51 protein-coding genes (1 of these 51 cut by a window edge) are annotated in these 57,671 nt (G+C 40.8%); 35 read left to right on the forward strand and 16 right to left on the reverse strand.

The window, feature by feature from the left end:
- Positions 1–755: 755 nt before the first annotated feature.
- Both HDC33_RS02355 and HDC33_RS02360 read left to right on the forward strand, forming a co-directional pair.
- The gene (locus HDC33_RS02355; protein WP_179390922.1) at positions 756–1,796 is read left to right on the forward strand and encodes a hypothetical protein; all 1,041 of its coding nucleotides are present in this window, start codon (positions 756–758) and stop codon (positions 1,794–1,796) included.
- 28 nt (positions 1,797–1,824) lie between these two features.
- Positions 1,825–2,145, forward strand: coding sequence for a histidine kinase dimerization/phospho-acceptor domain-containing protein (locus HDC33_RS02360; RefSeq protein WP_179390923.1), 321 nt, complete (start codon positions 1,825–1,827; stop codon positions 2,143–2,145).
- Positions 2,146–2,314: 169 nt separating this feature from the next.
- Here the strand turns inward: HDC33_RS02360 and HDC33_RS02365 are convergent, their stop codons facing one another.
- The gene (locus HDC33_RS02365; RefSeq protein ID WP_179390924.1) at positions 2,315–2,629 is read right to left on the reverse strand and encodes a hypothetical protein; all 315 of its coding nucleotides are present in this window, start codon (positions 2,627–2,629) and stop codon (positions 2,315–2,317) included.
- A gap of 132 nt (positions 2,630–2,761) precedes the next feature.
- Here HDC33_RS02365 and HDC33_RS02370 point away from each other — a divergent pair, with 132 nt between their 5' ends.
- Positions 2,762–4,105: a cyclic 2,3-diphosphoglycerate synthase gene (locus HDC33_RS02370; protein WP_179390925.1), complete on the forward strand. Its 1,344-nt coding sequence runs from the start codon at positions 2,762–2,764 to the stop codon at positions 4,103–4,105.
- A 109-nt stretch (positions 4,106–4,214) separates the two neighbouring features.
- Here the strand turns inward: HDC33_RS02370 and HDC33_RS02375 are convergent, their stop codons facing one another.
- The 3 genes from HDC33_RS02375 to HDC33_RS02385 all read right to left on the reverse strand — a co-directional run bounded on the left by HDC33_RS02375 (position 4,215) and on the right by HDC33_RS02385 (position 4,880).
- Positions 4,215–4,343, reverse strand: a complete 129-nt coding sequence (locus tag HDC33_RS02375; RefSeq protein WP_179390926.1) for a YvrJ family protein — start codon at positions 4,341–4,343, stop codon at positions 4,215–4,217.
- A gap of 74 nt (positions 4,344–4,417) precedes the next feature.
- Positions 4,418–4,636 carry a DUF2922 domain-containing protein gene (locus tag HDC33_RS02380; protein WP_179390927.1) on the reverse strand — a complete coding sequence of 73 codons (219 nt, stop codon included), beginning with the start codon at positions 4,634–4,636 and terminating at the stop codon, positions 4,418–4,420.
- 22 nt (positions 4,637–4,658) lie between these two features.
- On the reverse strand, positions 4,659–4,880 hold the full coding sequence (locus HDC33_RS02385; RefSeq protein ID WP_179390928.1) for a DUF1659 domain-containing protein: 222 nt from the start codon (positions 4,878–4,880) through the stop codon (positions 4,659–4,661).
- Positions 4,881–5,364: 484 nt separating this feature from the next.
- Between HDC33_RS02385 and HDC33_RS02390 the strand changes: the two genes are divergently transcribed.
- Positions 5,365–5,811, forward strand: coding sequence for a GatB/YqeY domain-containing protein (locus HDC33_RS02390; RefSeq protein WP_179390929.1), 447 nt, complete (start codon positions 5,365–5,367; stop codon positions 5,809–5,811).
- Between the two features lie 376 nt (positions 5,812–6,187).
- On the forward strand, positions 6,188–6,430 hold the full coding sequence (locus HDC33_RS02395) for a hypothetical protein (protein WP_179390930.1): 243 nt from the start codon (positions 6,188–6,190) through the stop codon (positions 6,428–6,430).
- A gap of 141 nt (positions 6,431–6,571) precedes the next feature.
- On the opposite strand, the gene HDC33_RS02400 is transcribed toward HDC33_RS02395, so the two are convergent.
- The 3 genes from HDC33_RS02400 to HDC33_RS02410 form a co-directional block, all read right to left on the reverse strand.
- Positions 6,572–6,778 carry a hypothetical protein gene (locus HDC33_RS02400; RefSeq protein WP_179390931.1) on the reverse strand — a complete coding sequence of 69 codons (207 nt, stop codon included), beginning with the start codon at positions 6,776–6,778 and terminating at the stop codon, positions 6,572–6,574.
- A gap of 228 nt (positions 6,779–7,006) precedes the next feature.
- Positions 7,007–7,393 (reverse strand): OsmC family protein, encoded by a 387-nt coding sequence (locus tag HDC33_RS02405; RefSeq protein WP_179390932.1) that lies wholly within the window; start codon positions 7,391–7,393, stop codon positions 7,007–7,009.
- A gap of 486 nt (positions 7,394–7,879) precedes the next feature.
- On the reverse strand, positions 7,880–8,368 hold the full coding sequence (locus HDC33_RS02410; protein WP_179390933.1) for a sigma-70 family RNA polymerase sigma factor: 489 nt from the start codon (positions 8,366–8,368) through the stop codon (positions 7,880–7,882).
- Between the two features lie 250 nt (positions 8,369–8,618).
- Between HDC33_RS02410 and HDC33_RS02415 the strand changes: the two genes are divergently transcribed.
- The 11 genes from HDC33_RS02415 (at position 8,619) to HDC33_RS02465 (ending at position 21,404) form a co-directional block, all read left to right on the forward strand.
- On the forward strand, positions 8,619–9,101 hold the full coding sequence (locus tag HDC33_RS02415; RefSeq protein WP_179390934.1) for a competence protein ComK: 483 nt from the start codon (positions 8,619–8,621) through the stop codon (positions 9,099–9,101).
- A gap of 283 nt (positions 9,102–9,384) precedes the next feature.
- Entirely contained in the window at positions 9,385–10,746 is a 1,362-nt protein-coding gene (locus HDC33_RS02420) for a sigma-54 interaction domain-containing protein (protein WP_179390935.1), read from the forward strand.
- 250 nt (positions 10,747–10,996) lie between these two features.
- On the forward strand, positions 10,997–11,992 hold the full coding sequence (gene speB / locus HDC33_RS02425) for an agmatinase (RefSeq protein WP_179390936.1): 996 nt from the start codon (positions 10,997–10,999) through the stop codon (positions 11,990–11,992).
- A 129-nt stretch (positions 11,993–12,121) separates the two neighbouring features.
- Positions 12,122–13,606 (forward strand): YjiH family protein, encoded by a 1,485-nt coding sequence (locus HDC33_RS02430; RefSeq protein ID WP_179390937.1) that lies wholly within the window; start codon positions 12,122–12,124, stop codon positions 13,604–13,606.
- A gap of 303 nt (positions 13,607–13,909) precedes the next feature.
- Positions 13,910–14,662 carry an IclR family transcriptional regulator gene (locus tag HDC33_RS02435; protein ID WP_179390938.1) on the forward strand — a complete coding sequence of 251 codons (753 nt, stop codon included), beginning with the start codon at positions 13,910–13,912 and terminating at the stop codon, positions 14,660–14,662.
- Positions 14,663–14,924: 262 nt separating this feature from the next.
- Positions 14,925–15,926, forward strand: a complete 1,002-nt coding sequence (locus tag HDC33_RS02440) for a TRAP transporter substrate-binding protein (protein ID WP_179390939.1) — start codon at positions 14,925–14,927, stop codon at positions 15,924–15,926.
- 108 nt (positions 15,927–16,034) lie between these two features.
- Complete coding sequence (locus HDC33_RS02445) at positions 16,035–16,952, forward strand: polysaccharide deacetylase family protein (protein ID WP_218843149.1); 918 nt, start codon at positions 16,035–16,037, stop codon at positions 16,950–16,952.
- Between the two features lie 30 nt (positions 16,953–16,982).
- The gene (locus HDC33_RS02450) at positions 16,983–17,483 is read left to right on the forward strand and encodes a TRAP transporter small permease (protein ID WP_179390940.1); all 501 of its coding nucleotides are present in this window, start codon (positions 16,983–16,985) and stop codon (positions 17,481–17,483) included.
- A 1-nt stretch (position 17,484) separates the two neighbouring features.
- Positions 17,485–18,759, forward strand: a complete 1,275-nt coding sequence (locus HDC33_RS02455) for a TRAP transporter large permease (protein ID WP_179390941.1) — start codon at positions 17,485–17,487, stop codon at positions 18,757–18,759.
- A gap of 30 nt (positions 18,760–18,789) precedes the next feature.
- The gene (locus HDC33_RS02460) at positions 18,790–20,136 is read left to right on the forward strand and encodes a dihydroorotase (RefSeq protein ID WP_179390942.1); all 1,347 of its coding nucleotides are present in this window, start codon (positions 18,790–18,792) and stop codon (positions 20,134–20,136) included.
- A gap of 14 nt (positions 20,137–20,150) precedes the next feature.
- Positions 20,151–21,404 carry a Zn-dependent hydrolase gene (locus HDC33_RS02465; protein WP_179390943.1) on the forward strand — a complete coding sequence of 418 codons (1,254 nt, stop codon included), beginning with the start codon at positions 20,151–20,153 and terminating at the stop codon, positions 21,402–21,404.
- Between the two features lie 334 nt (positions 21,405–21,738).
- Here HDC33_RS02465 and HDC33_RS02470 read toward each other — a convergent pair whose 3' ends face one another.
- A complete protein-coding gene (locus HDC33_RS02470) occupies positions 21,739–23,103 on the reverse strand; it encodes an alanine/glycine:cation symporter family protein (RefSeq protein WP_179390944.1) in 1,365 nt (454 codons plus the stop codon).
- 283 nt (positions 23,104–23,386) lie between these two features.
- Between HDC33_RS02470 and HDC33_RS02475 the strand changes: the two genes are divergently transcribed.
- Complete coding sequence (locus HDC33_RS02475) at positions 23,387–24,121, forward strand: IclR family transcriptional regulator (protein ID WP_179390945.1); 735 nt, start codon at positions 23,387–23,389, stop codon at positions 24,119–24,121.
- Between the two features lie 202 nt (positions 24,122–24,323).
- Here HDC33_RS02475 and menC read toward each other — a convergent pair whose 3' ends face one another.
- A complete protein-coding gene (gene menC / locus HDC33_RS02480; protein WP_179392592.1) occupies positions 24,324–25,469 on the reverse strand; it encodes an o-succinylbenzoate synthase in 1,146 nt (381 codons plus the stop codon).
- Between the two features lie 339 nt (positions 25,470–25,808).
- Between menC and HDC33_RS02485 the strand changes: the two genes are divergently transcribed.
- On the forward strand, positions 25,809–27,113 hold the full coding sequence (locus HDC33_RS02485; protein ID WP_370457396.1) for an alkaline phosphatase: 1,305 nt from the start codon (positions 25,809–25,811) through the stop codon (positions 27,111–27,113).
- A gap of 158 nt (positions 27,114–27,271) precedes the next feature.
- Here HDC33_RS02485 and HDC33_RS02490 read toward each other — a convergent pair whose 3' ends face one another.
- The 3 genes from HDC33_RS02490 to dcuS all read right to left on the reverse strand — a co-directional run bounded on the left by HDC33_RS02490 (position 27,272) and on the right by dcuS (position 31,389).
- Positions 27,272–28,936: an SLC13 family permease gene (locus HDC33_RS02490; RefSeq protein WP_179390946.1), complete on the reverse strand. Its 1,665-nt coding sequence runs from the start codon at positions 28,934–28,936 to the stop codon at positions 27,272–27,274.
- A 138-nt stretch (positions 28,937–29,074) separates the two neighbouring features.
- On the reverse strand, positions 29,075–29,791 hold the full coding sequence (locus tag HDC33_RS02495) for a response regulator (protein WP_179390947.1): 717 nt from the start codon (positions 29,789–29,791) through the stop codon (positions 29,075–29,077).
- Positions 29,788–31,389, reverse strand: a complete 1,602-nt coding sequence (gene dcuS / locus HDC33_RS02500) for a DcuS/MalK family sensor histidine kinase (RefSeq protein ID WP_179390948.1) — start codon at positions 31,387–31,389, stop codon at positions 29,788–29,790. The genes HDC33_RS02495 and dcuS overlap by 4 nt, the downstream gene beginning before the upstream one ends.
- A gap of 392 nt (positions 31,390–31,781) precedes the next feature.
- On the opposite strand from dcuS, the gene HDC33_RS02505 reads away from it, so the two are divergent.
- The 4 genes from HDC33_RS02505 to HDC33_RS02520 all read left to right on the forward strand — a co-directional run bounded on the left by HDC33_RS02505 (position 31,782) and on the right by HDC33_RS02520 (position 35,247).
- Positions 31,782–33,038: an S-layer homology domain-containing protein gene (locus tag HDC33_RS02505; RefSeq protein WP_179390949.1), complete on the forward strand. Its 1,257-nt coding sequence runs from the start codon at positions 31,782–31,784 to the stop codon at positions 33,036–33,038.
- Between the two features lie 346 nt (positions 33,039–33,384).
- Positions 33,385–33,843, forward strand: a complete 459-nt coding sequence (locus HDC33_RS02510) for a hypothetical protein (protein WP_179390950.1) — start codon at positions 33,385–33,387, stop codon at positions 33,841–33,843.
- Between the two features lie 261 nt (positions 33,844–34,104).
- Positions 34,105–34,566, forward strand: coding sequence for a hypothetical protein (locus HDC33_RS02515; RefSeq protein ID WP_179390951.1), 462 nt, complete (start codon positions 34,105–34,107; stop codon positions 34,564–34,566).
- 348 nt (positions 34,567–34,914) lie between these two features.
- Positions 34,915–35,247, forward strand: coding sequence for a DUF7957 family protein (locus HDC33_RS02520; RefSeq protein ID WP_179390952.1), 333 nt, complete (start codon positions 34,915–34,917; stop codon positions 35,245–35,247).
- A 223-nt stretch (positions 35,248–35,470) separates the two neighbouring features.
- On the opposite strand, the gene HDC33_RS02525 is transcribed toward HDC33_RS02520, so the two are convergent.
- Positions 35,471–35,926 carry an S-ribosylhomocysteine lyase gene (locus HDC33_RS02525; RefSeq protein WP_179390953.1) on the reverse strand — a complete coding sequence of 152 codons (456 nt, stop codon included), beginning with the start codon at positions 35,924–35,926 and terminating at the stop codon, positions 35,471–35,473.
- A 234-nt stretch (positions 35,927–36,160) separates the two neighbouring features.
- Between HDC33_RS02525 and HDC33_RS02530 the strand changes: the two genes are divergently transcribed.
- The 5 genes from HDC33_RS02530 to HDC33_RS02550 all read left to right on the forward strand — a co-directional run bounded on the left by HDC33_RS02530 (position 36,161) and on the right by HDC33_RS02550 (position 43,017).
- Positions 36,161–36,916: an SDR family NAD(P)-dependent oxidoreductase gene (locus HDC33_RS02530; protein WP_218843216.1), complete on the forward strand. Its 756-nt coding sequence runs from the start codon at positions 36,161–36,163 to the stop codon at positions 36,914–36,916.
- Between the two features lie 60 nt (positions 36,917–36,976).
- Positions 36,977–38,317: a Na+/H+ antiporter NhaC family protein gene (locus HDC33_RS02535; RefSeq protein ID WP_179390955.1), complete on the forward strand. Its 1,341-nt coding sequence runs from the start codon at positions 36,977–36,979 to the stop codon at positions 38,315–38,317.
- Positions 38,318–38,923: 606 nt separating this feature from the next.
- Entirely contained in the window at positions 38,924–40,141 is a 1,218-nt protein-coding gene (locus tag HDC33_RS02540; RefSeq protein ID WP_179390956.1) for an MFS transporter, read from the forward strand.
- Positions 40,142–40,172: 31 nt separating this feature from the next.
- Complete coding sequence (locus HDC33_RS02545) at positions 40,173–41,582, forward strand: M20 family metallopeptidase (RefSeq protein ID WP_179390957.1); 1,410 nt, start codon at positions 40,173–40,175, stop codon at positions 41,580–41,582.
- Between the two features lie 142 nt (positions 41,583–41,724).
- The gene (locus HDC33_RS02550) at positions 41,725–43,017 is read left to right on the forward strand and encodes a hypothetical protein (RefSeq protein WP_179390958.1); all 1,293 of its coding nucleotides are present in this window, start codon (positions 41,725–41,727) and stop codon (positions 43,015–43,017) included.
- A 290-nt stretch (positions 43,018–43,307) separates the two neighbouring features.
- Here HDC33_RS02550 and HDC33_RS02555 read toward each other — a convergent pair whose 3' ends face one another.
- Positions 43,308–44,129, reverse strand: a complete 822-nt coding sequence (locus HDC33_RS02555) for a squalene/phytoene synthase family protein (protein WP_255457281.1) — start codon at positions 44,127–44,129, stop codon at positions 43,308–43,310.
- A 406-nt stretch (positions 44,130–44,535) separates the two neighbouring features.
- On the opposite strand from HDC33_RS02555, the gene HDC33_RS02560 reads away from it, so the two are divergent.
- From HDC33_RS02560 to HDC33_RS02585, 6 genes are all read left to right on the forward strand, one after another.
- The gene (locus HDC33_RS02560) at positions 44,536–45,090 is read left to right on the forward strand and encodes a helix-turn-helix domain-containing protein (RefSeq protein WP_179390959.1); all 555 of its coding nucleotides are present in this window, start codon (positions 44,536–44,538) and stop codon (positions 45,088–45,090) included.
- A gap of 368 nt (positions 45,091–45,458) precedes the next feature.
- Positions 45,459–45,977: a TRAP transporter small permease gene (locus HDC33_RS02565; protein ID WP_179390960.1), complete on the forward strand. Its 519-nt coding sequence runs from the start codon at positions 45,459–45,461 to the stop codon at positions 45,975–45,977.
- 18 nt (positions 45,978–45,995) lie between these two features.
- The gene (locus tag HDC33_RS02570) at positions 45,996–47,279 is read left to right on the forward strand and encodes a TRAP transporter large permease (RefSeq protein WP_179390961.1); all 1,284 of its coding nucleotides are present in this window, start codon (positions 45,996–45,998) and stop codon (positions 47,277–47,279) included.
- A 25-nt stretch (positions 47,280–47,304) separates the two neighbouring features.
- The gene (locus HDC33_RS02575; RefSeq protein WP_179390962.1) at positions 47,305–48,321 is read left to right on the forward strand and encodes a TRAP transporter substrate-binding protein; all 1,017 of its coding nucleotides are present in this window, start codon (positions 47,305–47,307) and stop codon (positions 48,319–48,321) included.
- Between the two features lie 90 nt (positions 48,322–48,411).
- Complete coding sequence (dapA, locus tag HDC33_RS02580; protein ID WP_179390963.1) at positions 48,412–49,305, forward strand: 4-hydroxy-tetrahydrodipicolinate synthase; 894 nt, start codon at positions 48,412–48,414, stop codon at positions 49,303–49,305.
- Positions 49,306–49,325: 20 nt separating this feature from the next.
- Positions 49,326–50,816, forward strand: coding sequence for an aldehyde dehydrogenase family protein (locus HDC33_RS02585; protein WP_179390964.1), 1,491 nt, complete (start codon positions 49,326–49,328; stop codon positions 50,814–50,816).
- Positions 50,817–51,181: 365 nt separating this feature from the next.
- Here the strand turns inward: HDC33_RS02585 and HDC33_RS02590 are convergent, their stop codons facing one another.
- Both HDC33_RS02590 and HDC33_RS02595 read right to left on the reverse strand, forming a co-directional pair.
- Positions 51,182–51,316, reverse strand: coding sequence for a small, acid-soluble spore protein L (locus HDC33_RS02590; protein WP_179390965.1), 135 nt, complete (start codon positions 51,314–51,316; stop codon positions 51,182–51,184).
- A gap of 163 nt (positions 51,317–51,479) precedes the next feature.
- Positions 51,480–51,956 (reverse strand): hypothetical protein, encoded by a 477-nt coding sequence (locus HDC33_RS02595; protein ID WP_179390966.1) that lies wholly within the window; start codon positions 51,954–51,956, stop codon positions 51,480–51,482.
- Positions 51,957–52,287: 331 nt separating this feature from the next.
- On the opposite strand from HDC33_RS02595, the gene HDC33_RS02600 reads away from it, so the two are divergent.
- Together HDC33_RS02600 and HDC33_RS02605 are read left to right on the forward strand one after the other, a co-directional pair.
- Entirely contained in the window at positions 52,288–53,004 is a 717-nt protein-coding gene (locus HDC33_RS02600; protein WP_370457397.1) for a GDSL-type esterase/lipase family protein, read from the forward strand.
- Between the two features lie 367 nt (positions 53,005–53,371).
- On the forward strand, positions 53,372–57,671 hold the 5' portion of the coding sequence (locus HDC33_RS02605; protein WP_179390967.1) for an endonuclease. Its footprint extends 224 nt past the window's final position; only the first 4,300 of its 4,524 coding nucleotides appear in the window; its start codon is at positions 53,372–53,374; the stop codon falls past the right edge of the window.

Here is a 57,671-nt window from a genome sequence, read left to right on the forward strand (position 1 = left end):
AAGCGTCCAACAAAAGTCAGCGAGTGTCCAACGAACGTCGGGAAGTTTCCAACCAATCCGGGAAAGTGTCCAACCAACGAGGGAGTCTCCAACGCAACCATTGAAGTGTCCGACAAAAGTCAGCGAGTGTCCAACGAACTTCGAGAAGTTTGCAACCAAATTGAGAAAGCGTCCAACAAACGAGGGAGTCTCCAACGAAACTATTGAAGCGTCCAACAAAAGTCAGCGAGTGTCCAACGAACGTCGGGAAGTTTCCAACCAATCCGGGAAAGTGTCCAACCAACGAGGGAGTCTCCAACGCAACTATTGAAGTGTCCAACAAAAGTCAGCGACTGTCCAACGAACTTCGGAAAGTCTGCAACCAATCCGGGGAAGTGTCCAACGAACGAGGGAGTCTCCAACGAAACCATTGAAGTGTCCAACGAACATCGGAAAGTCTGCAACCAATCCGGGAAAGCGTCCAACCAACAGAGAAGTCTCCAATGAGAACCCCGAATGCCAAGTTTAAATGGAATAAATATCTAGCTTTCGAATTGGTAGAATGTTATAATAATTTAGATGATTGACAAAGTCGGGGGGGAGATCAATTGAGGAGGATATTCTTATATTGTGTGACTGGCTTCTGTTTATTCCTAATCGTCCCTACTGTCGTTCATGGTGAAAATACGGGAGCTTCCACGGATCCTCCAAGTAGCAAGGAAGTTGGGAAATCTCGAAGCATCTTATTTGGTAGCGTAAAGAAGGTAGACAATGCGTTGAAAGAGAAAACGGAGTCTATTGATAAAGTCCTTCAAGAAACAGTTAATGGTTTGCATAATACGGGAACAAATTTACCCAAACCATTGGAAAGTAAACCTGTCATATCTAGAATTGCGGCTACAGGGAATTTACTAAATAAGACAGTAACCGAAACTGTGGGGAAGACAACCTCTGAAGTGACGAATGTGGTCAATGACACAGTAAATTCGGTCGTCAATGAATTGCCAGCCATTCCTGTCGTCAGCCCGGTTGTTAAGGATGTAAGTGTAACAGTTAAGAAAACAACTTCTTCTGTTCAAACCGTTGTAGAAAACCCAGGTGAATTTGTTAATGAAACTTTGAAAACTACAATCGACGTTTCTGCAGATGAGGTTATTGAAGCTGTTGAAACGGTGGATAAAGTAACACAACTTCCACAGGAAATCGTTAAAGACATTAGTAGGAATGAAAATTTCTCCACTAATTTTAAAGAGAATAGTGATGTCGGTTCTGCGTCGAAGCGGGAACCTATTATACTTTTAGCACCTGAAATTGGGACGGATGTATTGAGTAAACAAGGCGGTAGTAGTGAAGTTGAGCAACATAACAAAATCGGTTTAGAAGATAGTAGCATGAATGACGAGGTTAACCTTGTCGTAGATTCTATGTTAGAAGAAACTTCCGTAGATCGACAACCGGTGTTTCAGGAAGTGAAAGTGCTAGAACAGGCGAATGGTTTGATTGACCCATTTGTAACATCTAAAACTGACGTGTTAGAAAATAAAAATGTTGATAATCCTAATCTACCTACTGAATCTAGCCAAAAGTGGGATCGTCAATCGCCGGCTGTTATTATGGGAGCCCCTCCGCCTACAGAATCCCTAAACATGGCAATGGGAGGACAAAGTGATTTGATTTTTTGGGGAATCGTTGATATGTTCACGCTGCAATCCTCAAACGGTGGAAAGTGGATATATACGAATGAGTATGCAATGGTTAAATGGGCTCATGCTCCTCCCGGGAGGCCGCCACAACAACCTTCTTTTTTTAATGTGTAATGAACATTATAAAAGGGGATGAAAACGAATGCATAACAACGGGAAAGTCAGGTATTTATCGGAGCGAACAAAAACTAAAGATAGTATACAAAGTACAGACCAACAATTTGTTGTTGGACAACTTGCTGCAAGCATTGCGCATGAAATACGAAATCCCTTAACAGCTATTAAAGGGTTCACGCAATTAGGCACGCAGGGGACACCAAATCAACACTTTGATGTAGTTATGTTGGAAATTGAAAAAATAGAAGAAGTCATAAATGATTTGTTATTACTGGCTAACCCGCAGATTTCCACTTTTGAAGAGTTGGATTTGCAAAAGGTTCTTGAGAGTTCCATGAAATGTTAGGTAGGCGTGCATAAAGTAAAGGAGAAAGGCAACCTTGACGATATTGGGTTGCCTTTTTCTTGCGCTTTTTTCGTAATGATGAATTGTTATTTACCTATTAACAGGTACCCTTTATTATTGGGAGTCTCCAACGAAACGTAGAGAGTTTCCAACCAACCTTGGAAAGTGTCTAACAAACGGGGTGATGTCCAACGAACCAATCGAAGTTTCCAACAAAGTTCAGAAACTGTCCAACAAACATCGGGAAGTTTCCAACCAACCCTGGAAAGTGTCCAACAAACGGGTGATGTCCAACGAACCAATCGAAGTGTCCAACAAAGTTCAGAAACTGTTCAACGAACGTCGGGAAGTTTCCAACCAATCCTGGAAAGTGTCCAACAAACGAGGCGGTGTCCAACGAACCTATCGAAGTGTCCAACAAAGCCCATAAACTGTCCAACAAAAGTCGGGAAGTTTCCAACCAATCCTGGAAAGTGTCCAACAAACGGGGTGATATCCAACAAGCTCCATTAACTGTCCAAATTTATTATCTAGCATATGTAAAAATTCTGTTTGTATTAAGATGCAAATTAATCTATAATTATAAAAAGACATCACGAGTATAGGAGAGATTGCTATGAAGAGAACAAATATTATTATTATAGGTGCTGCAGGTAGAGATTTCCACAATTTTAATACGGTTTATCGTGATAATGAAGCGTATAACGTTGTTGCTTTTACGGCAACGCAAATACCTGATATAGATGGACGTAAATATCCAAGTGAATTAGCTGGCGAACTTTATCCGGAGGGAATTCCGATTTATTCACAGGACCAATTGCCAGAGCTGATTGAAGAGTTGCAAGTGGATGAATGTGTGTTTGCTTATAGTGATAGTAGTTATGAAGATGTGATGGGCGTAGGCGCGATTGTGAATGCAGCGGGTGCTGACTTCAAATTACTAGGACCTAAAAAAACACAGTTAAAAAGCAATAAACCCGTCATTTCCGTTTGCGCTGTACGAACTGGAACGGGAAAGAGTCAAACGTCACGAAAAATTATCGAAACGTTATTGGAGCATGATTTAAAGGTCATTGCGGTCAGACACCCTATGCCTTACGGCGATTTAAACGCGCAGCGTGTTCAGCGTTTTGCGACAGTGGAGGACTTGAAGAAACATAATTGTACGATTGAGGAAATGGAAGAGTATGAACCACATGTGGCGCGCGGTAATATTGTATATGCGGGCGTTGATTATGCGGACATTTTAGCGGCAGCTGAAAATGATCCAGATGGTTGTGACGTGATTTTATGGGACGGAGGAAATAATGATTTCTCTTTCTTCGAGCCTGATCTAGCCGTTACTGTCCTGGACCCGCATCGCCCTGGTCATGAGTTGAAATACTATCCTGGCGAAGTGAGTTTACGAACAGCCGATGTGGCCATCATTAATAAAATCGATAGTGCGACAAAAGAAGCCATTCAAATCGTAGAAAATAACATTAAATTCGCAAGTCCGAACAGCAGCATCATTAAAGCCGAATCCAAAATTACGGTCGATCATCCGGAGAGTATTACCGGAAAACGTGTATTAGTCGTTGAAGATGGACCGACGTTGACTCATGGAGAGATGAAAATTGGCGCAGGTTCAGTTGCGGCTGAACGTTTAGGAGCGAAAGAAATCATTGACGCGCGCCCATTTGCAGTTGGTACATTAATTGAAACATACAACAAATACCAACATATTGGAAACGTCCTTCCAGCAATGGGATACGGCGAACAACAATTGAAAGACCTTGAAGAAACCATCAATAAGGCTGACTGTGATGCAGTGATCATTGGAACACCGATGGATTTAACTCGCATCATTTCGATTAACAAACCTTGTACACGTGTACACTATGATTTAGACGAAGTGGGCAGTCCGAATTTAAGCGATATTTTAAAAGGTTTTGTCCAAGAACATAAACTTGAGCGATAAGCATCCGATACCAACAAATACTGCCACAATTCGAAGGACTCGGATTGTGGCAGTATTTTTTATATGCGTTTATGCGAAATGTACATCTTTGTTGCAAGCGCAGGTTCTTTCACTTCATTTTTAAAGTCAGTAAAACATCATGTATCGCGACGAGTTTTGTTTCGAGCCGGTGCAAAAGATAGAATGATACGAATATCGGGAAACCGATTTCCTGTATGAGACTCATCCATTGTTCCATCCCGTTTCCTCCTCTCCTACTACATAAAAAAACGGTCACCAGTCCGAAAACTGGTGAACCGATCAGTGCATCTGTTATCCGTTTACAAGTTCAGTTACATTTCGCTCTACAATCCGGGCGTCCACTATCGTTGCCAGTGAAGCACCGTTCAATTCGAATACATCCAAAGCGATGATCTCCTGCATCGCCGCCTCCACGGTTTGCGTCGTCAAATCGGGACGAGGATCATTCACCGTCATAGTCACCTTTTTACCGCTTGCTGTATTGAAGTTCAATTGCAATGTCTTTGCCATTCCTACTCACTCCCATTCTTGATTAGTCAATCACGCTTGATGTTTCCACTAACTCTGCTCCGATGAAGCGAAGCTCCGATAGCTGGGCAATTTGCTTCAGCGCTTTGTGCAAATCGTCCGGTTGTACGTTTTCCTTGATATTGCGGTACGTCTGCGATTTACGGATGAGCTTTCCGTCTTCTGTCAAGCCACCGTCCAAGTAAACCCGACCGACCGCCTGGTGAAATTCCAATGTCACTGCCATGTGATCACCTCCCTTCATCCTCTATATAGAGTAAAAGCGGGAGAAAGGAGACAATGTTTGAAAAGTTTTTAATAAATGTTGTTTATGGTGTTAATGGTATTTGCATCGGGTGTTTTATTAACCTGGGAAAATGGCCTCTAAACGGGGGAGTTTCCAACGAAACTGCCGAAGTGTCCAACGAAGTCCAGCAACTGTCCAACCAACCTTAAGGAGCCTCCAACCAATCTCGGAAAGTGTCCAACAAACGGGGGAGTTTCCAACGAAACCATCGAAGTGTCCAACGAAGTCCAGCAACTATCCAACCAATCCCAAGTAGCCTCCAACCAATCCCGGAAAGCGTCCAACATACAGGGGAGTTACCAACGAAACTAAGGTAGGTTTAAGATACATCCCCGAATGTAAATATTTTTTAAAAGTAATAAGTCTAGGGTATAATTAAATATAGAAATTGATGGAAAATGAATCAGTAGAGGGAGTTTTTTAAATGACGCTTAAACAAAAGTTGAAGGATTCAATGAAAGAAGCAATGAAAGCAAAGAACAAAGAGGATTTAACAAGCATTCGTTTGGTATTAAGTACGATTCAAAAGAAAGAAATTGATAAAAATGACGGTACAGAACTGACCGATGAGGAAGTTATGCAGGTCATACAAACGGAAATCAAGCAAACCCAGGAATCCCTGACCTACGCAAAACAATCCAATAAGGTAGAGATGATAACAGATCTTGAAAACCGCATTCAGATGCTAACGTTATATCTACCTAAGCAACTTAGCGAAGATGAAGTCAAAACAATTGTAAAAGGTATTATCGATTCGAATGGTTTTGCCGGCAAGCAAGATATGGGGAAAGTGATGGGTCTGGCAATGGCCGAACTAAAAGGCAAAACTGACGGAGGATTGATCAGCAAAGTTGTAAAAGAGTTGCTGTAGAATGAAAAAATCAGGTGTTCCTGTGCGTTAATCGCACAAGCACGGTTCTGTGAGGTAGGCGGGAACACAATTTGTCGAATGGGCAGAAAGTTTCCTTCCTACTCGACCTCACATCACGAATTACTCATCGCTGAAGAAACTTGGCTATTTATTCATTCATCCAATCCAAACTATTTAAAAGATGATCCATTAGCCCCTTGGGTTGAGTGTAATCCAACCCATTTTCCGATTCAATTGCATTAAAAATAGATGAAGTCTAGGAAATGAACAGCAATTGTAAAACGTTACTTAGGAGTTGGCGGAAAAAGCGTAGTTAAGTAAAGAAGGAGTTCCATCTCTTCTGTCGAATTATGGATGTAAAGGGGAGGGATTACGTATGATGAATGTAGAAAGAGATCAGCTAGCAGATGTACTGTTACAAAGCCTTTATGATTATCATTTTGCTAATAATGGAGGAAGTTATACATTACCCAAAGCAATGGCAAATGCAGACGTCACTAGCAAACTGGCGATTGAATACCTGATCGAAAAGGAATATGCCTCGGATAGTGGGCAAGGGACAGACAATCTGGTTTTAGCAATCACAACGCAAGGTATGGACTATATAAAAAACAAATAACTGTACGCAGTAAGCGTTTGACAGGAACGTCCTCATCGGGCGTTCTTTTTTAACTACGATCGAGGGTGTGCCGGAGAGGAACGCGCTTAAATAAAAAGTGCATATTTCAAGACCTCGAATATAAGGTCGTGAAATATGCTATTATTTTTCACAAGTAACTAGTGACCAAAAATTCTTCTTTTCTACCATCACAGTACCTTCTTTATCAAATTTATCAAAGCACTTCTCAATAATAAGTGTATTTGTTTGATGATTTTTCCCCATCTGGATAATCAGTACACTTCCAATTGTTAGAATCGTGACGCTTACGATTATTGCGATAATCATATTTAGTTTGTTTTTGTTCAATTGTAACCACTCCTTTCCTATTATAAAGATTAACATTAATTACGGAATTTCCCTACTACCATTAATACCTAAAAGCGACTTATTACTCTATCCAGAAACATAAATCTTCCACCGTAATGAAACAGTAAAAGAGGAAGGCAACCATATCAACATGTGGTTGCCTTCCTCTTGCATTTAGTAAGAGACCTGATCTGACCTTATTCAACTGTGTGCAGTTTTCCCCTACTGTTACCTTCTAATTTCATACGTTTCAATAAGTTCTATTGAATTGATAACGGATTGTGCCATGGAACAGTTCTTCTTCGTCAACTCGAAGACTCTGTCCATTTGTGATTCATCGATATTTTGACCGTCAATGATAAAATGCAGATGGATTTTTTCAACTCTGTTGGCTATCTCCTCATTTCGTTTTACTTCCTTCACTTCAATCGTTATATTCTCGGCGGGCATGCGCATTTTTTCCAGAATGTTCCGCAACACTCCGCCACTACATACCGCAAGAGAAGAAACAAGAAGTTGGTACGGCCGAAATCCATAAGCTTCATTACTTGAGATGGCTAGTTGACCAAATTCCGTCAGTGTCTCAAAACCGTTTTCCGTCATTTGAAATTTCATAAAAAATCCCCTCCTTGTTATTGAATATATAGGGTTCGCTGGATTAAAGCATATCCCGTGTAAAAGGGGTACTTTTTGAATTAATTCCAGGTAGTTTGCAATGAAACCTGGAAAGTGTCCAACGAACCTAGTAAAGTGTCCAACCAACGTTGGAGTCTCCAACGAACTCCTCGAAGTGTCCAACGAAATAAGTCCATAAAGTCTCCAACGAACTCCATGTAGTGTCCAACGAACTTTGTAAAGTGTCCAACAAACGGGGGAGTCTCCAACGAACTCCTCGAAGTGTCCAACAAAGTCCATAAAGTCTCCAACCAACCCCGTGTAGTGTCCAACGAATCTTGTAAAGTGTCCAACAAACCCCGGAGTCTCCAACGAACTCATCCGAGTGTCCAACAAAGCCCAGCAACTGTCCAACCAACAAAGAAAAGTCTCCAACCAATCCCGGAAAGTGTCCAACAAACATGAAGGTCTCCCACGAACTCACCGCTATCCGCCCACCAATTCACTCCTCAACTTCCCAAGTATCCGCTGCCTCCTCTTCTTTATTCCTGCTACTGAAATGCCGACTCTCCCAGCGCATTCCTCAAGCGTGAAACCTTCGATGAACAACCACCGGACAAGTTCCTGCTCGGCGGGAGACAAGTTGTCCAGCGCTTCCTCAACTAAATTCGGCAATCCATAATGGATAGCGAATTCGGGCTCAACTATATACTCAAGGGACTTGTCTCCAATTAGGATTACATTCTCTTCAAATTGGCTTTCTCTTTTCAATTCATCCAGCATGCTGCCCCGAATGCTTCGATAGGCAAATGGCGTGAAATTCCCTTTCGTAACATCAAAACGATTCCATGCTTGCCACAAAGCGACTCTTCCTGCCTGTCTGAAACTGTCGTGGTTACGGTGAATATTCAGCTTGCGGATAAATGCGGATATCATCGGTTCGTACTGTTCCAAAATATCATCAAAACTCAACATTTGAGCGGCCTTCCCGACCGTGCACGATACTTTTTATTCCCGGGTGACTACATAGTAGTTCATTCGAATTAGGAAATCTAACGAGGATTTGTGACTTTTGGCGTACTATATAGGATGAATGGAAGGGCCATAGGTGACGTATGAACCTTTTATAATTACAAAATTCATCATATTTAATCAATTATGACTATGAAATGTTATTGTAGAATGGTAATCTGTATATACAACGGAGAAAAAGGGGGATTTTGACTTGCTAAATTGTGATTCTGATTTGATTGATGGACGAGCATTAGCGCTTAAATCAATTTTCACTGGAGAGTATCGTTCCAAAATCATTACAACACATGGTACTTATTTTTCTAAGTTAACACCAAAAAACGTACTGAATAAAGCGTGCCTCACATACTTTTCAACGAAGGAAGGTCGTAAACAAGCTGCATCGTCTTTGTTGAATTATTCAAAGAAACCGCCATTCATCATAGCACCTAACGAAATCGGGGTTTTCCCGACAAAATCGCCACAAAATCCGGATTGTGTCTGGATATTCAATCACCGCCTCAACGTCGAGGAAGTTGTGAAAGGGCAATCGGTTGTAACGTTCGTGAACGGCACATCCATCAACGTAAAAGCCTCGAAAAACACTATACTAAAACAAAAGCAACGCCTGCACACACTGATGAGCATAAGCCACTTGATGCATCGGGAAAAGGAATTATATGCGGGTGTAAAGTGATGATAGCAAGAGTGAGTGACGGGTATTTATTTGTATAAAACCCAATAATTGTATGCTAATAAAATGAAGATCAACCATTTTTGTTAATGAGTGATCTTTTTTTGATTGGTTCAAATTATTTAGCCGATTCTTGAAACATCTGTTATTTCTGCAGCATTTGCTCAGGTACTTGATTAATAAAAAGGAATTTAGGTGCGCATTACTGCTATCGCGTTCTAAAGAGATTGAATTTATAGTCAAATTAGAATAGTATATACCCATAGATGAATAGGGGGAATAACGAATGCTACCATTACTGAAAAGCCAACTGGTTTTGGAAAATATCGTCCAATATTCATTTGACGAAATCTTTGTAACAGACGCAGAGGGCAATATTATACTTTCAAGTGATAGCTTCAAAAACTTTTTTGGGATTGATGCAAAAGAGATTATTAATCAAAATGTATTTGTATTAGAGAAGGAAGGGATACTATCTCCTTCGGTTACTGGTAAAGTCTTAAAAACAAAAAAGATAGAAACAATTATTCAGGAAACGACAATGGGAAGAAAAATAGTGGTCTCTGGCTATCCGATTATTAATGATAATCAAGAACTATTGGGAGCTATTAGTTTTTCTAGAGATATTACAGAACTTGATTATCTTAAAAAAACGAATGATCAAGTAGCTAAAATAATGCTTTTATATGAAGAAGAAATTGAAAAGATGAAAAGTGGGAATGCGGGTTCCTCTTCTACCAATCTAGGGGAAATGAGGCATGTCTTTAGCATTGTTGAAAAAGTATCCTGCATAGATGTTCCTGTCTTATTGGAAGGGGAATCGGGAGTAGGGAAAAACTTCATCGCACAGAAGATTCACCAAAAATCCAATCGGAAAGACGAACCTTTTATAGAAGTTAACTGTGGGGCTATCCCCGAGTCGCTAATTGAATCTGAGCTGTTCGGGTATGAAGAAGGTGCGTTTACGGGTGCCAAGAAAGGCGGAAAAAAGGGTTATTTTGAAGCTGCCGGGAAAGGTACTATACTACTCGATGAAATTTCCGAGCTGCCGTTAAATTTACAAGTTAAATTGTTATCTGTCCTCCAGAACTTAACGATTCAACGGGTAGGTGGCAGTTCAATTATTAAACTTAATTGCAGAATAATATGTGCAACAAACCAAAATCTCCAAAAGTTAATTGCCGAAAAAAAGTTCCGGGAAGATCTCTATTACAGAATTAATGTTATCAAGATAGCTATACCTCCTTTACGCGAAAGAAGGGAAGAAATAAATAGGTTAGTTACTGAATTATTAGGTGAATTTAATGCTAAGTATAAAATGAATAAAGAGTTTTCTTCAAATATGATTTCTTGGCTAAATAGGCAGGAGTGGAGGGGGAATATAAGGGAACTTAGAAATTTTATCGAGCGCATTTTAATCACATCTAATGAAAATCTGATTGATGTCGATGTAGTCGGGATAAAAGCCTCCGAAGAAGCTGTTATGACTTTAGATAACTATATCGGGATGGTGGAAGGAGATTATATTGCTCGAATGTATGAGAAATATCCTAGCAGCATTAAGTTAGCGAAGATGTTAGGAATTAGCCAATCCACGGCAAGTAGAAAGATAAACCAGTATGTTACTAAGAAACCTAGTCAAAGTTGACTAGGTTTCTTACGTATAAGATTAAATAATGCCGGATTTTGGTTAAACTGGAACACGGAAATTTCATGTTTAGATCCGAAAGCCTTTACCTTATCGAAATTCAAGGCTGTACAGTTGCTTGCGCTATTGTACGGACGCCCCTCTCCCGGGATTGGCACACTACTTGCAATAGTATAGTTATCAAGAAAAGGTAACACTAGCAAAGCCTTTTTTCTTGAAACTGAATTTTAAACTATGAGGGGGATTTATGATGAAAAATCAAAACGAAAAACAAGTTCTTAACCTTCCATTCACAGGTATTTGCTCATTTGGTAAGTATCCAATCTGCACAAGCCTCGACGAACTAGATGCGGATGTAGCGGTTATTGGAGTGCCTTATGACATGGGGACACAGTGGAAGTCGGGTACTAGAATGGGGCCACGTGGAATGCGGGAAGGCTCTACTTTATATAGTTTCGGGCTGGAAGGGGCCTATGATATTGAGAAGGATATTATGTATTTAGGTCCGGACTGTAAAGTGGTCGATTGCGGGGATGTGGATATCGTTCATGGCGATTTGGAACAGAGCTTCGAAAATGTTGAAGAGTCGATTAGAAAAATCGTTTCTAAAGGAGCCATACCTGTCGTAATGGGGGGAGATCATTCCATTACAATACCGGTTGGAAGGGCATTAGATTCGGTGGGTCCATTCCACGTAATTCAAATAGATGCACATCTGGATTGGGCGGATCATCGTTCAGGACAAAGATACGGGCATGGTAGCACGCTTCGTCGTTTAGCGGAAATGGACTATGTCGATAAGATGTTCCAATTAGGAATCCGTGGGATTAGTAGTAGCAAAAAGGAAGATGTGGATGCGGCTAGAGAGTATGGGAGTGTAATCTTGTCTCCACGACAAATGAGGAAAATGAGTATTGAATCGGTTTTGGATTTAATTCCAGAAGGCGAAAACTATTATGTAACAATAGATATAGATGGATTGGATCCTTCATTGGCACCTGGTACAGGAACTCCTTCCCCGGGCGGATTGTACTATGACGAGGTGAATGAGCTATTGGAAGGGATTGCGAAAAGGGGGAATGTAATCGGTTTTGACTTAGTGGAAGTTTCTCCTCCATATGATCCTACTGGAATAACGAGTCAAGTTGGTGCAAGACTTATTCTTGATTTTATCAGTTTCATTTTAAAAGAAAAAGAAGTACCTGAGCAATTGGAGTTGGCTTCATCTCTTCAATTAAATAGCTGAAATAGAGAATTGACATAGTAGAGAAGGATGTTCACATCTTTCTCTATTATGTTACATCTACACACCAAAACATTCTTTCCATGGAACATCAATATTCTTTTTTGCCCCAAGACATATGGAGGTGACAATATGAATCAGAGTGCATTGGAAATTGATAAGAAAAAGGTGAAACGTAAGGACCCTAGCCCCAATATTGAAATAGTGGATCGCGATGATCCCGGTTATGTTGACCAGATAACAATAACTAAAAAACAATATGGAATTGGTATTACTAAGTCAATCGTTTTCACGTCGATTGCTGTTCTTGTTTTCTTTATTCCGATGAATATAAACGGAAAAACGGATATATTATTCGGGTACATTTATAACTATCTTCAAAACTTATTTGGGATTGTAGGATTATGGATTGTTACATTGTTAATGGTAGTAAATGTAGTTGCAAGTTTCTATGGGAAATTTGTTGCAAAAAATGATTCTTTCTTAGGGAAATATTATGGCCATGACTCTGTTATGCATCCATTCTTCTATCTATTAGGAGCTTTCTATACTGTTATATATACCCTTGATTTCACTTTTACCCAATTTACAGGCCCAGACTGGATTGTTGGCAGTGGTACGGGTGGTACCGTTATTCCGAGCATTGTCCTTGGGGTGACTTGGATAATTATCGTTGGCGCATTTTTTATGCCTTTCCTTTTGAATTATGGGGGAATAGATTTCGTAGGTTCAATTATGGAACCGTTAATGCGACCACTTTTTAAAGTTCCTGGAAAGAGTGCAATCGATGCAATCGCTTCATTTGTCGGGTCATCTTCAATGGCTGTAATCATTACGAGTAGACTGTATCGCATGAATGTCTATACTAGAAAAGAGGCAGCATTTATTGCTACGTCTTTTAGTGCAGTGAGTGTAGGGTTTGCGTTATTAGTTATTAATACAGCAGGTTTGGGAGATCATTTTTTAAAAACATACTTCTCATCCCTTGCGATAACATTTCTAGTCTCCATTGTAATGATTAGAATTCCACCCCTTTCGAGGAAACCAAATACGTTTCATAGTGGAAAAGTGCAGACAGTAGAGGACAGAACGAATGAAGCGAAATTCGAACTGGGCATTTTTAAGCGTGGTGCTGAGCGTGCAGCCAAAAGGGCTTATACCGCGGAGAGCTTATTTAAAGAAATTGTATTAAGTTTAAAAGATGGGTTTAATGTACTGCCAAAGGTATTGACGTTAATTGCGGCAGCTGGAATATCCGGTTTAATTATCGCTGAATACACACCTGTTTTCAATTGGCTTGGCCAGGCGTTTATTCCTCTTTTAAACCTGTTTGCGGTACCTAATGCTTCAGTCATTGCACCTTCCATTCCCGTTGGATTTGCTGAAATGTTCCTTCCTGTGCTATTGATAGCAGATAAAATTGACGTTATCGAAATTGGCGCAAGATACTTCATTACGGCATTATCAATGGTTCAAATTATTTTCCTATCCGAAACAGTCGTAGTCATGATGGCGACAAAATTGCCAGTGAAATTTGGCGAGCTCGTTGTATGTTTTTTACTTCGTACTTTGATTGCGATTCCAATCGTAGCGTTGTTCATGCATCTGTTGTTTTGAGTAGACAGTCAGGTATTCGTATAGAATCCTACTTAGGAATGTCACTACACAAGTATAGTAATTTTGAAATCAGACACCTTTTAGGATGTCTGATTTTTTTGTGGTAAATGGAAGGGAGAATAGCAGAGTTTTTCATGTTTAGTTATTCCTCCCTTCACTTTATTATCGGAGAAAGAAATGGAGTTATCATTGAATGATAATCGTTGTGATATAATAGATTGGAAATGATTTTATTTACATTTACGTTCGAATTTATGACATTTACTTGAAGTCTCAGAATACTAGATACGGAGTGGGAGAATTATGGACCAGACACAGACAGTAGGCAGGGCTCTTGATATATTATTTGTATTGGCAGAAGCGGAAAAGACAATGACGGTAAGTGAGATTTCGGAAAAAGTACCGCTTCCAGAAAGTACGACTTATCGGCTGATTAAGACGTTGGAACTAAATGGGGTCGTGGAAAGGAAATCCAGGGGACAGATAAGCCTAGGTATGCGTATCATGGATTTGGCAAGAAGTTTGCATCAGCAGATAGATCGGGATCTACTGACAATTGCTCGTCCTATCATGGAAGAATTGACCGAAAAGTTGAATGAAACATCTCTATTGGTAGTGAGAAGGGGAACAATTGGAATTACAGTACAGTATATAGAAGGGAAAAGGCTTATCGGACTGGTTACTAAAAACGGTAATACTCATCCCTTGCATCGGGGGGCTTCTGGAAAAGCCATCTTGGCATTTGAAAACGAGAAAACAATCAATAAGATACTTACTGCGGAGAAAGAAGAAGAGCCCGATAAATTGTATATGGAATTAGAAGAAATTCGAAAGACCAACTTTATTAAAACCGTTGGAGAAGTAGATTCGGATACACTGGCGGTGGCTGCGCCGATTTTTGATGAATTCAATCGAGTAATTGCAAGTTTATCGATTGTTGGACCAAAGGATCGTTTTAGTGAGGATGCTACCCGAATGACAATTGCAGAAGTCGTGAAAGCATCTAAAGAAATCACTGAAAAAATCCATGAAAATCAGTCATTATTAAGTGATTAAGTAGTCTTTGTTCTATCTAATTTAATAGCGCCACTTGCAGGAGGGAATCCCTATTTCATAATCGATGTTTAGATTAAAAAAGGGGTTCTTTTTTTTTGACTTTTAAGCGTGGGTCTTGAGAAGAATTCGTAAAATGTAAAAGGGAGAGTTAATTTTCTGAAGAAATACTCAAAAAGTTCTTGCCATATTAAAATTCTTCGTTTAATATAATTCTCAAGAGGTAGTTTTATAATTCTCATTAATTGATAATAAGGAGAGGTGAATGGCATTGAGAAAAATAGTAAAGAGCGGTTTCATGTTGGGGATTGCCATGATGATAATGGCAGGATGTTCTAGTAAGGGTGGACAAGATGGCGGAGAAATGGAAACGCTTTCTTTAGCGCATGGTGGAAGTTTAGATTCCCATCTTCAGCAGGGGGCATTGAAATTTCAAGAGCTTGTTGAAGAGAAATCAAACGGTGAAATCAAAATTCAAATACACCCAAACTCTGAATTGGGTGCGGAGAGAGAAGCAGCAGAATCCGTTCAAAATGGCAGCATCGACATCGCGATACTTTCCACGGGACCGATGGGGAACTTTGCAGACAAAGTAAACGCATTGGATTTCCCGTTTCTATTCAAAGATCATGTACACGCTGAAAAAGTGTTAGACGGTGAAGTAGGTGAAATAATTTCTAAGCAATTGGAAGATGCGAACTTTAAAAATCTCTATTGGGTAGATAACGGAGCGTATCATATTGCGACAAATGAAAAGCCGGTTCGTCAATTTTCAGATTTGAAAGGTTTGAAATTACGAACACAAGAAAATCAAATTCAAATCGATACAATCAATGCTTTTAAGGCGTCAGCTACACCTATTCCATTTAGTGAACTTTTCCTTTCAGCGCAGCAAGGAATTGTAGATGGACAAGGGAATTCCTTGGCTGTATTGATTCCACAAAAGTATTATGAAGTTCATAAATATTTAACGGTAACGAATCACATGTATTCTGCAGGAATGATTTTGATGAACAACGACAAATTTAGTGGTTATCCAGAAGACACTCAACAGATTCTTTTGGAAGCTGCGAAAGAGGCGGGTGCATATGAAAGGGAATATGTACAACAACTAGAAAAAGAGTTTAAAGAAATCGCAGTTAAGAACGGCATGGAAATCATTGAAGACACGGATTTGGAACCATTTAAAGAAGCTGTACAACCAATCTATCAAAAATACGAAAAGAAGTTCGGCGATATCCATAAAATTGTTGCTGAGACGGAATAAGCAACAGGAATGTGTATCCGGAATTCTCGATGATTGAAGCCGTGAAGGGAAGAAGTGTTGAAAATCTTCCCTTTGTGGACATTAGTAATCATGAAAGAGGTCATTCATGTGAAAGAATTAATTGAAATGGATATACAAGGACCGAAAAGGGATTATATCGGCTATGGAAAAAAAGGGTTTGCTGCGAAATGGCCAAACGACGCACGAGTGGTCATTAACATTGCTGTCAATTATGAGGAAGGCTCGGAACAAATGAAATCCTTGGGGGATTCGGAAAACGAAAGCTTTGTGGAGTTCACTCCACTGATGCCCCATCATATGCGCGATATAGCTGTTGAGTCAGTTTTCGAATATGGCAGTCGGGTTGGAATCTGGCGCTTGCAACGACTATTTGACGAACTAAAAGTTCCTGTAACATTATTTGGATGTGCGATTGCGTTAGAAAGAAATCCCGAAGTGGGTGCATGGATTAAAGAAGCAGGCCATGATGTATGTGCACACGGCTGGAGATGGGAAAAGGTTTGGAATTTATCTCGTGAAGAGGAAAAGAAACGAATTGAATATGCTGTTAAATCTATTGAAAAGTCTTGTGGTACTGCCCCGCAAGGTTGGTACTGCAGATATGGTCCTTCCGTCCACACAAGAGAATTACTCGTAGAGCACGGCGGTTTTCTTTACGATTCTGATGCGTATAACGATGAATTGCCATACTACATAACCGTCAATGGAAAAAAACATTTAGTTGTCCCTTACTCACAAACGTTGAATGATGGAAAGTTTGTTCGCCCTCAAGGATATGGTAGCGCAACTGACTTTTTAGATTCATTAAAAAGAACGCTCGATTACTTATGGGAAGAAGGGGCGACCCATCCAAAAATGATGTCAATTGGATTGCATCCAAGAATTATCGGACAACCGTATCGTATATCTGCGTTGCGAGAATTTATCGAATACGCACAGCAGAAAGAAAAAGTATGGATTGCACGCCGTCTGGATATTGCAAACCACTGGCTCGATAATTATTAACTTTAATGCATGAACTGAGGAGTGTGCGATATGAACAAAATAATTCAATTGATTGATAGTATCAATAAAGGAATTCGAATCGTTTTAGCTGTTAGTCTGGGCACCATGTCCGTTGTCATTATCGCACAAGTAATCTTTAGATATCTATTTCACCATACATTTACTTGGGCTGAAGAACTCTCAAGATATTTGATGGTCTTATCGGTCTTTTTAGGCGCAGCTTTGGCATTACGAACACACTCGCTAATCGCGGTTGAAGTATTGGCCGAAAATATATCAGTAGCAAAAAAGAGAGTGCTAAAGATTATTGTGTATCTGCTTTGTCTGACGTTCTTTGTCACGCTGCTCGTTGTTGGTATCTCCATGGTTGGCGATGTGAGTAGGCAATTAAGCCCGGCATTGCAGATTAAAATGTCGATTCCTTACTTAGCCATTCCAATCGGAGCGACGGCTCTTATCTTGAACACTATAGTGGTTCTATTGGAATTGATTATGAATAAAAATACTGAAAAGAATGGGGAGACATTATAATATGTTAATTATTCTAATGGTTTCCCTCTTTATTTTCCTAGCTATGTCTGTTCCGATTGCGGTGTCTATCGGTTTATCTTCTGTCATTGCGATTGTGTTCGCTAGCAACCTTCCAATAGATGTTCTGGCACAGAAAGCGTTCACTTCCATTGATTCGTTTCCATTAATGGCAATTCCATTTTTCATATTTGCTGGAACATTGATGGAAAAGGGTGGGATTGCTACGCGTTTAGTTCGATTTGCCAATGCTTTAGTTGGTTCATTAACGGGCGGCTTAGGGATGGTTGTTGTGGTGACGTCGATGTTTTTCGCAGCCATTTCAGGTTCGGGTGTCGCGACGACAGCTGCTTTAGGATCCATCCTGATTCCTGCAATGGTTAAAAAAGGATACGATCGTAGTTACGCAGGCGCATTACAAGCAATTTCAGGTGAACTAGGTGTCGTCATTCCACCGAGTATTTCAATGATTTTATTTGGTGTAGCGGCGAGTGTGTCCATCGGAGACTTATTCATAGCGGGAATTCTACCAGGTCTATTAATTGGGTTTTCACTTATGCTAGTCGTTTTTATCATCTCCAAAATTAAAGGCTATAAAGGCGATTCAGATTTACCAAAAGGGGAGAAATGGGCAGCATTTAAAGACGCAATACTCGCCCTATTAATGCCTGTCATTATTCTTGGAGGAATTTATGGTGGAATCTTTACGCCGACTGAGGCTGCAGCAGTTGCAGTAGCTTATTCGTTCATCGTAGGTGTCTTCGTTTACAAAGAAATCAAAATGAAAGATTTAATTTCTATCTTCTCAAAATCAATGATTATGACATCCATCGTAATGTTTATCATTGCCAATGCTGGGCTTTTCGGCTGGGTCTTAACAAGGGAAGGTGTACCTCAAAAGATAGCCTTATTTTTTGCCAATGTAACAGATTCTCCAATCATTTTCTTGCTCATTATTAATGTGCTGTTGTTAATCATCGGAATGTTTTTTGACGGCGGTGTGGCCATTATTATTTTGGCACCTTTATTAACACCAGTTGCTGTTTCGCTAGGAATCGATCCTGTTCATTTCGGAATGATTATGATTACAAACTTAGCGATTGGGATGTGCACACCTCCACTGGGTGTGAATCTCTTTGTAGCTTGTCAAATTGCAAATATCAGGTTGGAGCAAATTACAAGAGCGATTCTACCGTTTTTAGGAATCATGATAGTAAATGTACTGCTTATTAGTTATCTACCACAAATCAGTTTATTCTTGGTTCAATTATTTAAATAATAACTTTACAGTTATAGATGGAGGACGTATATGCTTAAGGCTAAAACAATTAAAGGCAATATCGTTTTACCGACGGAAGTCTTGTTTGATTCGTATTTAACGTACTGCGATGGAAAAGTAATATCTATATTAGATGAGGAGACACCGGGCGTTGAAGTGAATGATGCAACGGGTCAATACATCTTGCCCGGGGCAATCGATGCGCATGTTCATTGCTATAGTGCCCTAACAGAAGGATTTACAACTGCTACTCGATCAGCAGCAGCGGGCGGCGTAACGACGATTGTTGAAATGCCCTACGATGCGGATAAACTAATTTGCACACAAACTCTTTTTGAAGAGAAAAAAGAACTGCTAGAACGCGAGGCTGTCGTCGACGTGGCGATGCTTGCGACGATTGCCCCAAATGACGGGTTAGATCAAATTCCGCTATTGGCGGAATCTGGGGCATGCGGGTTTAAAGTGTCCTTGTTTAATACGGATTCTGTCCGTTTTCCAAGAATTGACGAAGGTGAGCTATTCGAAGCGTTTATAGCAATTGAAAAAACAGGTAGACCTGTCACTGTACATGCTGAAACTGATGCCATTGTCCGGAAGTTCATTGAGAAATATAAGGACAAAGGACAAAATAATCCAATCGCTCATTGTCAGAGTAGGCCTAAAGTAGCGGAGTCGACGGCAGCGTTAACAGTATTAGAGTTGGCGTATTATACAAAAGCTAAACTGCATTTACATCACAGTACATTTTCACGTGTGTTCGGGCTTGTAGACCACTATAAAAATGAGGGTACAGACGCGACTGCTGAAACGTGTACGCACTATTTAGTACTTAATGAAACTGACATGAGCCGCTTAAAAGCGAAAGGGAAAATCAATCCACCTCTCCGTACCGAAGAGGATATGATGCAACTATGGAATTTACTGGCCAACGATAAAATCGATATGGTAACATCCGATCATGCGCCTTGGCCACTCGACCGTAAACTAGCGGAAAATATATTTGAAAATTCGTCTGGCGCACCTGGGGTTGAAGTGTTACTTCCGATATTATTTAGCGAAGGTGTGGCCAAAGGAAGAATTTCTATCTTGCAACTAGCAAAAGTATTATGTGAAAATCCAGCTGATCGTTTCGGCTTAGGTCACCGCAAAGGGAAGTTGGAAGTTGGATACGACGCTGACTTTGTCGTCTTGAATCCAATGGAAAAATGGACCTTAGATGAAGTAGACATGCATTCAAATGCCGGATGGAGCCCGTACCACGGAATGGAATTGCACGGTAAAGTAAAACGAACGTTTGTCAGAGGAAAAGAAGTATACAACGGAAAAGTTGTCGGAGAAAAAGGAGATGGATCCTTTATTCCAGCCGTATATGATTGAGAGGTGTTGTTAATATGACTAAGACATTTGAGAAGAATGAAAAGCGTATTGAGCAGGATATTATTGCCCTGTCGGCGATAATTGATAGTGTTGCACCGGGATATACGAGAAGGCCGTTTACAAAATGGCATCTGGAAAGCCGAGAGTGGTTGATCCGAGAAATGAAGAATTGCGGTTTGGATGTTCGGATTGACGCTGCATCGAATTTAATTGGTAAACGTCAAGGGGTAAATCCTGAATTACCACCAATCATGATTGGTTCCCATACGGATTCTGTTGTGGGAGGCGGTCGATTTGATGGCATAATTGGTGTCTTGGCAGGGATTGAAATCGTCCGGCAATTAAATGAGAAAAAAATTGAATTGGCACATTCTTTACTGATTGTCGATTTTACAGCGGAAGAAGCAAGTGAATTTGGTATTTCAACCATTGGAAGCAGAGGAATGGTTGGCAATTTAACGGAAGCCGATCTAGGACGCACAAACGCAGAAGGACTCCCTCTTCGAAATGCGCTCAAAGTTGCAGGGGGCAGACCAGATGATTTGGAGACAGAAGCATTAAAAGTCGGGGATATATCCTTATATTTGGAACTGCATATTGAACAAGGACCAGTTTTGGAACAGACACAGCATGAGCTGGGCGTAGTGACTGGAATCGTAGGCATTCAACGCCATAAAGTCGTAGTGGAAGGACAAGCGAACCACGCTGGAACAACACCTATGCACATGAGATTTGATGCATTACCCGCGGCTTCAGAGCTTGTTTTAGCACTGGAGGAAGTTGCGAACAAGACCTATACGGAACAAGTAGTCGGCACGGTTGGTCGAATGTTCGTTGAACCAAACGGAGCGAATGTGATACCTGGACGCGTCGTATTTGATTTTGAAATCCGCTCACTGGATCCGCATGCCCTCGATCAGATGGTGGAATATATGAAAAATAAAATTGCACACGTAGAAACAAGTCGGAAAGTCTCAATTACTATGAATCAGCTTTCCCATTCGGACGCCATTATCGTATCGGAAGATGTGGTGCAAGGGGTTGAGAAAAGTTGTCAACGTTTTGGTACAACGCTTCGATTACCGAGTGGAGCGGGTCATGATGGCAACCAGCTTGCCAAAGTCGCACCCGTCGGCATGATTTTCGTCCCAAGCAAGAACGGAAAAAGCCACTGTCCAGAAGAATGGACAGACTATGCCGAAGTCGTCAAGGGTATCCAAGCTCTTGGAACCGCCCTTTTGTCTTTTGATAAAGCCCTATCTGTTTGACTTTAGAGAGCTGAACGTGTGTCAATTGCGTATTTTTGTTACACAATTGTAAATTTCGCTAAAGATATAACAAAGAAATGTTAAAGCCAAATTATCGGTACATTTTTAAACTCATACCCACTTAAGCTGCTAGCAAAGGGAAAGGCGATCATCCAATAGGAATGATCGCCTTTTTCTGTTGCTTTCAAGAAAACTGGAATAATGGGTGTAATTGTAGGGGTGACAGTCACCAAGTGAATTACGTAATCTTTTTGGTACTTTACGTAGTGGACTAGCTGGTTGTTATTAATACTAAAAAAATGTCTAGTAAATCAAATACACCTCCTGAAATACCTTACTTTCTCTTTTCATTCGGATAAATATTCGTGAAGTAATCGTTCGTAATTTCACGTACCTTCCCACTTAAAAAGATTACAGCAATGACGTTCGGTATAACTACTGCTGCGAGTAGAAGGTCGAGGAATTGCCAAATGAATTGCAGTCCACCGACGGCCCCAACGACAATTGCAGTAATATAAACGAAGCGCATAACCTTCGCGAAAGTTGTCCCAAATAAAAACTCTGCTTGCTTTTCCCCATAAAAGATAATGACAACAACTGTTGTAATCACAAACAAAAAGAGCGTTGCGGAAACAATCGATCCGCCGATTGAAGCGCCGAAGACCGGAACAAATGCGGCTGTTACCATTGTCGAAGCTTCTTCTGTAGGGATATCCTTCCAAACTCCGGACGTTAGAACGACGAGGGCTGTCATTGTGCAGACAACCAAAGTGTCAACGATTACTTCAAAAACACCCCAGAAACCTTGTTTTGCAGGATGATCATTCATTGCAGAAGCATGAGCGATAGGCGCAGTTCCCATCCCCGCTTCGTTGGAATAAAGTCCGCGTGCAAGCCCCCAACGAATTGCGGCTGCTACACCAGCCCCAGCAAATCCACCAGCCGCTGAGATCGGTCTGAAAGCGTATTCAAAAATAAGAGAAAAAGCGGTTGGTACTTCTTTGATATTCATTGCAATAACAATAAGAGCACTGATTATGTAAAGAACAACGATAATGGGAATAAGTTTTTCCGATACTTTCCCAATCGTTTTTATCCCTCCATATGTAACTAAAATAACAAGAATTGCTACAATAATTCCTGTTACAAGAGGAGAAATTCCGAAGGATCCATCCAATGTCGCTGCAATTGAGTTTGATTGAACCATCGTACTAGCAATAACTTCAATCATTAACGCAAATGCAAAAAAGTAGGCAACTTTCTTCCATCCCAACCCTTTTTGTATGTAATACATCGGTCCCCCAACATATTCTCCGCGGTCATTTTTTTCGCGATAATGAAGACCAAGAACTACCTCCGAATACTTTGTACCAATCCCGATTAGAGCAACGATCCACATCCAGAAAATAGCACCAGGTCCACCAAGAGCGATCGCTACAGGGACACCGACAATATTTGCAGCTCCCATTGTCGAAGCAAGTGCAGCTGTCGTTGCTTGGAACGGTGTTAAAGTTCCAGGAGCATCACTTTTGGCAAATAATTTTCCGAACGTTTGCGCTAGAATATGTGGGAAATAACGGAATTGAAAAAAGTTAAGCCGAATTGTAAGGGAAATCCCTCCTCCTATTAGCAAGATAATGAGTGGCATCCCCCAGATGAAGTTTGAAGCTTGTGCTATCAGTTTTGTGAAATCCTCCACGTTCTCAATCCCTTCATTCATAATTTTTCAGTGAAATCAATACCTGTGTAGAAAACGTTTTTATTCCACAATGCAGAATTAATTCCGTATTGTGAGAAAGTTTGATAATCTCTATTTAATCTCGTTTCTACAAGTTTGTCAATGATCTATTTGAAGAGGGGAAAAGTTTTTGCAATTTACACAACTAGGAAAGTCTTGTAGACTCAACTTACAGTCTTGAATTATTAGAATGGTCTGAAATGTGGTGTGTGGAGATGAGAGTAGACGAGAGGGTGATCAGTACATGATTCAATCGATTAACCGTGCAATGCTTATTATTCAAACTCTTTCTCAGGAAGAAAAAGAAAAGTGGTTAGCTGCAGAATTGGCCGAAGAGACGGGGTTGCCAATTAGTACGGTGTACCGACTAACGCAGTCTTTAATGCAGCACGGACTTGTTACGCATAGTGAAGGTACGAAACAATATAAGCTTGGATACAAATGGATGGAGTTAGGGTTGAAGATGTTTGGAAAATTGGATGTCCGGGATGTCACAAGACCCATTTTAGAAAGGTTAGCACTTGAGGCAGAGGAGACTGTCTATTTAAACATTCCTAGCGATACGAATTCTATTATTATCGAACGAATAGATAGCCCGCGAAATGTTAAAATCCTTGATAGTATCGGCGAGAGAATTCCATTACATATTGGAGGGGCGAACAAAACCATTTTAGCGAACATGCCTCGAAACAAAATGGAAGGTCTTCTGGAACAGCTTGTGCCGGACAAACAGGAAAGAGAAGTATTTGAGAAAGAATTAGCCGAAGTTAAACAGAAAGGGTATGCGATAAGTTTCGGAGAGAAAACGAAAGGAACCATTGCAGTTGGAGCCCCCGTCTTTGACTTCGATAACCGTGTGTTCGGAGCAATCAGCATTGAAGTTTTGGCTTACGACATTACCGAGGATCGCATGAGTTTTTTCATTGAAAAAGTATATGAAGCCGCCCAACAGATATCATCGGGTCTTGGTGGTATGTAAGGGGGAGATATAGACAGGGGGACAGTGGCGGGGTTGGTGGGGTGACAGTCACCAAGTCAATTCTAAAACAATCGAAACAAACGTGAATGTTTGTACAATTTATACAATATAGAAAAACCAGCTTCCGAATCTGTTCGTGATTCATGGAAGCTGGTTTATTGTTTTTATGCTCTTTTTCTCAAAGCCTCGTGCCATAAATAAGTCAACTAGGAATTGGATGAGTAGATTCCGAAGTGGTTATCCGTTCAGTAGAAACACGGACTTTTTCCAGTTTGCGATGGTCGATTCCATAGCCGATCCCGAAGCCGCCGGGAACTGTGATGATGCCTGAATCCATGGTGATTTCGGGTGTGACCAGATCCTCTTTCCAATAGTGTGAAGAGGGAGCGGTGTCACCAGGCATGGTGAAGTTCGACAGCGTTGTCAGCTGGATGTTATGAGCGCGTCCGATGCCGGTTTCGAGCATGCCGCCGCACCATACGGGAATATTGTTTTCTTTGCATAGGTCGTGGATAAGCAGTGATTCCTGCAAGCCGCCGACGCGTCCAATTTTAATGTTGATGATACGGCAACTTCCGAGTTCAATCGCTTTCCGCGCATCTTCAAGCGAGTGGATGCTTTCATCCAGGCAAATCGGCGTCTCCAATGCTTTTTGGAGTGTGGCGTGATCAACAATATCGTCGTGTGCCAAAGGTTGTTCAATCATCATCAAGTTGTATTGATCGAGCTTTTTCAGATGGTCAAGGTCTTCCAGTGTGTAAGCGGAGTTCGCATCAGCCATCAACAGGATATCCGGATATTTGGAGCGTACAGCAGCGACATAGTCCAAATCTGCTTGCGGGCCGATTTTGATTTTAATTCGCTTAAAGCCTTCTTCGACGAATTGCCCTACTTGATCGACCAAGTCGCTTGGGCTGTCCTGAATCCCGATGCTTTTGCCGACCTCAATTTCGTGTTTCATTCCCCCGAGAATCTCTGCGACTGATTTTCCATTCTTCTTGGCGAATGCATCCCAAATCGCAGTTTCCAATGCGGCTTTTGCGATATTGTTCCTCCTGACGAACGTCAGCATGCCGTGAACTTCGGAAGGGTGGTCAATTTGCCTATGGATGACCCGTGGAATCAAGAAATCCTTCAATATATAGACCGTAGTAAATGTAGTTTCTTCATTATAATAGGGTTCGTTGCTCGTCACAGTCTCTCCCCAGCCGGAAACACCCGATTCATCGATAACTTCGACAAGGCAGACATCTTTTGCTTGCATCGTGCCGAAACTAGTCGTGAAAGGTGCAATCATGGATACATTGATATGGTGAAGAACAACCTCTTTTATCGTTATTGATTTCATCATAATTTCTCCCCTTTGCTATGTAGCCGTACAATTTCTATCAGTATCTCAATACCGTTGAAAAGCGATTTTTCATCTAAATTCAGTTCCTTTTCGACTTTACTAATCACCTCCTAAGACAATCATACGTGTTAATTGAATATTTTGAAATGGAAAAGTAGTTGTAATTGTAGGGGTGACAGTCACCCAGTCAATTCTAAAACAAACAAAACAAACATGAATGTTTGAATAATGTGTACAACTTAAGGCGATTTAACAATCTCTATACACTAGTTTAATACTACGTTAACAGTCCAGAGATAGAGTTAACCTGTACGATACTTCGAGGGAGGAATTTAATTGAAGAAAACATTGAAATCAAAGATGATGATCATTGCGATTGCTGGGAGTTTTACTGTAGGAAGTTTTGCGGGAATCACATCACTGCAATCTGCTGAAGCGAAAAATCCTCAATCGAATGAAAAAGTGGAGAACATCATTTTTATGATTCCAGACGGTTACTCCAGTTCGTATGCGACAAATTATCGATTGTTTAAAGGGGAAGAATCGGTAATGGATCCACATCTCGTTGGCATGCACCGAACCTATTCCGCAAACTCGGAAGTGACGGATTCTGCTGCGGCTGGAACTGCGATGGCCACTGGAACGAAAACGAACAATGGAATAATTAGCATGGATCCGGCTGGCAATAAACTCGAAACGATTTTACAAGCTGCTGAAAAGAGCGGAAAATCTTCGGGATTAGTCGCAACGTCAACGATTACCCATGCCACACCTGCAGTTTTCGGTTCACATGTTGAAACGCGCGCCAATGAAAAAGACATTGCACCAGAACTCCTTCAAAATGATGTTGACGTTATCCTAGGAGGCGGCAAAAAATATTTTAGTGATGATTTATTAAATAAAGCAAAACAAGATGGCTATGAAATTGTGTCTGAGGCGCAATCGTTAACTACTGTAAAGAAAGCGGACAAGTTGATTGGGCTTTTCGCTGAGGATAGCTTATCTCCTGAACTGGATCGTGAGGCGACTGACGAGCCAAGCTTGCAAGACATGACATCAGCTGCCATCGACGTTTTAAGTAACGATAAAGATGGATTCTTTTTAATGGTTGAAGGCAGTCAAATCGATTGGGCCGGTCATGCGAATGATGCTGCATGGGCGATGAAAGACACTGAAGCGTTTGAAAAAGCAGTAGAAGCTGCACTGGATTTTGCGAAAAAAGATAAGAAAACGTTAGTCGTCATCGCTGGTGACCATGACACTGGTGGAATGTCTGTCGGCGGTTACGGAGGATCAGGTGCCAATTTGGAAATCCTTAAAGATGTGACAGCGACAGGCGATTTCATGGCATCCCAATTAAATGAAGAACGCAGTAATATCCAAGAAGTCGTACTGAACTATACGGGCATTACATTATCGGAAACTGAAGGTAACCAAATCAAACAAGCGAGCAATCCAGCATTGCAGATTAACTCGATCATTTCCAAACATGCACTTGTCGGTTGGACGCACACGGGACACACTGGTACAGACATCCCTGTTTACGCTTACGGTCCACAAGCCCATAAATTCGCAGGACTTATCGAAAATACAGATTTCCCACAATTAATGGCTGAAGCAATGAAAATCCCATTTCAATAAACCTTACAGTTAGCTGCTTATAGTATGAAAAAAGGACCGTACCTCTATACAAAGAGGTGCGGTCGTTTTATTCGATCAAACTGAACGCTACCATACACCTTATCAGCTCTATTTGGTCGCATTCCTATTATAATTTCTATTCAAAACCTGAATTCACCTCAGCGAAAATCGGGCGGAACAATGTTTAAATCGATACCCCAGAAAATCGGCACCAAATAGTACGTAGCAAGTACAATTAGCACGAGCACGAATAGGTTAATGACGAACCCGACTCGAACCATTTCAAAAATCCGTAGCTTTCCTGTACCGAATATGATCGCATTCGGTGGTGTTCCAACTGGCAGCATAAATGCACAGTTTGCAGCCATAGCGGCGGGAACCATTAACGCGAAAGGATGAATATTCAATGACAGTGCCAGAGCCGCTAAAACAGGAAGGATCATTGTCGCTGTCGCTGTATTCGATGTAAACTCAGTCAGTACAAGAACGAGCAACGATGAAAGGGCGATAATTACAATGAGATTCAAGCCGTCGAAGAAGGTAAGCTGTGTTCCTATCCATTCGGAAAGGCCGGTTTGGCGAAAACCTGCTGCAATTGCAAGCCCCCCTCCAAATAGCAGAAGTACGCCCCATGGAATCTCTTTAGAATCTTTCCACTCAAGAATGCGTGTACCGAATTTTTTCGATGCGGGTATAGTAAAGAGGAGAGCCATCGCAATAATTGCGATCATTCCATCTTTTAACCCTGGTATAATATTTATCCAGATGAATTCACGGGTAATCCACATAAAGGCCGCGAAAGTAAAGACGGCACCGACAACTTTCTCTTCGAATGATGTCTTTCCAAGTGCCCTGCGTTCTTTCTGGATGACTTCTTTTCCTCCGGGTAACCCTTTGATTTTCATTTTAAACGCGAATCTACCTAGGTAGATCCATGTAAACAGTAAAAGGACGATGACAATTGGGACAGCAACCAACATCCACCCTGCAAAAGAAATTTCAACATCGAACAGCTGCTTAACTTGTGCGGCTAAAATGATATTGGGTGGTGTCCCGATAAGCGTTCCAAGTCCGCCGATTGTTCCGGCATATCCGATACCGAAGATGAGCGCCTTTTCGAATTTCGGCAAATCGTCTTCATCAGGTTTTCCTTTTAACGCAGATGCAACCTGCGCGGTGATTGCTAACCCCATTGGTACCATCATCATTACGGCTGCTGTATTGGACACCCACATCGAAAGAAATGCGGTAGCTGCCATGAAACCTAGCAAAATCCGTTGCGTACTCGTTCCGATGAATGAAATAATAGCTAAAGCCATCCGCTTATGTAAGTTCCATTTTTCCATAGCGGTTGCAATGAAAAAACCACCTAAAAATAAAAAGATAATATCATCGCCATATGAAGATGTAACCGTATCGGCATCTAAAGCCCCTGTTACTGGCAATAAAAATATGGGTAATAACGATGTGACTGGAATTGGAATCGCTTCTGATATCCACCAAGTTGCAATCCATAAGGTTACCGCAAGTACCGCTTTCGCTTCCGGACTCATTCCTGGTGGAGAAAATAAGAACATTGTCAAAACAAAAAGAAGTGGCCCAAGAATTAATCCAATCAACTGTGGTTTGGAGTAGGCTTTTCTATTCGTTGGATTGTCCGGTTTTTGTGGAGGTTGCGAATCATCTTTCACATCTACCCTTGTTTTAACATTTTTTGTTACTTGTTTACGATCTTTCGTATAAGCAAAGACATTCAACAAACTTTTCGTTTGTCTATGCGAGCGCCAAAGTCCTTGCCACACATTTGAAGCCATTTCTCTCATAATCATTCTCCTTCTGAAAACGCTTTCGCTTTGAAGTCTAACTATAAAATTTAGAACATTATAAATATAGATTCTGAAACTAATCAAATACTTTACAAACTAAAAAAAGCAACAGAAGTATTGCTTCCGTTGCTTTTTTTAGTTTGTGATAAATGAGTGGAGGATATCTGCTTTTTCTACATTTACTGTGTAACAATGCAAGGGACGTCCGGTTTCCTGATAGGCAACATCAACGAACAATAATTGTCTATCCACTAAATGGTTTAAATACTTTCTCACGGAGACGCTTGAAATCCCAGTTTCCTCCGCGATATTCGCTGAAGAAAATACCTTCTTGTCTCGCTTGAGAATTTGTTTTACGATTCGAGATAGGGTGACGACTGTCATGCCCTTTGGAAGGTCGAGCGTACGTAAGTTTGTCTTTGCTGATTTGTGAAGAAACGAATCAATCTCACCTTGGCTAACTGTCATGTTAGTCTTCATCAATTGAAAGTTTTGCTGAAATTGTAGCAGTGCGTCCTGAAACCGTTCAAAGCTGAACGGTTTGATTAAATAATCGACAGCTCCATAACGGAGTGCTGTTTGGACGGATTGCTTATCATTAGCTGCTGTTATGACGATCACATCAACGGAATTATCTACTTTTCTGAGTTCAACTAGCATGTCAAGTCCTGTAGCTTTCCCCATGTAAACATCGAGCAAAATAAGATCAACAGGATGATTGTTAAGGAAATCCCATCCCTCCTCAACATTACTGGCAAGCCCTGAAAGGGAAAACCCCGGAATGCTTTGCAGATAAATGGAATTGAATTTTGCCACCATCGGATCGTCTTCAATAATTAACACATCAATCATGATTCTTCACCTTCATATGGAATTTTGACATGAAATTGAGCTCCATCTCCTTTTATCGAGATAACATCTAATGTGCCTCCAAGTTCATCCAGTGCATTTTTAGTCAAATATAACCCATATCCACGATGCTCGCCTTTTGTTGATAATCCTTTTTTAAATAAAGCTTCATCATTTTCCACAATCAAACCGGAACCATTATCCAGTAGGCTGAAATGGAACTGTTTATCTATATAAGTAATTGTCATATGAATCCGTTTGTTCTCCTTAAGACTTACCGCTTCATACGCATTGTCGCATAAGTTACCCAGTATGGTGATGATTTTATCCATGCGCTCAATTTCTTTCAATATAGGAAGTGGTGTTTCACCTGACAATTCGACTTGAATACCGGACTTCTGGAATTCATGTAGCTTACTTATTAAGTAACCAGCAATGACAGGATCTTTTACAAGACGGAACACGGAACCTCCTTCATTTTGATAGGAATCAGAAAGATACGTCGTATACTCTTTAAGTTCTTCATAGGATTTTGTATGGATCATGGCCGTTATAACATGCAACTTGTTCATAAATTCATGCGTCTGTGCTCTCAACGTTTCGGCATAAGCCTTTGCACCTGAAAGTTGCTCAATAAGTGATGTAAGTTCTGATTTATCCCGAAATGTAGCCAGTGCACCTACAAGATGCTTATTTGAAATGACAGGCACTTTGTTGACGATGATGTCAATTCCGTTTAACTTTTGTTCTTGGTCGTACACCAGTCTTTCATTTAACAGCAGATCTTGTAGGAGGGAAGGTGGTAAATAAGATTGCACCTGTTGTCCGACGGGGTTTTCTAGTAAACCAGCCCTTCGAAAGAGATGAATTGCTGCCTGATTTGCCACGATGATTTCTTCTTTGTCATTAATGCCGATAACCCCTTCACGGACGGACTCAAGCATAGCCTCTCGTTCGCGAAGTAGATTTGCGATTTCTCTTGGCTCAAGTCCGAATAACGTTTGTTTAACTCGCCTCGCCAAAAAGAACGCTCCAATAATCCCAATCAGAAGCCCAGCACCAATTCCTATGTAGCTCGCTCGTACACTGTGCAAGACAGTCGATTGAATATTATCCAGCAAAATCCCAACAGATACAACACCGATTATCTGTTCACCATTCCGGATTGGTACAAACGCCCTCATGGATTCACCAAGCGTCCCTTTTGCCACAGAAGTGTAGCGTTCTCCGAGGAAAGCCCTGTCCTCATCGTTCCCAACGAAATATTGACCGATTCTCTCGGCGATTGGATGGGACTGGCGGATATGCTCTGAATTCATGACAACAATATATTCAACATTTGTATCATCCTGTATCGATTTTGTATAAGACTGAATTGCTTGCCCTGAACCAACGCCCGATAAACTATCAATCACAAGCTGGGAATGGCTAATTGTGCTCGCAATGTCCATGACTTTTTCTGCTTGGTAATTCCGGGCATTTTCCGTTGCTGTACTTCCTATTAAATAACCAGTTACCGATAGGGAGACAAGTACAACAGTACAAACCAAAAGGGTCAACCGGGTTTGAAGGCTGATTTTCTTTCTTTTAAACACGCTCATCTACTGCTCCTCTTCCACTCTAATAATCAACCTATAGGACAATCATAAGTGTTCATTGAACATTTTGAAATGAAAAAGAAATCTTCTCTATCAGTGGGGTGACCGTGAGTGCGGGTCGGTGGCGGTGACAGTCACCAAGACAATTCTGAAACAAACGGAACAAACGTGAATGTTTGAACAACGTGTACAACTTTGGGAAGCTGATTTCAGTCGCTTATGTAAAATCTGATTTGGACTCACAATATAGTAAACAGTCTATCGGGTGAGGGGCTGTTTATTAACGCTGAAATTGTCTGAAAAGACTAATACCACCTGGATATCTTAGCTGTGAGTTGTTATGATAGGAATAATAATCCATAATACGAGACTTCAAAGAATGGGGAGGTTATCAGATGAAGAATAAGTGGCTAGTGCGATGGTTTGGATGTTTTATCATTGCGGTAGTTGTTTTTAGTAGTGTACAGGCGGAAGCCTCATCTCAATCGTTTAAAGACGTACCGCACAATCATCCTTACAAGGAAATAATTCAGGATATGCAAGCAAGAGGGATGATAAATGGTTATCCCGATGGCACTTTTAAGCCAAACGAAAAAGTTTCACGCAAGCATGTGGCTCAGTTATTGGGCAAAGCTTTACAGTTGGCCGCGAAGTCGGAGACTGGTATTCGTTACAAGGATGTACCTAAGAATCACCCATACTATGATGCGATTTCAAATGTTACGCAGGCAGGGATCTTCAGCGGCGACGTCAATGGCAACTTCAATCCCGAAGCACCACTTACGCGGGTTCAAATGGCAAAAGTGCTGGATCTAGCGTTTGGATTAACTATTAAGTCCGTCGCATATTTCCCGGACGTTAGTGGAAATGATTGGGGATATTTGCATGTGAATGCTCTGTATTCAAACGGAATTACAACGGGAAATCAAGGTTATTTTAAACCGAATGAACCTGTGACACGTGCTCATTATGCAGTGTTTCTGCACCGTGCGTTGCATCTTCCAAAGGTTCCCGAACTTGATTCCACTAAACCGTTGACGAAAGCACAAATACTAAATTTACTATATAGATTGCCCCATACAGTCGAAGCTACTATTACCACTCATAAATACAAGGCATCTCAGTTCAGCAAGGTTCGCGCGGAACTTTTGGATAAAGTAACAGAGCCGTTCGTAGATGATGAATTAAAAAATTACTATGCTGATATGTGCTTATATTGTGATATGAGTCTTTTTCCCCTCCTATTGGGAGAAACGGATTATCGCTTTGAAATACTTGAAAACACACCGAGCTTAATTCGTATCCGTACGGTTTCCTTTGACATTCCACTTCAAGATGCTGCATTTTTGGAATATGCGTTCGAAAAGCAATCGGGCAAGTGGAAGCTGTCAGGATATGACTGGAAACCTATCGGGGCTGGAAGCTTTGACCTTACAAAAGAGGAAGCCCTCCAAATCGTGAAAAACGACTACGAGCGCTATGAATCGTCTTCCGTGCGTGTAACATTCCTCGACTCCAAATATGAGTATCAACACGATTGGTACACGAAACAAGATTATCGTCGCCTCGTGTACAGAATGCATGTAGATACCGGGAAAGATAAATTTAATATCCTTTTCTATCCACATAGCGGATTTTTTGATCAAGAATAAACCCAAAACACCGAAGGCCCATTCGACTAGACATTGATGGGTTTTCGGTGTTTTTTTAGTGTCGGAATATGACTTAGAATTGACTTGGTGACAGTCACCCAGTCAATTCTAAAACAAACAAAACAAACGTGATTGTTTGTTCAATAGACACAATAATAAAAGATGATTGAGGCCGGTACCTGTCACCACTACAATTTAGACACTATTTTAAGTCTGAGGACCAGGTTCTCATTGAATTTTTAACCAACCCGACTGAAAACGTAACCAACAGTAAAAAGTCAAATTATGTGCCATAAAGTTATAACTAATTACTCGGACATTACTATCTTGTTGTAGACATTTCTTCTTGAAATTCATCTGCAATTTTTCACCTTGCATAGGCTCGAAAGAATCCGCAGGAACTGTTGGTGCTAAGGAGCCTGGTAAGATTCAAAAGACAACTATATCACCTAAGGTTAATGCTGGTAAGGGGACTGGCAATACTAGGGCAAAAGTTGAAACAGTTAAAACTAGTGAAGCTATGCAATTTATTTTAAAAGAGAATGGTTATACTGCTGTTGGATTTTTAGAATTATTACATCCCGATCGGTTATTAAAAGATAAAGAAGTAAAAAAAGTAAATACGATAAGAAATCAAATAGGTATTCCACCAAAAGGTACTGTGATGGCGCATTCGGAAAAATTAAAAAGTTTAGAGGAGAATTATGAAGGTACTCGTTTAGATTACAATAATACAACCTTTAAAATAACTAATGGTGATGATGGTATATCAGAATCTGTTGGAAGTCCAGATAGATATTATTGAACAATTGAATATAATTTAGCAGAACCCAACCAATTATCAATACCAAGATGGGATCCTAACCCTGATTCATATCCATATACTGGACGAGGATTTACGGGTAGTAAAGAGATTGTTTTACCTGAATATTATAAAGAAGCAAGAAAGTTTGTTGAAGGCGATATGATGTATATTAGAGACAGTAAAGTAGGAGAACCAGTATTCAACTTTATTTTTGATGGTGATACAAAATCTTGGGTTGAATTTAATTAAGGTGGGATTAGTGTGGGGAAATATGCCAAATATAATAATAAAAATTATCCAGTAAATATTCGAAATGATAAATATAGATTAAGGAGCAAAGATCATGAAAATGGATTTAATGAATTAGTCGATCTAGGTGGAAATATCCATCATGATATCTTTATAAAAGAAGTAACCCTGGATGAGATAGAATTTCTATTTGAGTTGAACTATAAAATAATATATAAAGGCAAAGAATATGAACCTTTTTCGATAGGAGAACTAGTAATCGATGATGGAAAAATTTCTTTGTTTAGTAGTGATTATGAAAGTGAAGGGTTCGAAAAACAAGAACAATTTGTATTTAAGAAAGAAGTTAGTATTGAGGAGATTGATGCAATAGTTGAGATTATGGAGCCAATAACGGGAGGCAATGAATTACCAGAAAAAAGAAAAATAATACCAAGCATTCAGGTTAAAGAGTATTTAAAAAGTTTGAATTGAATGTTAGCGAAGGTGGATGTAAACAATACTATGTATCTGTCCGTAACAACTATCATTTCAAAAGCCTTTTTTCGGTTTGTCAAGTACCTGAAGAGTTGGAAAAATGTTTACTTTTTACGTAAATGTCGGGGTACGGGTTGTGGGCCGGTTAAAATAATTAGTGCTCCGCGAGAAATAAGATTTGAGTCTAGTTGAAGAACGAGGGAAATACCCTAAGGAGTTCATTCTCTGTAGGGTGTTTCTTTTTATTTTAGAGAGGGGCATTAACAGCGTTACAATAAATTTATCTTCATTTTACCAATCCTAGATCATTACCATAAATAATTATTGAGAGAGTAGTGAGTCTATATGAATGTTAGTTATAAAGATAGAAGTTTAACAATTGATGGAAGTAGTATCGAATTTTCACATGAAATAGGACAAATAGGGATAGTTGAGAACAAAATAATTGTGTTACTGTCAATTCTTCAAACTGAAAATACGTTAGATAACATTTATGCAGTGTCAGATACGGCAGAGGTTCTTTGGAGAGTAGAAAGTTTAGTAGTAGATTATCTAAGATTACCTTATGAGCAAATGGTGATTCATGAAGATGGAATTAGAGCAACCGACTTTTACGGACGTCGTGTTTTTATCTCGGAAAATACAGGGCAAATAATGAAAAAAGATATAGTTAAGTAAAAGTAAGCTACTCACATAGCGGATTATTTGATCAAGAATAAACCAAAACACCGGAAGCCCATTCGACTAGACATCGATGGATTTTCGGTGTTTTTTTGGTGTCGGAATATGACTCGGAATTGACTTGGTGACAGTCACCAAGTCAATTCTAAAACAAACAAAACAAACGTGATTGTTTGCCCAATAGGTACAATATGATAACGGTACCTGTCACCACTACAATTTAAGCGCGGAACGGGTCATCGCTTAATCCTGCTTCAAGGACTAATTTTGCATATTCCTGTGCAGCGAATAGGGAGTGATCTCTATAATTTCCACATTCGAGTGCGGAAACGGCAGGAATATGTTCAGTTGTTACAACTTTCTCTAGCACAGTCGTTAATGCAGTGGCAACTTCACTTGGTTCATGTTCATCCCAAATGATCATGTAAAATCCTGTTCTGCATCCCATTGGTGAAATATCGACAATCCCCTTCAATTCATCCCGTAAATATGTCGCAAGCAAATGCTCTAGCGTATGAACGGCTCCAGTCGGCATTGCATCCTGATTAGGTTGCAAAAATCGCAAGTCATATTTCTGTAGAGTGCTGCCTTTCTCGTGTTGTTCCGTGCCAGCCAAGCGTACATAAGGCGCTTTTACTATCGTATGATTTAATAGAAAACTCTCAACTACTGCCATTTCCATCATCCTTTCAGGTTTGTTATCTAAGCTATCACAAGTCATCTAGCAAAGTAAACACCTTTATACTATAATTCAGAAAAAACGAATAATGGTGTTGACAGGGTCAAGAAAGCAAGGTACGATACACTTTAAGAATTCTTATAGAAATACTAGGTATTGAAGAAGTGGAATTTATTTCGATAGAAAATTTTTATAGTTTCTATGCGAGGAGGTAAAACGCACGTGTATTATATGGATGTAACAGGGAAAGTTGCAATCGTAACCGGAGGGGCGCATGGAATCGGAAAAGCGATTGTCGATGCACTTTTAGATTGTGGTGCATTGGTTGCTGTTGTTGACAGGAAATTTGAAACGTTACAGACAACTGATCGTTTACTATACATTCAAACAGACGTCGCCAAAAGTGACCAAGTCGAGGAAATGGTACAAACCGTGACTGAACACTTTGGACGGATCGATATTTTAGTGAATAACGCAGGAATATCTTCAATGGATTATGTGGTTGATAGCAAAGAAGAAGATTGGGATAAGGTGATGGATGTTAATGCCAAGGGGGTCTATTTATGCAGTAAATTTGTCTCCCGTTATTTACAAGCACAGGGCGAAGGCGGGAAAATCATCAATATTTCCTCACAAGCTGGAAAAAATGGTTATCGTTTGATGGGAAGCTATGTCGCCTCCAAGCATGCAGTTTTAGGATTCACGAAAGTGTTGGCATTGGAACTGGCAAAGGATCAGATCAATGTCAACGCAGTTTGCCCAGGAATTGTCGAGACGGATATGAAAAGGAATGAACGGGTTATAGGTGGTGCATTAAGAGGACTGGATGCGGAGGCGATTAAAGAGGAAGATTTCTCACAGGTTCCATTAGGCAGAACTGCTGCACCGCAGGATATTGCGAATGTTGTTGTCTTTTTGGCGTCAAAGTACTCCGATTATATGACGGGGCAAGGTCTTAACGTGACAGGTGGAATGACAATGAATTGAAAATAACTAGGGAAATCAAGTACAAGGTGTAATTTTTATAAACTACGAGGAGGGGTATTAATGTCAACTAGTGAAGTGAAAAAGGGAAACATTTTTGCACTCTTTCCATTACTTGTTTTTGTATTGCTTTTTATCGGCACAGGTATTTTGACGAAAGATTTTTCGAATATGCCGTTAAATGTAGCCATACTAATCGCTTCTGCCATCGCTTTGCTAATGAATCGAAAAGAAAAATTCTCGAGTAAAGTGGAAACGTTCACGAAAGGTGCAGGCCATCCGAACATTATTTTAATGGCAGTCATCTTTATTTTAGCGGGGGCTTTTGCGGGAGTTGCCAGGGGGATGGGAGCGGTTGAATCTACGGTCAACTTTGGCTTGTCTGTATTACCGGCGAATTTATTGATGGTTGGGCTTTTCATTATCGGCTGCTTCATTTCTATTTCGATGGGAACGTCAATGGGTACGGTTGTTGCATTGGCACCGATTGGAATTGGAATCGCTAGTCAGACTGATATCCCGCTCGCATTGGCGATGGCGACTGTGATTGGCGGTGCGATGTTTGGTGATAACTTATCGATGATTTCAGATACGACGATTGCGGCAGTTAGGACCCAGAATACAAAAATGAAGGACAAATTTAAAGTGAATTTTTTAATCGTTTTACCTGGTGCAATCCTTACAGCGATTATACTTGGCGTCATCACACGTGGGAATGTCGCAACTCTCGGTGGGGAATATCAGTATGATCTATTGAAAATACTACCTTATATCGCTGTTTTGGTGGCGGCGTTATTGGGTGCACATGTGTTAATCGTCTTGCTCGGTGGAACGATTTTTGCTGGAATTATCGGTTTGATTGATGGGACGTATAGTTTTAGTGGCTTTTTGCAAACAGTTGCCGATGGGATTATAAGTATGGAGGATTTAGCGCTCATTGCAATCTTAATCGGCGGTGTCGTTGGAATTATCAAGCATAACGGCGGTATTGATTACTTGTTATATTTCATCACCAGTAAAATTAAAACGAAAAAAGGGGCGGAATTCGGCATTGCGGGTTTAGTCAGTATGGCTGATATCGCTACCGCGAATAATACGATTTCAATTGTAATCACAGGCCCATTGGCAAAAAGTATCGCTGATGAATATGACATTGATCCGCGGAAATCGGCTAGCTTACTCGATACGTTTTCAAGTTGCTGGCAGGGGATTTTGCCATATGGTGGTCAAATGCTTGCTGCCGCTGGGTTAGCTGCTATTTCACCAGTCAGTATTATTCCCTACTCATTTTATCCAGTTCTGATGGGGATTTGCGGAATCATTGCTATCTTTATCGGTTACCCGAAATTCCGTCCGTCGGAAAAGGCAGTAAAACCGGTTGTGATTTCACCTATCGGGGAATAACGAATCACTGACACTATGCGAGGGATAGACTCCAGTTGTATAGTAGGGAAATGAAAACCAGACATTCGCGCGGATGTCTGGTTTTTTGGGGACTTAATTGTAGTGGTGACAGTCACCAAGGATATTCTAAAACAAATAAAACAAACATGAATACTTGCCCAATGTATACAACTTCGAAAAAAGCCATGCTTATTCTTCACCAACCCCTGCCACGTGGATTGGTACAGGCTCCGTTCACTGAATAGAAAAGCCTTCCTACTGATTTAGTTTGGAGGCTTTTTCTGTTCCTCATTCATAAAACTGCAGAATTGTGTCTGAATTGTATAGGTGTGAAGCATCCAGCATAACAAGCATCCAGCATAAACAAGCACCCAGCATAAAACCGGTACCCAGAAGGCAACAACAACCATCCACCCCAAGTACTCGGCAAGCTTCTTTGCACCCAACCCATACATCCTTCAGGTATTTAAACCTAGTTATTTCCCTAAAAATATATTGCATTAATTCTAAAAACTGTTTATAGTGATTTAGATAACGAACATGTCGTTAAGTATGCGTTAAATGGGAAACAGGAGAAATGAATTTTTTCATAGGGGAGGATTTTATATGGTTTCTGCGAAGCAAAGAAACTTAATTTTGTTTTTACTCTTTCTTGGTTGGGCTATTGGTAACTTCGATCGTTATTTTATCAATTATGCAATCTTATCGATTACCGAAGATTTACAATTGAGTCCTACTTCCACTGGGCTCATTCTTAGTAGTTTTTTTGCAGGCTATGCGCTTATGCAAATTCCTGGCGGTTGGCTGGCTGATAAATTCGGTTCCAGAAAAGTCCTAATCATTTCCGTCTTGATGTGGTCAATCTTTACAGCTTTGACGGGTGCGGTTTGGTCACTGGCTTCGATGATTGCTATTCGATTTATGTTTGGGATTGGTGAAGGTGGATTCCAGCCTTCAAGCTCAAAATTGATTACGCAAACGACTCCGAGTTCTAAAAGAGCTTGGGCGATGTCGGTCATGCTCTCATCCGGAGGGATTGTGGCGTTATTGGTACCGTTACTTTCCGCTTATATGCTTACGTCTATCGGCTGGCGGGTGTCATTTGTGCTGCTTGGTGCTATAGGACTTGTCATTACGATACTTTATTGGTATTTCATTAAAATACCTGTGAATAGCGATTACGTGGAAATGGAGCAGGAAGGAACGAAGCAGCAAGGAATATTTATGCAGATTCTAAAAACGCCGCTGATGTTAAATTTGTTTATTGCGTATTACAGTATTTACGCTATCAACTGGGGCTTAGCAACATGGCTACCCACTTATCTCGTCAATGTACGCGGTCTTGATTTGATTTCACTTGGATGGATGCAAACGATTCCTGGATTAGCAACTGTTTTAGCAATCTTTTTTGCAGGATATGTAATTGACAGGTTGCCGCAGGGCCGGGAGAAAGTGGTAGGTGGAATTGCTTGTATCTTTATCGGCATTCTACTATATCTCATGTTCAACTCTCCGAGCGTAATGCTGTTCATCACCTATCAAACCATTGTCATTGTCTTTATTTCATTCGTGATGCTTCTCTTGCCAGCTGTTATTTTGAAAAGGTTCCCATCTTCTATAACTGGTACAAGTATGGGGATTGCGAATACAGGCGGTCAGTTAGCCGGATTTATTACACCGCTTGCAATTGGGTTTATTGTTCAGACATTTAACGGCTCGTATAATGCTGCTTTTTGGATGCTAATCATTTTTGCTATCATTTGTATGATTTCACTTTTGACGCTGAATTTCCGAAAGGGAGAAATTTTTCAGACCCAGTCGTAATATAAGAACTGATGAAAAGGAGAGAGTAGATATGCAATTTCAGCAAGCGCTTTCAACTATAATCGAACAAAAGAAGGGTAAATTCATTGCGTTAAGTGATAACATCTGGAATGTTCCAGAATTACATTTTCAGGAATATAAATCCTCTGACTATTTGTGTGAAGCTTTGGAGGAGGAAGGATTTCAAGTTGAAAGAAATGTTGCAGGACTGAAAACGGCTTTTGTTGGAAGTTACGGAACTGGTAAGCCTGTCGTTGCAATCTTAGGCGAATTTGACGCACTGGCTGGTTTAAGTCAGAAGAAAGGGCTTACGCACAATGATCCGGTGGTTGAAGGAGGAAGTGGGCATGGTTGCGGGCATAATTTGTTGGGAACAGGTTCATTTGCCGCAGCCGTTGCCATAAAGGATTACATGGCGCTTACCAAACTGGAAGGAACTGTCCGCTTCTATGGCTGCCCCGCTGAAGAAAGTGGTTCGGGTAAAGCATTTATGACAAGAGCTGGTCTGTTTGACGATGTAGACGTTGCTCTATCGTGGCATCCAGGGGACAAGCCGGGTCTGATGAATTTCGGTTCGCTTGCAAATTATTCAGCGCGATTCCAGTTTAAAGGAAAGAGTGCCCATGCTTCGGCGGCACCTCATTTGGGCAGAAGTGCCTTGGATGCGGTGGAATTAATGAATGTCGGGGTCAATTATTTAAGGGAGCATATGATTCCGGATGCAAGAGTGCATTATGCCGTATCGGACACAGGCGGAGTTTCTCCGAATGTAGTTCAGGCCAATGCTGAAGTCATTTATTTGATACGAGCGCCTGAGAAAGAGCAAGTGAAGGATCTTTATAGCAGGGTTTATGATATTGCAAAAGGGGCGGCATTGATGACGGGGACAACATTTGAAGTTGAGTTTGAAGGGACCGCTTCTAACTTGATTCCTAATACTGTTCTTGCCGATGTGATGTACGAAAATTTAACGGAAGTGGATCTTCCCCTTTATGACGATGTCGATCAAGCGTTTGCGAAAGAAATACGGAGCACCCTTTCGCAGGAGGATATTAAGAGTGCCTATGAGGGATTAGATAAGAAAACTGTGAAAAAGTTACAGGAAAGAGATATTGCAGATTTAGTTCCACCTCATCGCGATACCTCGGAGTTAATCCTCCCGGGCTCTACGGATGTAGGCGATGTCAGTTGGGTAGTCCCGACAATGCAGTGTACAACAACTTGTTTTGCAATCGGAACTCCGCTTCATACGTGGCAAGTCGTTTCCCAGGGAGCCATGCCGATCGCGCATAAGGGGATGTTGCATGCGGGAAAAGTACTCGCCTCCACTGCAATCGAAGTGATGGAAAAACCGGATCTTATTAAGCGGGCGAAAGCTGAGTTGTTAGAACGCTTGGACGGTGAACAGTACACTTCGTTAATCCCAGATTCCGTAATTTGATTACAGGTAAATCAAATGTGAGACTGATTAACTTCAGTCTCTTTTTTTGAATTAAACGAACGCAAGTTGTAAACCCACTGAATTTAAAAAGGCCTATCGGTAAAATTCGCTAACAAACATTTTTAGAAATGAGGAATTCTTAATGTATAAAATTGCGGTTGTCGGTCCACGTCAATCGGTGAATCGAATTCTAACAGTAGCCAAGGAGATTGAACAGGATTTGGAGTTCGTTCCTTATAGTTATGAAAAAACAAATGAAGTGAAAGACTTTGTTTTGAACCCGAAGACAGCGGTTGATTTTTGGCTTTTCTCAGGGTATATCCCATATAAAATCGCGAAAAATGCTGCAGGTCCGAATGAAACCTTTGTGTATATCGATTCAAGTGAATTAAGTATTTATAAAGGAATCGTGGACCTTTCGAATTCCAGCAACAAACTGCTGAAGCGGATGAGCGTGGATATGATTGAGGCGTTTTGCCCAGAAGAGTTGTCCCAGTTAGAAAAGTCATTGGAAAAATTTTATATAAAAAAATTCGATGTCGAGATTGAAGCGGAAGAATTATTTAATTTTCATTATAAATTATGGACTGAGAATAAAATAGAAGCGGCCTTAACTTGTTATCCAACTGTTTATGAAGACTTACTTGAAGCCGGTATTCCGGCAGTTTGGTTGTCTCCTAACCGAAATGAAATCTATCAGACCATTCGGATGTTTTTCGAGAAGATTAAAACATCCTATTACAAGGATACGCAAATCAGTGTAGAAATGATTGAAATTGTGGACTATGACGCGATTAAAGAAAAAATGAAAGAAAGCTATCAATTGGAGTATTTGGAGCTAGATGTAAAGAAAACGCTTATCCAGCTTTGCGAACGATTGGATGGCTCTCTTTTTGAACAAGGGAATGGACGTTATGCAATATTTAGTACAAGAGGTGCAGTTGAAAGGGAAATTGGGACATTGAAAGAAATGGTCAATTACCTTTCACTCGAAGCGGATTCAAGAATTTCAGTCGGCATCGGTTTTGGTCAGACGGTCTTCACGGCAGAGGCGAATGCATATCGTGCAATTAGGGAATCAAAGGAGAAAGGGAATCAAGATATAATTATTTTCCAGGAAGATGGGACCATGATAGATGCGGCAGGGGAGGAAGAGCAACTCACCTATTCCTATCGAACGGATGATAAAGAATTCTTGGAGAAATTAAAAGAAGGTAAGATTGGTGTCAAAACGTATAGACGGATTGAATCCTTAATCCGAAAAATGGAATGGGCGGATTTCACAACGAAAGATTTAGCCATTCATTTAAAAATGAGCGAACGCAACGCCCAGCGAATTGTATCCGACCTATGTAAAGTGAATCTAACAGAATGCGTTGGGGAGGAATCACATTATTCAAGAGGAAGACCCGTGAAAGTATACCAACTGAAATAAGGTTGGGGGTGCTTTGTAGAAGACTTGGTATTGTTGTGGCGGTGCCAGTGAGTTGTAGGGGTGACAGTCACCAAGTCAATTCTGAAACAAACAAAACAAACGTGAAAGTTTGAACAATACACGCAACGTTGGAAAAACAATATGCAATTGTAGTGGTGACAGTCACCACTACAATTCATCCCGACAATCACCGCAAAGTGAAAAACGCGTATCTCCTTATCAAGGGAGATACGCGTTTTTAGTTACTTACCGAGTTGCCATACAGGTATCTGAAAGATGGGTAGACTGCATTATTGCTCATTAACAATTGCAGCCACTGTCGATTCCACTTCGGCACGTGACATTTTTTCATTGCCACTTTGTAATGTGTTCAGCGTTCTTTTTGCTAGGGCAAGGGGGATTTTACAGAACAACAGAATATTTTTAGTAGCAATCGATTCTATATACTCATCCGCTTTATTCAGATTCGCCGCTGCATATGCGAACATATCATTCCGGTCCCAACCATCGGGAAGGAAGCGGACACCGCGATCGGCATCTTCATCCTGATTACGCAGCATATTGACTGCTTGCAAGCCTCGTCCGTAGCCGATCGCCAAGTCACGATCCGTTGTTGTTCCGTCATACGCCTGCCATATATCGGATAGCATGACGCCAACTAAACCCGCTACGTAATATGTATAGTCGTCTAAATCTTCTCTCGTTTTTACTACCCAGTCCTTTTCGACCCAACGAGCCATACCGTCCGCCATAATACTTGTCGACTCTTTAACCTTATCGATAATACCTTCGGGGCACACGGAAAGCCAATCGCCAAGCCTTAACGTCACTTCCGGTAAAAGGTTTTCATAAGGTTTGAGCAGCTGTCGATAGGCGGCATCGTCAAACTCCGTCTGCAAAAGCTTGCTGGTCGAACGCAACAGGTGCTGCTTGGTTTCAGATTGCAATTTTTCATGATCTTCAATTTCATCGATCGCGCGCATACATAAATAGGCGGAGCCCACCGTCTTCCTTAACGTTGGATTGAGCATTTTGATTGGAATGTAAAAGGTTCTACTAGTCAGTTTTAGTACATGCATGGCTTCTTTTTGTAATTTAGTGTCAGTACTCAATGAGATCTTCCCCCTTCACCATGAGATAGTCAAAATAAATACGTGATTATGCACAACACAATCCCGCTTTGTTAGATTAGTTTTTATACATAACTCTTCTATTATACTTTAACTAACGGATAAAAGTCCTGTTACAGAAATAGCTGGAATACATACCCGTGACCTTAACGGGCTTGGTTTCGGTGTTTTAGACTGTATAGTCTGATTATAGTTAATTTCGATGCGGAGTTCAAATTTCTTCGAAATAATTTGTCTTTTATATAGGGCTTCTAGTTATTATAACTTAGTAAAGCATATGACGTAGAAATTCATACCATATATAAATATGAGAAATTACTTCCAAAAGTGGAAAGTATGATAATCTATAATTGTTGATTTTAATTTTCAGAGGATTGGGGAGTTTTTTATGGATAAAAAATTAGGGCCAAGCATTAAAGATTTAAGATTAATGAAAAGAATGACATTAAATGAGGTTTCTAAAAAAAGTGGATTATCAATAAGTTTTTTATCCCAGGTGGAAAGATCGAAAAGTTCCGTTACTTTAACATCGTTAAAAAAGATCTCTGAAGCGCTAGAAGTAAACGTTAGTCACTTTTTTAATTTACAAGACGCAGAGAGTGCCAGTATCACTAGAAGAGTGGAACGTGAAGAACAAAATTATCATGATGTGAATTTTAGTTACTCCAATTTGTCCGGCAACTTTCAAAATCCGGTATTCGAACCAATTATAGCTACATTATTACCAGGCGAACAGCAAAAAAAACCCTATTCTCATAAGGGCCAAGAATTCCTATATGTATTAGAAGGTGTTTTAACCGTTATTTTAGATAGTGAAGAACACTTCCTATACCCTGGCGATAGTCTGCATATTGAATCTTCCACGCCTCACACTTGGTTTAATGATTCGAATAACTCGGTAAAATTGTTAATTGTGATAGCGCCCGTGAATAAGGTAAGGTAAAAGGTTTCTATTAAATAAAGAGAAAAAGTATTCACAATATTAGAATTCGGATGTTAAAAAACTAATTGACAATGACTAAATTGCTATTATAATTAACACAAGAATGAATTTATTCTAATTTGTTGGAACTGAATATTTTTTTGGATATGAATTGAAGTGGAGGTGAAAAAATTTAAGTGTGATTAAATATAATTTAAAGTAAAAAGTTTAAAGTACTAGAGTACGTTGCGAATACATGGAAAAAATACTAACATTATTTGAATTTACCCTACACAGAGAAAACTATTGTATGTATAAGAAATCAGTTTTGTGTTCGTATATAAGAGATTCCGCCTCGAGATAGAAGAGGAAATTTAGGAGGGGGTACATTGATTTTTGTAAAAATAGTGGATAGGGTCAATGCCATTGCAGAGAAAGTGTTGGCTTTCATTTTAATGGTCATGGCTGTTGTAGTTATGATGCAAGTGTTAGTAAGGTTTGTTTTTGAGCAGTTCTCAATTCCATGGTCAGAAGAAATAGCGAAGTATTTAATGATTTGGTTAACATTTGTAGGGAGTGCAATCGCAACTAGAAAAGCCAAGCTGATAGCAATTGATTCAGTTGTATTTGCATTATCAGAGAGATGGGGGAAAATACTAAAGTTTCTCGCGCATATAATAAGTTTAATTTTTTATGTTATTTTACTAGTCGTTGGTATTGAGTGGTTCCAATTTGGATTTACAGAAACTGCACCTGTCACGAAGATTAGTAAAGCCTACGTATACGCTGCAATGATGGTGGGGGCTGTATTAATGATTATTAATACAGTGACATATTTAATCGAAACATTTCACAACGGGGAAGATATTAGAGGTGCAATGGCTCCAGATGAAATTGACTCTGTTTGAAGGTAAGGAGATGATTTAATGGTTCAAGTGCTATTTATAGGGTTACTTGTTTTGTTCATGCTTTCAGTTCCTATTGCAATCTCATTAGGGATGTCATCTGTTATTGCTTTAAATATGAAAGATCTACCATTAAGCGTGTTAGCCCAAAATACATTCGAGGCCCTAGACTCATTTACGCTTCTGGCAATTCCGTTTTTCATTTTAGCGGGTAACTTAATGCAGACTGGTGGAATAGCGAAAAGGTTGATTGGGTTAGCCAATGCATTAGTAGGTTGGTTCCGTGGGGGGCTAGGATCTGTTGCTGTTTTAACATCTATGTTTTTTGCAACGCTTTCGGGCTCATCTTCTGCAACGACTGCTGCAATTGGGTCTAGCTTAATTCCAGAAATGACGAAAAAGAAATATCCGAAACCCTTTGCTACAGCAATTACTGCATCATCTGGAGAGCTAGGCGCAATAATCCCACCTTCAATCCCAATGATTGTTTATGGGCTCGTAGCAAATGTGTCTGTAGGAAGTCTGTTTATAGCAGGTATACTTCCAGGAATCTTCATTGGAATCACTTTGATGATAACGGTCATTGTCATAGCAAGAATAAAAAAGTTTGATGAAGTCGAGGTAATAACAGTAGGGGAATGGGCTCGAAATCTGTGGAGCGCATTTCGTCAATCTCTCTTTGCGATGCTCATGCCAATCATCATACTCGGGGGTATCTATTTTGGATTCTTTACTCCGACTGAAGCGGCGGTAGTTGCAGTTTTTTATAGTTTAATAATTGGTTTGTTTGTCTACAAAGAATTGAAGTGGAAAGATATTATACCGATATTTACCAAGTCTGCTATTTCAACATCCATAATATTAGTTATTGTGGCTTTTGCTTCCGTTTTTGCTTATATATTAACGATTGAGCAAGTTCCACATAAATTGAGTGAGTTAGTAATTAGTTTATCTGATAGTCCATTGGTATTTCTATTATTAACAAATGTATTTTTACTTATAACGGGAATGTTCATCGAGACATTAGCGGCAATCATTATTTTGGGTCCGATCCTGGCTCCAGTTGCTGTGATATATGGAATTGATCCTATTCACTTCGGGATGATTATGATTGTGAACTTGGCAATCGGAATGGTGACACCTCCATTGGGTGTGAATCTGTTTGTAGCATGTGAAATTGCGGGACTCCGAATTGACCAATTAATTAGACCGGTTCTCATATTCTTAGCTGTTCTAGTTTTTGATTTGATAATAATCAGTTACTGGGCACCTTTGTCAACTTGGTTACCTTCAATAATAAACTAACAATAAAATAATAGGAGTGAGAAGAATGAGGAAAGCATTATATTTAATGTTAGCGCTGTCACTAGTAATGGCGATTGTTTCGGGTTGTTCTGATGATTCAACTGACGCTAGTACGAATGGTGAAGAGAAAAACGTAGAATTGAAAATAGGGCATATCCTAACACCTGATAGTCATTATCAAGTGATGATTGACGAAATGACCAAAATTGCTGATGAGAAATCTGGGGGAACTATCAAGATTACATCATTTCCGCAATCTCAATTGGGGGATGAAATAAAAATGATTCAAGCTGCTCGCTCTGGAACAATCTCAATGTTTGTTACAGGACAAGCTGCATTAGAAAATACAGTAAAAGAATATGAGATTTTTGACATTCCATACTTGTTCGATAATCTTGAACAAGCTAATGAAGTATTGGCTGGTGATGTTGGAAAAAAATACTTGGAAATGCTTGAAGAGCATCAACTAATTGGCTTAGGCTGGTTGACGGCTATGGAAAGAAACGTATTTTCCGATAAAGAAATTAAAGATGTATCAGACATGAAAGGTTTGAAATTACGTGTTATGCAGGCGCCGGGATACGTTGAAACATATAAAGCTTTTGGTGCACAACCTACACCGATGGCCTATTCAGAAGTTTACATGTCTTTACAGCAAGGTGTTGTAAATGGCGGCGATATTTCACCTGACCAATTCATGAATGATCGATTCAGCGAAGTGGCTAAGTATTACAACTTAACAAAATCTCACTATCTTCCTGCATTATTAGTTATGTCTCAAAAGCAATGGGATGACCTTTCGGATAATCAGAGGGAAATCTTGCAAGAGGCTGCCGATGCAGGTTTAAAGAAAGGCATCGAGTTTTATGCACAAGCTTATGATGAGTCACTTGAAAATGCAGAAAAAGATGGCGTGAAAATTGTTGAAACGGATTTATCCGGATTCAAAGAAAAAGCAGATGAAACTCATGATTCACTTATTAAAAGCATCCCAGATGGACAATCGCTTTATGATGAAATACAAGCAGCGAAATCAAAGTAAGATTCCAAAGGTCTAGAGAAGCTTGTGATTATAGAATTTAGTAAGAGAAATAAATGATAAGCATTATAAAACTATGAGGAGGAATTTATTATGGTAAAACTTGAAGGGGTATTCCCAGTACTAATTACACCAATGGTCAACGAAAAGGAAATCGATTGGGACGGATTCAAAAACAACATTGAGCATTTCATCAATGCAGGCGTGGCAGGTCTTACAATTAACGGCAGTACAGGCGAGTTTGTCAGCTTGACAAGGGAAGAGCGTTATAAAGCGGTTGAAGTGGCAGTTGCACAAGTCAACGGTCGAATTCCACTGGTGGTCGGTACGGCGGCTGAAACGACGGCAGATGCGATTGAATTTACACAACAGGCTGAACAGGCTGGTGCGGACGCTTCATTGCTGATCAACTCGTATTATTCACACCCGAAAGAGAACGAAATCTATGAACACTTCAAGGCTGTTGCAGAGTCCGTTACATTCCCGGTGATGATCTACAATAACCCATTCACATCGGGCGTCGACATCAGCACGGAAACGATTCTAAAAGTCGGACGTGACGTTGAAAATATTACACATATTAAAGAATCAAGCGGCGGCATCGGCAAAGCACGTGATATCGCTCGACAAGGCGAAGGTTTCATTAAAGTGTTCTGCGGTTCTGAAGACCTTGCGATTGAATCACTGCTTGTCGGTGCTACGGGCTGGATTTCTGTATCAGGGAACATTGCACCGCGTCTGGTGACGGACTTGTACAACCATGTTCAAAACAATGAATTGGACGAGGCTTGGGCGCTTTACGATAGACTTTTGCCGCTTTGCGAATTCCTTGAAGGATCTGGAAAATACGTGCAAATCGTTAAAAGAGCAATGGATCTGCAAGGGTTAGCGGGCGGGCCATGCCGCAGACCGAGACTTCCGCTTAACGAAGAGGAAGAAGCGAAATTGAAGGAACTTCTACAAAGCTTGGAAACGGTCACTAACTAAGAAGTGGAGGCGGAAAACGAATGGAAGCAACAGACTATAAACTGAAACCGAAAGTGCAGGAATTTTTGCAAGGCGTCAAAGGGCTTTATATTGACGGGGAATACGTACCGGCAATTAGCGGGAAAACATTCGACGTCATTAATCCGGCGACTGAAGAAGTGATTGCGAAAGTAAGTGAAGCACAATCTGAAGATATTGATGCAGCGGTTGCTGCTGCAAGAAAAGCGTTTGATGAAGGTGAATGGACGAAGATGGAGACGGCGGAGCGTTCTCATCTCATCTATAAGTTTGCAGACCTATTGGAACAAAACCGTGAAGAACTTGCACAACTGGAAGCACTGGATAACGGCAAGCCCTATGCAGTCGCGCTGGCAGACGATGTAGATGGTACGGTTCAGCATTTCAGATATTACTCGGGTTGGGCAACGAAAATGGTTGGACAAACAATCCCTGTGTCCAAGGATTATTTGAATTACACCGTACACGAAGCTGTCGGAGTTGTTGGGCAAATCATTCCTTGGAACTTCCCGCTTGCGATGGCTGCCTGGAAGCTCGGTTCGGCACTTGCGGTCGGCTGTACGGTCGTCATCAAGCCTGCAAGTGAAACACCGCTGTCCCTGCTTTATGTGGCGAAATTATTCAAAGATGCCGGATTCCCTGACGGTGTCGTCAATGTTGTGCCTGGCGCCGGCCGAGTTGCCGGAGATGCGATTGTCGGGCATAAGGATGTGGATAAAGTTGCATTTACAGGCTCAACGGCTGTCGGAAAAGGCATTATGCGCAAAGCGGCTGATCAGCTCAAAGGTATTACGCTTGAGCTTGGTGGTAAATCGCCAAGCATCATCCTGGAAGATGCCAACCTTGAGGAAGCAATTGAAGGGGCATTTAACGGAACGATGTATAACCATGGTCAGAACTGTAGCGCTTGTACACGCGTATTCGTTCACCGTTCTCATTATGAGCAAGTAGTGAATGGATTGGTAGAACGTGCAAACGCACTGAAACTTGGACCTGGCATGGATTCGGAAACGGAAATGGGTCCACTCGTTTCAGCAAAACAGCAACAGACGGTTCTCGACTATATCGAAAAAGGAAAAGCGGAAGGTGCACGCCTGGTTGCAGGCGGCAGCAAAGCATTCGATAAAGGCTACTATGTGCAACCGACAATTTTTGCGGATGTAGAAGACGACATGACGATTGCGCGTGAGGAAATCTTCGGACCTGTCCTATCCATTTTTGTTTTTGATACGGTGGAAGAAGTGATCCAACGTGCAAATGATAGTATCTATGGACTTGCTGCAAGTGTCTGGACAGAAAATATTAAAACGGGACATTATGTCGCGAAAAAGTTGCAAGCAGGAACGGTCTGGATCAACGACTTCGGTATTGAAATTGAAACAATGCCGTTTGGTGGCTACAAACAATCCGGTATTGGCCGCGAAATGGGCGGAGAGTACGGCTTGGCAAACTATACAGAAGTGAAAAGTGTGTTTGTGAATATTAAACAATAGAATTTTGATATGTATGACAGTTCCACAAGGAATACACTACAATTGTATAAAATGAGAAAAGCCCAGCCAAATTAATAAACTCGGCTGGGCTTTTTTGTCATATTATAAAACGGAGATTAGTTGGCATATGGACCGGCCGGAAAGTCAATTATGAAAAAATGATGAAGTCACTAAAAGAAGCTTTGAGTATTACTTGATTAAAATCGACTACAATATTTTATGAATAACGTAAAGAACACCTCCTGTGTATTATCGGGTTAGTGAAGAACTAAACTCGATACAGTGGAGGTGTTTTTGTCACTTGGTATTGAATTAAATTTCGAGGCGTGTACCGCGACCATCCGATAACATACGACACCCAACACCTATTTCGTGTTTTTCTTCTTAGCCGCGTTTTCCAGCTTACTCTTCGGAGCTTTTGCAAGGTCCGTATCCGCGTATCCTTGAGAAGTTACACTAGTAGCTTTCTTTCCTTTATCGCTATTACTGTCTTTCGCCATTACCTTCATCTCTCCTTTAACGCCAAATAAATTTATTTTTAACTCATATGATAGTATGTGCAAAAAGGGGAAATCCACACTAATGATTGTAAGGTTTGTCCTGGCAGTTCCTGTACGATAGCAAGATGAAAGAACTATTCCACACGTAATATGGAAAGGAATATCATTTTTCTAAATCGAATTCCTGTTTTTCACCAAAAAATAAACCCCGTTGAACCTCCATAATAGGTTCTCCTTCTGTTAAATCAGCATGTTTCATTTTAAAAGTGACAGTGGCAATTGTGCCCATACCAGGGTTCAATTTCACATCATCCAAATGGAGACTTTTACTGGAATAGATACTTCCTTTATTTTTGATTGTAAAATAAATACTTCTAGTTGAAATGGCGGAATTCTGTGCATTCTCGACATTAAAATAAAAAACATGTTCATTATCATTATGGCTGGATTTGAGAAGTTTTACAGTCATATCCGAAAATTGTAGAGGCTCTGAGAAAAATCCTATTTCATTCTCGGCCTGTGCTGGACCCACTGATGAATTACTGAATTTGAAAATAAAGAAAAAAATCAACAAAAATAAAAAAAGTGCTCCGATTACTACTTTTTTATTTTTTTGAACACTTATCACGGTAATTGCCATATAAAATCCACCATCCTTTATCCATTATTATGTGCCAGTTTGAGGGATTTAATAATGGAAATGTAAAATACAGGTGATTATGCTACATACGACGATTGCCACCAACGAACCTGATAAAGGTCCAATCAAGTCCTTAAAGTCTCCAACGAACCTGATACAGTGTCCTACAAAATCTCTTTTTTGCGGATTTATCTGATTCCCTTCTAACTAAACTTGGAGGAAGAGCCTGCCCGCAAAGGAAACTGCCGCAGAAAACTGAGACGAAATAAACATTACTTGTTGAAAGTTTGGGTATAGATATATTAGAATTAGAATTTTTTTAGAATAGGATGTGCCAATTTTGAAAGGTCTTAAATCTTCATTAGTTATATCTATACTTTTAAATATCTTGTTGATTGGAATGGGAAGTGTTGTAGTGAATAAAATAGGCGGTATTGATTTCATAAAAAAACAAATGCAACCGGCACCTTCCGGAAAGGGAAGTTCAGATTATTATTTCACGAAAAAAAGTATCTTCGAACAGTCTGATGTTAAGGATGTAGATAAACTATTCATCGGGGATAGCATTACGGATTACGGGGAGTTCCAGGAGTATTTTCCTGATGAGGTTGTATTAAATAGAGGAATTAGAAACGACGTCTCAAAAGGGGTATTGAAGCGAATCAATGAAGTGGTTGATCGGAATTCCGAAGAAGCATACCTCATGATTGGCGTAAACGACATTCGTTACTCCACTGATAGTAAGAACTTCGAAAAACGCGTAACCGCGATTGTGGAATCCTTCAAAGGGAAAGACACCACACTCTTTATACAATCCATACTTCCAGTAAACAACAAGATTTTCGGTGAAGAAGTATCTAATAAAAAAGTAAAGAAATTCAATGGGATATTGCAACGAATTGCCGAAGAAAACGGAATCGAATACATCGATTTACATTCCAGTTTCGTGGACAATAATGGACAGTTGGATAAGAAATTCACTATCGACGGTCTCCACTTAAACGGGGAAGGTTACAAGGTTTGGGTGGATATTCTTAGGCAGAAATGACTGCGGGGATAGCACGGGTAGCGTGGGGTGACAGTCACCAAGTCAAATCAGACACTATTCAGAAAACTGTAGATTAACAAAGTGAAACCAGCCAGTTTTCGTGAATGGCTGGTTTTTCTTTGCCTTGACTAGTAGTATTTGCATGACTTTCAGCGGATTTGAAGTTTGGTGCAGAAAATTCACTTAAAGCTATGCCGAAAGCTTTACAGAGAGTTTACAAAACATTACAAAAGGTCACTAGGTCTCTATCTGTCGCCGGTGATAAGATGAAGTGAAGCCTAATTATTCCAATCATTCATTTGATAGGGAGCGGTTTTACACGGAGACATTATCAACTAGTTACCATTCAGAAAGGGGAATTCATTCGATGAGTAAATGGAAATGGAAAAAGCCTTTGAATACCTTTTTGTCACTCGGATTAGTAGCAAGTATGCTGGTCCCAACATTGCCGGCCGTAGCGGCGTCGGAAACTACGGCTTCAGATTTGCTGATTTCTGAATATGTGGAGGGGAGCAGCTTTAACAAGGCGCTTGAATTATACAATGGGACAGGCTCTTCAGTGGATTTAAGCGATTATACGTTGGAACTCTATGCGAATGGGGCGACAGAAACGACATCAAAAATAGCTTTAGCTGGGACATTGAGTAATGAAAACACTTATGTTTACTATCACAAAGACGCGAGTGATGCTATTAAAAGTAAGGGACAGTTGGAAAACTCAAGTGTCATTAATTTTAATGGGGATGATGCGATCGTTCTGAAGAAGTCGGGTGAAGTGATTGATAGCTTTGGACAAGTCGGAGTCAGGGACAACTGGGGCACCGATGTTACATTGGTTCGAAAAGGTGCTGTTACAGCAGGCGATTCAAATCCGAATGATGCATTTAATCGGGACGCAGAGTGGATTGTTCATCCGAAAGATACGTTCGATTATTTGGGATCCCATGACATGGAAGGTTCACCACCGGTAGACCCCGAAGATCCAAAAGCGATCCATACAATCGCGGATGCACGTGCGATGAATGTAGGAGAAACAGTTACGATTAAAGGGATTGTAACCGCAACTTTGAAAAATACGATTTCCGTCCAGGATGAAACGGGTGGTATTGCCGTACGTCTTGCCAATCTGAATGCAGCGATTGGCGATGAAGTGACGTTAACTGGTACATTGGCCGACTACCGCGGTTTGTTGCAATTGGACGGTGCGACAATCGATGCGAAAACTGTAAATGTGGGTGCTTCGCCTGCCAAATCGATTACAGGCGCTGAAGTAGCCGAAGAAAATGAGTCACAGCTTGTCAAGGCAGAAACCGTTGAATTGATTGACGTGGAGGCGGGTGCAGGCTGGGCTAACTACACGGCGACGGATGGTACGGCGGAATTTATCGTTCGTGATGAAGCGAATGAACTGGGACTATCTGTTGGTAAAACTTACGAATCCATAACAGGAATCGTCCAGCAATTCGATAACGATTATCAGATGATTCCGCGATTTGCGGCAGATATCGTTGTGGATAGCTCGATTGTTCAACCCGTCACAGCTAATCCGGCGAGCGGAACATTCGTTGGAAGGACAGCGGTTACACTGTCAACAAGTTCAGCACAGGCAGACATTTTTTATACGGTGGACGGAACTAATCCAGTTGAATTTGGTGTGAAATATGAAGCGCCAATCAACATTTCAGAAAATACGACGCTTAAAGCAGTCGTGAAAACGGAAGACGGGCAAGTGAGCGACGTTAGAACATTCGACTATACAATTACGGATAGCCTTCAAATTCATGATATCCAAGGGGAAAGCCACAAATCTCCATTCGATAATCAGACAGTTGAAGGTATTGAAGGGATTGTTACGTATTCATTCACGCTTAGCGGTTCGACATACTACCATATCCAAACGCCCGACGCTCTGGCGGATGACAATGCACATACATCCGAAGGAATCATTTTGTACAGTGGACGGAACGCTTGGCCGATTCAAGTAGGGGATTTGATAGCTGTTACGGGGAAAGTTAGTGAATATGCCATTGATGGTTTTGCGGACCGTCAGCAGACAGACATGAAAGTTACGCAAATCAATGTCCGTGACGACCAAGGCGGGAATGTGCGGGTCCTTGAAAGAGGCGTGGCATTGCCTACGCCGATTGTCATTGATGAAAACAACGTTCCGGCCGAACTCATTGATGGCGATGGTTTATCCGTGTTCAATCCTGAAACCGACGCCATCGACTTCTGGGAGAGCTTGGAAGGCATGCGTGTCCAGGTTGGAAATGTCAAAGCTGTATCTCCGCAAGAACACGGGGATCTGATTACAGTTGTTGAACAGGCAGCAACAAATACGTTGCATGGCGGTTTATTGCTAGAAAAAGAGAACCAAAATGCGAATCGTATTCAATTTCGTCTAGAGCCGAATAGTGCTGCGCGCAATTTCGAAGTGGCGACCGGCGATAAATTCGAAGGCCCAATTACAGGGGTGGTCGGTTATTCCTTCCAAAACTATAAGATTTATGTTTCTTTGGATGAAATGCAAGCGGCACATTCAAAAGGCAATGCAACACCCGAGAAAACAACGCTTGTCAAAGCGGACGACAAGTTAGCGATCGCATCGTATAATCTGGAAAATTTCTCGAATAACACGAAATCTTCATCAGCAGACAAAGCGCGTAAATTGGCAAGAGCGTTTGCGGAAGATATGCAAAGCCCTGATATTATTGGAGTAACGGAAGTTCAGGATAATAACGGTGAAGATGCGGGTGATTCACAGGCAAATGAAAGCTATGAAAGATTGATTGCCGAAATCGTGAAAGCTGGCGGTGTGGAATATGAGTATGTAAATATCAATCCCGTCATTAATCAAGACGGCGGGGCACCGAATGCGAATATCCGTGTAGGTTTCTTATACAATCCGGAACGCGTTTCGCTGACGGAAGGGCTTCCTCAAGGTGATGCGACAACCGCGGTTGGTTTCGAAAATGGAGTGTTAACGCACAATCCGGGACGCATCGAACCGAATAACCCGGCATTCACGAACAGCCGTAAACCACTTGCTGCACAATTTGACTTCCAAGATGAGAGCGTCATTGTGATTGCGAACCATTGGAATTCAAAATCTGGTGATACACCATTGTTTGGCTCCATTCAGCCGCCAGTTTACGGCAGTGAAGTGCAACGCAAACAAATTGCGACGATCGTCCATGATTTTATTAGCGACATTAAAACGAAAAATCCGGAAGCGAACGTCGTTTCTCTTGGCGACTTTAACGACTTCCAGTTCTCTGATAGCTTACAGATTCACGAAGGCGACATCATGACAAATATGATCAACAAAGTGGAAATGGCCGATCGCTACACGTATCTCTATCAAGGTAATTCGCAAGTACTCGATCATATTTTAGTTTCCAATCATTTGGTCGATCAAACGGAAATCGATATTCTTCATATCAATGCGGACTTTACGGATATGGCCGGTCGTGCAAGCGATCATGACCCTGTACTTGTCCAAATCGGATTCGAGGAGCCGGTCGTTTGGGAACCGATTGAAGTGAAAAAGGTGTATGACTTAGTTCATTTCAAAAAAAAGAAGTTGAACATTGCAGAACCGAGCGTCGCAGTGAAGATGGACGCGAACTCGTTCCTGGACGAAGGTATACTTTTCAAAGGTGATTACGCGGAATTTAGCGGAGAAGGCTTTAAGGTGAATAAAGTGATTCTCCAACCGAAGAAGAAGGGTGCAATCATCGATATGAAAGGTACTATCATGGGCGATGTCATCGTCGATGGTCCCTATAAGCTGCAAATTAGAGGTGCCGAAAATATCAAGGAAATCACCTTCATCAATGGTGCAAATCCAGAGGCAATCGAGTTTTACAATTCAAAAGGGAAACGCATCGGTGATCCTACGGTAGTGGAGAACAAAGCACCCGTCGTCATAAAAACAATTCCCAATAAGACAGTAAAAGTAGGAGAAAGTGTCTCAGTTGTACTGGCTGAGCACTTCTCGGATCCCGATGGAGACAAGCTGACGTTTTCATCAACGAAAGGCTCTGTGGATTCGTCAACGGGCATATTGTCATTGTCGCTTGAAAAAGGCAGTCATATTGTTGGCGTCACAGCGACTGATGGAGAAAAAACGGTAACGACAAGTTTCAGTGTGACTGTGACAGCTGTAGATAGTCCAGCTGACGGTTATTATAAAGAAGCAATCGGAAAAGAAGGCCAGGCGTTGAAAGAGGCCCTTCATGAAATCATTTCGAATCAAAAGCAACTTGACTACGCTGAAGTTTGGTCAGCACTGCAGGAGACCGATAAAGATCCGGCTAATGCGGATAATGTGATTTTGTTTTATTCCGGGGAGTCACGCTCCAAAGACCGCAATGGCGGGAACGTAGGAGACTGGAACCGTGAGCACGTGTGGGCGAAATCACACGGCAACTTCGGGACAAGCAAAGGACCGGGGACTGATATCCATCATCTGCGCACCACGGATGTCCAAGTGAATAGTTTGCGGGGGAATCTGGACTTTGATAACGGAGGCAGTGCTGTCAAAGGCTGTAGCGGATGTTTTAAAACAGCGAATTCCTGGGAGCCGCCAGATCGTGTCAAAGGTGACGTAGCACGCATGCTATTTTACATGGCTACCCGCTATGAGCAAGGCGACCGTGTAGATC

The organism is Sporosarcina sp. JAI121 (genome assembly GCF_013408665.1).
GTDB lineage: Bacteria > Bacillota > Bacilli > Bacillales_A > Planococcaceae > Sporosarcina.

What these genes read in the sequence shown, in the direction of transcription:
- HDC33_RS02405 (WP_179390932.1), bottom strand. Translation starts at nt 7,393, where the DNA reads ATGAAATTTCAAATGACGGAAAACGGTTTTGAGACACTGACGGAATTT.
- HDC33_RS02460 (WP_179390942.1), top strand. Translation starts at nt 18,790, where the DNA reads ATGCTTAAGGCTAAAACAATTAAAGGCAATATCGTTTTACCGACGGAA.
- HDC33_RS02420 (WP_179390935.1), top strand. Translation starts at nt 9,385, where the DNA reads ATGCTACCATTACTGAAAAGCCAACTGGTTTTGGAAAATATCGTCCAA.
- HDC33_RS02545 (WP_179390957.1), top strand. Translation starts at nt 40,173, where the DNA reads ATGCAATTTCAGCAAGCGCTTTCAACTATAATCGAACAAAAGAAGGGT.
- HDC33_RS02595 (WP_179390966.1), bottom strand. Translation starts at nt 51,956, where the DNA reads ATGGCAATTACCGTGATAAGTGTTCAAAAAAATAAAAAAGTAGTAATC.
- HDC33_RS02505 (WP_179390949.1), top strand. Translation starts at nt 31,782, where the DNA reads ATGAAGAATAAGTGGCTAGTGCGATGGTTTGGATGTTTTATCATTGCG.
- HDC33_RS02550 (WP_179390958.1), top strand. Translation starts at nt 41,725, where the DNA reads ATGTATAAAATTGCGGTTGTCGGTCCACGTCAATCGGTGAATCGAATT.
- HDC33_RS02475 (WP_179390945.1), top strand. Translation starts at nt 23,387, where the DNA reads ATGATTCAATCGATTAACCGTGCAATGCTTATTATTCAAACTCTTTCT.
- dcuS (WP_179390948.1), bottom strand. Translation starts at nt 31,389, where the DNA reads ATGAGCGTGTTTAAAAGAAAGAAAATCAGCCTTCAAACCCGGTTGACC.
- HDC33_RS02490 (WP_179390946.1), bottom strand. Translation starts at nt 28,936, where the DNA reads ATGAGAGAAATGGCTTCAAATGTGTGGCAAGGACTTTGGCGCTCGCAT.
- HDC33_RS02590 (WP_179390965.1), bottom strand. Translation starts at nt 51,316, where the DNA reads ATGGCGAAAGACAGTAATAGCGATAAAGGAAAGAAAGCTACTAGTGTA.
- HDC33_RS02380 (WP_179390927.1), bottom strand. Translation starts at nt 4,636, where the DNA reads ATGGCAAAGACATTGCAATTGAACTTCAATACAGCAAGCGGTAAAAAG.
- HDC33_RS02530 (WP_218843216.1), top strand. Translation starts at nt 36,161, where the DNA reads ATGGATGTAACAGGGAAAGTTGCAATCGTAACCGGAGGGGCGCATGGA.
- HDC33_RS02525 (WP_179390953.1), bottom strand. Translation starts at nt 35,926, where the DNA reads ATGGCAGTAGTTGAGAGTTTTCTATTAAATCATACGATAGTAAAAGCG.
- HDC33_RS02585 (WP_179390964.1), top strand. Translation starts at nt 49,326, where the DNA reads ATGGAAGCAACAGACTATAAACTGAAACCGAAAGTGCAGGAATTTTTG.
- HDC33_RS02570 (WP_179390961.1), top strand. Translation starts at nt 45,996, where the DNA reads ATGGTTCAAGTGCTATTTATAGGGTTACTTGTTTTGTTCATGCTTTCA.
- HDC33_RS02360 (WP_179390923.1), top strand. Translation starts at nt 1,825, where the DNA reads ATGCATAACAACGGGAAAGTCAGGTATTTATCGGAGCGAACAAAAACT.
- HDC33_RS02455 (WP_179390941.1), top strand. Translation starts at nt 17,485, where the DNA reads ATGTTAATTATTCTAATGGTTTCCCTCTTTATTTTCCTAGCTATGTCT.
- HDC33_RS02385 (WP_179390928.1), bottom strand. Translation starts at nt 4,880, where the DNA reads ATGGCAGTGACATTGGAATTTCACCAGGCGGTCGGTCGGGTTTACTTG.
- HDC33_RS02575 (WP_179390962.1), top strand. Translation starts at nt 47,305, where the DNA reads ATGAGGAAAGCATTATATTTAATGTTAGCGCTGTCACTAGTAATGGCG.
- HDC33_RS02390 (WP_179390929.1), top strand. Translation starts at nt 5,365, where the DNA reads ATGACGCTTAAACAAAAGTTGAAGGATTCAATGAAAGAAGCAATGAAA.
- HDC33_RS02430 (WP_179390937.1), top strand. Translation starts at nt 12,122, where the DNA reads ATGAATCAGAGTGCATTGGAAATTGATAAGAAAAAGGTGAAACGTAAG.
- HDC33_RS02535 (WP_179390955.1), top strand. Translation starts at nt 36,977, where the DNA reads ATGTCAACTAGTGAAGTGAAAAAGGGAAACATTTTTGCACTCTTTCCA.
- HDC33_RS02375 (WP_179390926.1), bottom strand. Translation starts at nt 4,343, where the DNA reads ATGGAACAATGGATGAGTCTCATACAGGAAATCGGTTTCCCGATATTC.
- dapA (WP_179390963.1), top strand. Translation starts at nt 48,412, where the DNA reads ATGGTAAAACTTGAAGGGGTATTCCCAGTACTAATTACACCAATGGTC.
- HDC33_RS02540 (WP_179390956.1), top strand. Translation starts at nt 38,924, where the DNA reads ATGGTTTCTGCGAAGCAAAGAAACTTAATTTTGTTTTTACTCTTTCTT.
- menC (WP_179392592.1), bottom strand. Translation starts at nt 25,469, where the DNA reads ATGAAATCAATAACGATAAAAGAGGTTGTTCTTCACCATATCAATGTA.
- HDC33_RS02495 (WP_179390947.1), bottom strand. Translation starts at nt 29,791, where the DNA reads ATGATTGATGTGTTAATTATTGAAGACGATCCGATGGTGGCAAAATTC.
- HDC33_RS02410 (WP_179390933.1), bottom strand. Translation starts at nt 8,368, where the DNA reads ATGTTGAGTTTTGATGATATTTTGGAACAGTACGAACCGATGATATCC.
- HDC33_RS02520 (WP_179390952.1), top strand. Translation starts at nt 34,915, where the DNA reads ATGAATGTTAGTTATAAAGATAGAAGTTTAACAATTGATGGAAGTAGT.
- HDC33_RS02440 (WP_179390939.1), top strand. Translation starts at nt 14,925, where the DNA reads ATGGCATTGAGAAAAATAGTAAAGAGCGGTTTCATGTTGGGGATTGCC.
- HDC33_RS02435 (WP_179390938.1), top strand. Translation starts at nt 13,910, where the DNA reads ATGGACCAGACACAGACAGTAGGCAGGGCTCTTGATATATTATTTGTA.
- speB (WP_179390936.1), top strand. Translation starts at nt 10,997, where the DNA reads ATGAAAAATCAAAACGAAAAACAAGTTCTTAACCTTCCATTCACAGGT.
- HDC33_RS02560 (WP_179390959.1), top strand. Translation starts at nt 44,536, where the DNA reads ATGGATAAAAAATTAGGGCCAAGCATTAAAGATTTAAGATTAATGAAA.
- HDC33_RS02450 (WP_179390940.1), top strand. Translation starts at nt 16,983, where the DNA reads ATGAACAAAATAATTCAATTGATTGATAGTATCAATAAAGGAATTCGA.
- HDC33_RS02370 (WP_179390925.1), top strand. Translation starts at nt 2,762, where the DNA reads ATGAAGAGAACAAATATTATTATTATAGGTGCTGCAGGTAGAGATTTC.
- HDC33_RS02465 (WP_179390943.1), top strand. Translation starts at nt 20,151, where the DNA reads ATGACTAAGACATTTGAGAAGAATGAAAAGCGTATTGAGCAGGATATT.
- HDC33_RS02395 (WP_179390930.1), top strand. Translation starts at nt 6,188, where the DNA reads ATGATGAATGTAGAAAGAGATCAGCTAGCAGATGTACTGTTACAAAGC.